39 protein-coding genes, 3 pseudogenes and 1 riboswitch are annotated in these 47,512 nt (G+C 39.9%); of the genes and pseudogenes, 16 read left to right on the top strand and 26 right to left on the bottom strand.

What is annotated here, in order from left to right; translation table 11 throughout:
- Positions 1 to 201 (bottom strand): annotated as a pseudogene (locus G468_RS0104820) (IS21 family transposase); the annotation flags it as partial.
- Between the two features lie 237 nt (positions 202 to 438).
- On the opposite strand from G468_RS0104820, the gene rhtA reads away from it, so the two are divergent.
- From rhtA to G468_RS0104805, 3 genes are all read left to right on the top strand, one after another.
- Positions 439 to 1,326, top strand: a complete 888-nt coding sequence (gene rhtA / locus G468_RS0104815) for a threonine/homoserine exporter RhtA (RefSeq protein WP_026822160.1) — start codon at positions 439 to 441, stop codon at positions 1,324 to 1,326.
- 241 nt (positions 1,327 to 1,567) lie between these two features.
- Positions 1,568 to 2,074, top strand: a complete 507-nt coding sequence (gene dps, locus G468_RS0104810) for a DNA starvation/stationary phase protection protein Dps (protein WP_026822159.1) — start codon at positions 1,568 to 1,570, stop codon at positions 2,072 to 2,074.
- 146 nt (positions 2,075 to 2,220) lie between these two features.
- Positions 2,221 to 2,442 carry an alkylphosphonate utilization protein gene (locus tag G468_RS0104805; protein WP_026822158.1) on the top strand — a complete coding sequence of 74 codons (222 nt, stop codon included), beginning with the start codon at positions 2,221 to 2,223 and terminating at the stop codon, positions 2,440 to 2,442.
- Positions 2,443 to 2,481: 39 nt separating this feature from the next.
- Here G468_RS0104805 and dinG read toward each other — a convergent pair whose 3' ends face one another.
- Positions 2,482 to 4,605 carry an ATP-dependent DNA helicase DinG gene (dinG, locus tag G468_RS0104800; protein ID WP_026822157.1) on the bottom strand — a complete coding sequence of 708 codons (2,124 nt, stop codon included), beginning with the start codon at positions 4,603 to 4,605 and terminating at the stop codon, positions 2,482 to 2,484.
- Positions 4,606 to 4,790: 185 nt separating this feature from the next.
- Between dinG and sseA the strand changes: the two genes are divergently transcribed.
- From sseA to G468_RS19705, 3 genes and pseudogenes are all read left to right on the top strand, one after another.
- On the top strand, positions 4,791 to 5,633 hold the full coding sequence (sseA, locus tag G468_RS0104795; protein ID WP_026822156.1) for a 3-mercaptopyruvate sulfurtransferase: 843 nt from the start codon (positions 4,791 to 4,793) through the stop codon (positions 5,631 to 5,633).
- Between the two features lie 455 nt (positions 5,634 to 6,088).
- Positions 6,089 to 6,268 carry a hypothetical protein gene (locus tag G468_RS0104790; RefSeq protein ID WP_026822155.1) on the top strand — a complete coding sequence of 60 codons (180 nt, stop codon included), beginning with the start codon at positions 6,089 to 6,091 and terminating at the stop codon, positions 6,266 to 6,268.
- A 3-nt stretch (positions 6,269 to 6,271) separates the two neighbouring features.
- Positions 6,272 to 6,758, top strand: a pseudogene (locus tag G468_RS19705) (type II toxin-antitoxin system death-on-curing family toxin).
- A gap of 388 nt (positions 6,759 to 7,146) precedes the next feature.
- Here G468_RS19705 and G468_RS0104780 read toward each other — a convergent pair.
- From G468_RS0104780 to rhlE, 3 genes are all read right to left on the bottom strand, one after another.
- Complete coding sequence (locus G468_RS0104780; protein ID WP_026822154.1) at positions 7,147 to 7,398, bottom strand: GlsB/YeaQ/YmgE family stress response membrane protein; 252 nt, start codon at positions 7,396 to 7,398, stop codon at positions 7,147 to 7,149.
- A gap of 220 nt (positions 7,399 to 7,618) precedes the next feature.
- Complete coding sequence (dusC, locus tag G468_RS0104775; RefSeq protein WP_026822153.1) at positions 7,619 to 8,560, bottom strand: tRNA dihydrouridine(16) synthase DusC; 942 nt, start codon at positions 8,558 to 8,560, stop codon at positions 7,619 to 7,621.
- Between the two features lie 7 nt (positions 8,561 to 8,567).
- On the bottom strand, positions 8,568 to 9,866 hold the full coding sequence (gene rhlE / locus G468_RS0104770) for an ATP-dependent RNA helicase RhlE (RefSeq protein WP_034249315.1): 1,299 nt from the start codon (positions 9,864 to 9,866) through the stop codon (positions 8,568 to 8,570).
- A gap of 249 nt (positions 9,867 to 10,115) precedes the next feature.
- On the opposite strand from rhlE, the gene hlyD reads away from it, so the two are divergent.
- The 4 genes from hlyD to G468_RS0104750 are packed head-to-tail and all read left to right on the top strand — an operon-like array spanning position 10,116 to position 15,128.
- Entirely contained in the window at positions 10,116 to 11,111 is a 996-nt protein-coding gene (gene hlyD / locus G468_RS0104765) for a secretion protein HlyD (RefSeq protein WP_026822151.1), read from the top strand.
- A 10-nt stretch (positions 11,112 to 11,121) separates the two neighbouring features.
- Positions 11,122 to 12,858 (top strand): ATP-binding cassette domain-containing protein, encoded by a 1,737-nt coding sequence (locus G468_RS0104760; RefSeq protein ID WP_026822150.1) that lies wholly within the window; start codon positions 11,122 to 11,124, stop codon positions 12,856 to 12,858.
- Positions 12,855 to 14,012: an ABC transporter permease gene (locus tag G468_RS0104755; RefSeq protein WP_026822149.1), complete on the top strand. Its 1,158-nt coding sequence runs from the start codon at positions 12,855 to 12,857 to the stop codon at positions 14,010 to 14,012. Before G468_RS0104760 ends, G468_RS0104755 begins: the two co-directional genes overlap by 4 nt.
- A 9-nt stretch (positions 14,013 to 14,021) precedes the next feature.
- Positions 14,022 to 15,128, top strand: coding sequence for an ABC transporter permease (locus tag G468_RS0104750; RefSeq protein WP_026822148.1), 1,107 nt, complete (start codon positions 14,022 to 14,024; stop codon positions 15,126 to 15,128).
- A gap of 70 nt (positions 15,129 to 15,198) precedes the next feature.
- On the opposite strand, the gene G468_RS0104745 is transcribed toward G468_RS0104750, so the two are convergent.
- From G468_RS0104745 to moaA, 5 genes are all read right to left on the bottom strand, one after another.
- A complete protein-coding gene (locus tag G468_RS0104745) occupies positions 15,199 to 15,909 on the bottom strand; it encodes a Bax inhibitor-1/YccA family protein (protein WP_026822147.1) in 711 nt (236 codons plus the stop codon).
- Positions 15,910 to 16,105: 196 nt separating this feature from the next.
- Complete coding sequence (moaE, locus tag G468_RS0104740; protein WP_026822146.1) at positions 16,106 to 16,558, bottom strand: molybdopterin synthase catalytic subunit MoaE; 453 nt, start codon at positions 16,556 to 16,558, stop codon at positions 16,106 to 16,108.
- Positions 16,559 to 16,804, bottom strand: a complete 246-nt coding sequence (gene moaD / locus G468_RS0104735) for a molybdopterin synthase sulfur carrier subunit (RefSeq protein ID WP_026822145.1) — start codon at positions 16,802 to 16,804, stop codon at positions 16,559 to 16,561.
- Positions 16,801 to 17,280, bottom strand: coding sequence for a cyclic pyranopterin monophosphate synthase MoaC (gene moaC, locus G468_RS0104730; RefSeq protein ID WP_026822144.1), 480 nt, complete (start codon positions 17,278 to 17,280; stop codon positions 16,801 to 16,803). Before moaC ends, moaD begins: the two co-directional genes overlap by 4 nt.
- 32 nt (positions 17,281 to 17,312) lie before the next feature.
- Positions 17,313 to 18,293, bottom strand: coding sequence for a GTP 3',8-cyclase MoaA (moaA, locus tag G468_RS0104725; protein ID WP_026822143.1), 981 nt, complete (start codon positions 18,291 to 18,293; stop codon positions 17,313 to 17,315).
- Positions 18,283 to 18,432, bottom strand: a riboswitch (molybdenum cofactor riboswitch). It overlaps the preceding gene by 11 nt.
- A 239-nt stretch (positions 18,433 to 18,671) precedes the next feature.
- Between moaA and yvcK the strand changes: the two genes are divergently transcribed.
- Entirely contained in the window at positions 18,672 to 19,622 is a 951-nt protein-coding gene (gene yvcK, locus G468_RS19700) for a uridine diphosphate-N-acetylglucosamine-binding protein YvcK (RefSeq protein WP_051296945.1), read from the top strand.
- 73 nt (positions 19,623 to 19,695) lie between these two features.
- Here yvcK and uvrB read toward each other — a convergent pair whose 3' ends face one another.
- The 5 genes from uvrB to bioB form a co-directional block, all read right to left on the bottom strand.
- Complete coding sequence (gene uvrB, locus G468_RS0104715; protein ID WP_026822142.1) at positions 19,696 to 21,708, bottom strand: excinuclease ABC subunit UvrB; 2,013 nt, start codon at positions 21,706 to 21,708, stop codon at positions 19,696 to 19,698.
- A gap of 567 nt (positions 21,709 to 22,275) precedes the next feature.
- A complete protein-coding gene (gene bioD, locus G468_RS0104710) occupies positions 22,276 to 22,953 on the bottom strand; it encodes a dethiobiotin synthase (RefSeq protein ID WP_026822141.1) in 678 nt (225 codons plus the stop codon).
- A complete protein-coding gene (bioC, locus tag G468_RS0104705; protein WP_026822140.1) occupies positions 22,946 to 23,719 on the bottom strand; it encodes a malonyl-ACP O-methyltransferase BioC in 774 nt (257 codons plus the stop codon). The genes bioD and bioC overlap by 8 nt, the downstream gene beginning before the upstream one ends.
- Complete coding sequence (gene bioF / locus G468_RS0104700; RefSeq protein ID WP_026822139.1) at positions 23,688 to 24,854, bottom strand: 8-amino-7-oxononanoate synthase; 1,167 nt, start codon at positions 24,852 to 24,854, stop codon at positions 23,688 to 23,690. Before bioF ends, bioC begins: the two co-directional genes overlap by 32 nt.
- Positions 24,854 to 25,885: a biotin synthase BioB gene (gene bioB, locus G468_RS0104695; RefSeq protein ID WP_026822138.1), complete on the bottom strand. Its 1,032-nt coding sequence runs from the start codon at positions 25,883 to 25,885 to the stop codon at positions 24,854 to 24,856. Before bioB ends, bioF begins: the two co-directional genes overlap by 1 nt.
- 97 nt (positions 25,886 to 25,982) lie before the next feature.
- Here bioB and bioA point away from each other — a divergent pair, with 97 nt between their 5' ends.
- Positions 25,983 to 27,257, top strand: coding sequence for an adenosylmethionine--8-amino-7-oxononanoate transaminase (bioA, locus tag G468_RS0104690; protein WP_026822137.1), 1,275 nt, complete (start codon positions 25,983 to 25,985; stop codon positions 27,255 to 27,257).
- A 12-nt stretch (positions 27,258 to 27,269) separates the two neighbouring features.
- Here the strand turns inward: bioA and pgl are convergent, their stop codons facing one another.
- Positions 27,270 to 28,262 carry a 6-phosphogluconolactonase gene (gene pgl / locus G468_RS0104685; RefSeq protein WP_026822136.1) on the bottom strand — a complete coding sequence of 331 codons (993 nt, stop codon included), beginning with the start codon at positions 28,260 to 28,262 and terminating at the stop codon, positions 27,270 to 27,272.
- Positions 28,263 to 28,864: 602 nt separating this feature from the next.
- On the opposite strand from pgl, the gene G468_RS0104680 reads away from it, so the two are divergent.
- Entirely contained in the window at positions 28,865 to 29,431 is a 567-nt protein-coding gene (locus tag G468_RS0104680) for a 3'-5' exonuclease (protein WP_034249313.1), read from the top strand.
- A gap of 206 nt (positions 29,432 to 29,637) precedes the next feature.
- Here G468_RS0104680 and G468_RS0104675 read toward each other — a convergent pair whose 3' ends face one another.
- Positions 29,638 to 30,237: a lytic polysaccharide monooxygenase gene (locus tag G468_RS0104675; protein WP_026822134.1), complete on the bottom strand. Its 600-nt coding sequence runs from the start codon at positions 30,235 to 30,237 to the stop codon at positions 29,638 to 29,640.
- Between the two features lie 831 nt (positions 30,238 to 31,068).
- On the opposite strand from G468_RS0104675, the gene G468_RS0104670 reads away from it, so the two are divergent.
- Positions 31,069 to 31,887 carry a pyridoxal phosphatase gene (locus tag G468_RS0104670; RefSeq protein ID WP_026822133.1) on the top strand — a complete coding sequence of 273 codons (819 nt, stop codon included), beginning with the start codon at positions 31,069 to 31,071 and terminating at the stop codon, positions 31,885 to 31,887.
- 67 nt (positions 31,888 to 31,954) lie between these two features.
- Here G468_RS0104670 and modC read toward each other — a convergent pair whose 3' ends face one another.
- The 3 genes from modC to modA are packed head-to-tail and all read right to left on the bottom strand — an operon-like array spanning position 31,955 to position 34,496.
- Complete coding sequence (gene modC / locus G468_RS0104665; RefSeq protein ID WP_026822132.1) at positions 31,955 to 33,019, bottom strand: molybdenum ABC transporter ATP-binding protein ModC; 1,065 nt, start codon at positions 33,017 to 33,019, stop codon at positions 31,955 to 31,957.
- Positions 33,013 to 33,705 carry a molybdate ABC transporter permease subunit gene (gene modB / locus G468_RS0104660; protein ID WP_026822131.1) on the bottom strand — a complete coding sequence of 231 codons (693 nt, stop codon included), beginning with the start codon at positions 33,703 to 33,705 and terminating at the stop codon, positions 33,013 to 33,015. Before modB ends, modC begins: the two co-directional genes overlap by 7 nt.
- Before the next feature lie 17 nt (positions 33,706 to 33,722).
- A complete protein-coding gene (gene modA / locus G468_RS0104655; RefSeq protein ID WP_026822130.1) occupies positions 33,723 to 34,496 on the bottom strand; it encodes a molybdate ABC transporter substrate-binding protein in 774 nt (257 codons plus the stop codon).
- A gap of 481 nt (positions 34,497 to 34,977) precedes the next feature.
- Between modA and cycA the strand changes: the two genes are divergently transcribed.
- Positions 34,978 to 36,372 (top strand): D-serine/D-alanine/glycine transporter, encoded by a 1,395-nt coding sequence (cycA, locus tag G468_RS0104650; protein WP_026822129.1) that lies wholly within the window; start codon positions 34,978 to 34,980, stop codon positions 36,370 to 36,372.
- A 204-nt stretch (positions 36,373 to 36,576) separates the two neighbouring features.
- On the opposite strand, the gene putP is transcribed toward cycA, so the two are convergent.
- Complete coding sequence (putP, locus tag G468_RS0104645; protein ID WP_026822128.1) at positions 36,577 to 38,064, bottom strand: sodium/proline symporter PutP; 1,488 nt, start codon at positions 38,062 to 38,064, stop codon at positions 36,577 to 36,579.
- A 569-nt stretch (positions 38,065 to 38,633) separates the two neighbouring features.
- On the opposite strand from putP, the pseudogene putA reads away from it, so the two are divergent.
- Positions 38,634 to 42,518, top strand: a pseudogene (gene putA / locus G468_RS19695) (trifunctional transcriptional regulator/proline dehydrogenase/L-glutamate gamma-semialdehyde dehydrogenase); the annotation flags it as partial.
- A gap of 91 nt (positions 42,519 to 42,609) precedes the next feature.
- Here the strand turns inward: putA and fliZ are convergent.
- The 5 genes from fliZ to G468_RS25545 all read right to left on the bottom strand — a co-directional run.
- Positions 42,610 to 43,125 carry a flagella biosynthesis regulatory protein FliZ gene (gene fliZ / locus G468_RS0104635; RefSeq protein ID WP_026822127.1) on the bottom strand — a complete coding sequence of 172 codons (516 nt, stop codon included), beginning with the start codon at positions 43,123 to 43,125 and terminating at the stop codon, positions 42,610 to 42,612.
- Between the two features lie 47 nt (positions 43,126 to 43,172).
- Positions 43,173 to 43,895: an RNA polymerase sigma factor FliA gene (locus tag G468_RS0104630; protein ID WP_026822126.1), complete on the bottom strand. Its 723-nt coding sequence runs from the start codon at positions 43,893 to 43,895 to the stop codon at positions 43,173 to 43,175.
- 154 nt (positions 43,896 to 44,049) lie between these two features.
- Positions 44,050 to 45,282 carry a flagellin N-terminal helical domain-containing protein gene (locus tag G468_RS0104625; protein ID WP_026822125.1) on the bottom strand — a complete coding sequence of 411 codons (1,233 nt, stop codon included), beginning with the start codon at positions 45,280 to 45,282 and terminating at the stop codon, positions 44,050 to 44,052.
- Between the two features lie 134 nt (positions 45,283 to 45,416).
- Positions 45,417 to 46,613: a FliC/FljB family flagellin gene (locus G468_RS0104615; RefSeq protein WP_026822124.1), complete on the bottom strand. Its 1,197-nt coding sequence runs from the start codon at positions 46,611 to 46,613 to the stop codon at positions 45,417 to 45,419.
- A gap of 184 nt (positions 46,614 to 46,797) precedes the next feature.
- Positions 46,798 to 47,512 (bottom strand): flagellin (locus G468_RS25545; RefSeq protein WP_478209558.1); only part of this gene is annotated, 715 nt, incomplete at its 5' end.

The raw sequence follows: 47,512 nt of genomic DNA, 5'->3' as shown, positions 1-47,512 counted from the left end.
AATTCGCTGAAGCAAATAAGGTTTAAAGGGGGATAATTTAGTCGGTTGTTGACTTCTTTTAGCATAAGTTGGCATTGTCTGTTGTTGTAAATGATGTTTTACGGTGTTACGGGATATACCCAACTCACTGGCAATTTTTCGAAGGCTTTGTTCTTGTGCAAAGCGAACATGAATATCCACAAATATCTCCTTGGTTAACATAAATTATCCGTACAAAAATGTGCGAATAATACCAAGTGGATCAGTTTTAGATGATCGTTAGTGGATCAGTTTTGCATGATCGGTGACACTATTTACAATCGGCAATAAAAAGAATATTTGTTTAATTTTTTTTATGTAATAATTACTCAATATCATTAAGTAAATCTTGCTGTTACTGAGTTTTTATTTAATTTTCTAACATTTATTTGGTTCTATATTTATTGAGGTTACCTCCAGATGTCATTTGTCTTAAATCAAAAGCGTAAGACGCTATTGCCAGTATTGTTGTTGCTCTTTGCAATGGTATCAATACAAAGTGGTGCTTCATTAGCCAAAAGTCTATTTCCAACTATCGGTGCACTTGGCGTAACGGCTTTAAGACTATTTTTGGCAACGATTATTCTATTTATAATTTTTAAACCTTGGCGAAAAAAGTTACGTGGCCATTCATTAAAACATTTACTTATTTATGGTATCTCGTTAGGTTCAATGAATTCGCTGTTTTATCTATCGTTAGAAAGGATCCCGTTGGGGGTTGCCGTTGCGTTAGAGTTCACCGGCCCTTTAGCCGTTGCAATGTTCTCATCTCGCCGGGCGATTGATTTTGTTTGGATATTAATGGTTATTGTTGGATTAGGCTTTCTACTACCGATTAGAAACAGTATTAATAGTTTAGATCCTGTTGGTGTTGTTTATGCATTAGCTGCCGGTATTTGTTGGGCAATGTATATCATCTTTGGTCAGCGGGCTGGGGCAGGTTATGGCTCAGCAACAGTCGCTTTAGGTTCGTTTATCTCGACATTGATTTTTTTTCCGGTTGGCCTTCTCACCGTTGGCATCGCGCCTCTATTTGATCTGTCAATTCTACCGATTGCACTTGCAGTTGCTATTTTGTCAACCGCCTTCCCCTACACGCTTGAAATGTTTGCCCTAACACGCATGCCGGCGAAAACATTTGGTACCTTAATGAGTTTGGAACCGGCAATGGGAGCTTTTATGGGCATGATATTTCTCAATGAACACTTAACGTTAACCCAGTGGTTCGCGCTATTTTGTATTATTGGCGCATCAATTGGTTCAACATCAACGATGAAAACAAAAAGCGAAACAGTCGAAATCAATTAAGTCGTTCTTCCCGCTCAAACAGTGTGAATTCAAACCTAAATTCACACTGTAACTTGTTGCTAATTTGCCTTGCATTCCTATTTTTTATCACCATATTTATAATTGTAAGTAATAAAATAACGCTTACATCAATATTACCTATCAATTTAATAGGATCAAATGATAAGACTATTGATCAATAATAAGCTATTTTTTAGATATAAAGTATTAATACATTATTTGATATAACGGGAGCGTAATAATGAGCACAGCTAAATTAGTTAAAGTACCAAAAATTGATTTACTCTATACCCGTAATGATATTAGTGATAGTACCAAAAAACACGTTGTTTCTGTTTTAAATCCGCTAGTTGCCCAACTTATCAATCTTTCATTAATGACCAAACAAGCGCATTGGAACCTGCGCGGTAGAAACTTTATTGCGGTTCATGAATTATTAGATGAATTTAATTCCTCTATTTTAGAGCACCAAGATGAATTAGCTGAGCGGGTAGTACAAATGGGCGGTACGGCGATGGGCACGATTGAGTATGTGCATGACCACACCCCACTTAAAGCCTATCCAACTAATATTCACGATGTACAAGATCATTTGAAAGCTTTGGCTGATCGCGGTGCAGTGGTAGCCAATAATGTTCGTAAAGCGATTGGTGAAGTAGGTGAAGTCGATGCGGAAGATATTCTTACCGCGGCTTCTCGTGATCTGGATAAATATCTGTGGTTTATTGAAGCAAATATTGAAAAGTAACTAATACCTTATTGATAACTATATAAAAATAAAATGTCGTCATTTAGCCACACAGGAGTGTGGTTTTTTATTTTTGCTATCCCCTTAATATCAATTAATTATTTTACTATAATTGTCAACATAGTAAGCAATCAATAAGGATTTTTATGGATATTGTCGTTAAAGACGCTAATGGGGCACACTTAAGCGATGGAGATAGTGTGCAAGTTACAAAAGATCTCAAAGTTAAAGGAACATCAAAGACCTTAAAACGAGGTACGGCAATAAAAAACATTCGCCTAACGCAAAATAAAGATGAAATTGAGTGTAACGCAGAAGGCATTAAAGGTTTAGTGTTAAAAACCTGTTTTTTGAAAAAAATTAACTAATTTAAATCAGGAGTAATAAGTAGCAGATAAAAATACTGGTTACTCCACTTTTTTCGTTGATATATTGGATATTTCCGGTTCAACAATCGGAAAGACCGGTAATGAAGCTAATAGACGAGCACCATACTGTTTAGTCCTTAGTCGCTTATCATAGATAATAATCTCACCATAACAATTATGACTACGGATCAAGCGACCGACTTGCTGAATTAACGTGAACGAGGCAGTTGGCAAACTTTGTACTTCAAATGGATAAAGTTTTAACGTTTTTAACCATTCATTTTCAGTAATGAAAATCGGGTTTGTGATCGGAGGAAAAGAGATTTTTTGAATATGTATTTGTGACAAATAATCGCCTTTGAGATCCAATCCTTCAGCAAAGGATTGCAATCCAACTAATACGCTAGTAAGCCCTTGATCAACACGTTGGCAATGGGTTTCTACCAACCGATAGCGCGGTTTATCTCCTTGAACCAACAATTGGCCGCGTAACTCTTTAATATGATGTAAAAAACCTTCCATTGCACGTTGGCTACTAAACAGAAATAGGATGCCGCGATGTTTTCCGGACTGGAGTTGTTGTTTAAAATAAGCAGCCATTTCCGCTAAATGTAATATTTCATTTTGCAGGGTCGGTTCAATCGACATTTTAGGGATCACTAACCGCCCCTGTCGAACATGATCAAAAGAAGCATCTAAGCTAACAAAGCGATCATCGTCACGCTCATTTAACCCTGTTAGCTCCGTGAAACGGCTATAACTCTCTAATGAGCGCAAAGTGGCTGACGTCACTATGATGTGAGGAATATTTTGCCATAACAGCTTTTCTAATTGTTCACTAACCCGTATACCGGCACAATGAAAATAGTAATGTAACTGATTTTTGTCATAATGACGGCTCAACCATTTGGATACCGGCGCATTTGATGAAGTTTCACAACCCGCTAAACGCCAAAGTTTAACCATATTTTGCCAGTAACTGAGCATTTTACCACTGATGAGCAGGCTACGATGCAAACTAGCTGCATCATGTTTGCCACTCTGTTCAGACAAGTGATCAACTATTTTTTCAGTAAGCACAACCAAATCCTGACTAAGCTGTAAAAGCTGTTGGCAACAAATATCTAATTCGGTCGGTAATTGGCCTAATTTAAATAGATAAATCGGATCCTGGCTTTTGTCTGGTAATAAACGCTGAGTGATTGTCATCACCTGGTGGAAGCAATCAATTAATTTTTGTCTATGCTGGGTTAAATGGTTCGCTTTGGCCAGTTTTGGCGGTTTAACGGGGCGGTATTGGCTTAAATAGTACTCGACGTGACGTACAAAATTATCTAGCTGAGCCGTCAAATGCGTTAAAGTAATATTCCCTTCAACTTCTAAACTATCGCGTGCCACATCAGCGATATGATGCCCTTCATCAAGGACTAACAACATCTTTTTAGCTTCAGGTAACACCGAGCCACTTTCCATCGCTGCCATTACCAACGCATGATTAGTGACAATGACATCAACTTGCTCAATTTTCCATCTTGCCAAAAAAAAGGGACAGCAATGATAAAACTGACAATTTCTGGCTAAACATCCGACTTTATCGGTACTAATTTTTTGCCATAAACGGTCATCTAAAGCGCTTTTATAATGATCTCGGACTCCATCCCAGAGACCAGCCATAAAATCAGCATGTAACTGCTGACAAGCAGTCCGCTCTTGTTCACTCGTTACCGACATTTCCTGTTGCATTAAATACATTAAGTCAAGCTGCTGCTCATCCACTGCACAGATAGCGGCCAGATTGCGTGGGCACAGATAACGTCTGCGGCCAAAAATAGCGATAAATCGTAGTTCAGGAATAATTTTAGCTAACAAAGGAAGATCTTTATGCAAAATTTGATCTTGCAAAGCAATATTTGCCGTACTAATGACTAAAGGCTTATTTTCTGCCCGACTAATCGCAATACCGGCGATTAAATAAGATAGTGTTTTACCTACCCCGGTCGGTGCTTCAATAACCAAATGACGTCCTTGTTCACCTGATAATGTCTTTGCAACTTCGGCGATCATCTGTCGTTGGACAATACGTGGCATAAAACCATCAATCGAGGTTGATAGCGATTTGTACCAAAGGCTTATTTGATTTTTAATTGCGTTAGTTAGCGCCATAGAAATCTTATATAAAAATATCAACCATTCGGTTGATGAGTATAAAACGATAAAATCTTTAATTTATCATAGTGTTTTATCGATAGGATAAAAATTTAATCTACGTTTAATTTCTCACTGAAAATCGATATACTATTTTTAATTAACACGCAACCATAAGTTATTGTTTATAATAGAAGGGTATTATGTACGAAGCGTTTTTTGTTAACCCGCAATGGCTTCATCAACATTTAACTAATGAAAATATTATTCTAGTTAATGCTTCTGCACCGCCACCAACCGACCCAACTGATTATCAACAACGCTATTATCAAGAACATATTCCTGGTGCACAATTTTTCAATTTAGATATTGTCGCTGATCAAAGTAACAATCTACCTCATATGCTGCCAGATGAAATAACTTTCACTCATGCCGTTGAGCAATTAGGTATTAGCAATCATCATCAAGTGGTTATTTATGATCAAGGTGCACTATTTTCTGCGCCCCGCGCCTGGTGGACGTTTAAAACATTCGGCTGTAATAATGTCAAAATTTTAACCGGCGGGCTACACGGATGGAAAAAAGCTGGCTATTTGCTCGATTCCGGCATGCCTACGGTGCGTCAAAGACAACATTTCGCTGCTAAGTGTATTCCTGATCAAGCTTTATCACAACAGCAAGTCCTTGCCCTTCTTCAACAAACTAATGTTCAATTTATCGATGCACGCCCAACTGCCCGTTTTAACGCACTGCAACCCGAGCCACGTCTAGGATTGCGGATGGGACATTTGCCAGGCAGTAAAAATGTTCCTTGGGATTGGTTAGTCAATGAAGGTTGTTATAAATCCCCAGAAGCGTTAAAAACGATTTTTGCCAACCAACAAGTTGACATCACCCTGCCTACAGTAATCAGCTGTGGTTCCGGTATGACTGCCGCTGTAGTATTACTTGCTTTAATAATTTTGGGTAATAAAAATGTCAAACTTTATGACGGCTCTTGGGCTGAATGGGGCCAAGATAATGGATTACCGATTGAAACCAAGTAAGATAAAAACATAATTGCAGTGTTATTAGCAAGGGGAGCCTGAGAAAAAAATATAGCAAATTTGCGTTATGTAACGCAGGACACAATTAAAAAAACTATTCTACTCATCAAGAAAAAGTAGAATGTTGAATCTAAAACACCGTTACTATCTGTATTTCAAGTAAAAATATTTCAGTCATTCTTAATGTCCTATCACAAGTTATCTAAACATGCAATTCACTAATTTAGGGAATTAACAACATTTAACTTATGTTAAACAATGCTCTCATTGACACCAAGTGATTATCCGGCATGACAATTACATGCAGCTTCCTATTTGTCATTTCAGGGAAAACTAAACCAGTCTAGAGCTGGATTTTTACTTATATGTCATCAAAAATAAAACAAGCTTAAGTTGTATTGTTTGCAATATGCTATTATCGTAAAAAAGTTTACATTTTATTAAGAGGCTAAATTATGGGTCACGCATTGAAAAAAGCATTTCGCTTGTCAATACCTGAACGTGACAAAAGCAAAATTGCAAATCCTAAACCAGTGATTAATCAAGATTGCTTTCATACCGAACAGGTTGACAAAGCTTTTGGTTTTGGTTTTGTTAGATATAAAATAACCATGAAGGAACTTTCAAAGGTATAAATGATGCCATTTTCTTTTGCTGAAACAGATAATGGCGTCAGATACTTATCAGTTGATGATATCATATACATCAATAAGAGGCTGATAGAATCCCAAACACCGAATGAACCCATTAAGGTCATCAATAAAAATTCTCTAGGATCATCTCAATCTAGACCTTCTATAGTTAGATATTACGAACAGACTAATGATATGTTTGTTTTATCAGCTTCTTTAATAGAAAGCCTAATTAATAGAAAGCCTAATTCAAAATCATCCATTTGCTAATGGAAACAAACGTACTGCCATGATGTCAGGGTATATATTTTTACTGATCAATGGTTATGAATTAACTGCTCCAGGATCAGAAATGGTTGAAATGGCATGTGGATTAGCGCAAAAAAATTATTCGGTTAAAGAGCTTGAAAATTGGTTATGCTATTGGTCTCGTTCATATGATGTGGTGAATCTGTGCAATCTTTCTATAGATGAGTTAATATCATCTAATTAACGTCTCCTGCGTTAGTTTAAAATAACTAATTGACATGCATCAAGACTACTCTAAGGTGCGACCATTGTAGCCAGCGTGACATATAGCGATTGCAAGCTTAGTCAACGCTGAGAATAAGCCCCAATCATGGGGCTTTTGCTTATTATTCATCTCATGATTTAAAACACATCTATGACAAGCTGGTTAACACCCCCAAAAAACCATTCAACCAATTGATATTATTAAATTTATAACTGGCTGGTTATAGAAAATTTTCATTGCCAGTGATACTTAAAATAACCTCTTTAAAGACTGTGAACTGATCCATAAATAATAAAATAAAAACATAACTACCAGTTAGCAGTTATGTTTTTATATGAGAAATGCTTATTATCTTTAGATAAATGGTCTATGGGCGACCGACCATTCCGGCAATAAAAAGGACCACGATAGCGCCAATTACCGCAACAATAAAACTGCTTAAATTAAAGCCGTCCACTTTGCCTTTACCAAAGAAGGTACTAATATATCCGCCGACCACTGCACCGACAATACCGAGGATAATGGTCATGATAATCCCCATATTGTAAGCACCTGGCATGACCCACTTAGCAATAATACCAGCGATCAAACCAAAAATAACCCAGGACAAAATACCCATACACACCCTCCGAAATATCCAACATATTAAATAAGTCAAAAAACTAACTTGCTAACATTTCAAATATATGAACACTTTTTAGTAAAGAACCTAACCGCCAGAAATGCAAATAGATAAGCTATTTTTTATAAAAAATTTGTGATAATCATTTTATATTTATTGATTAGGAACTTTATAATATATTGTATTTGATAATTTTTTTTCAGTATGTTGTGACAAGTCAACAAAAAGTATGACGTTCAATTATATTAGCAATATCGGCCGATTTTTTCACTACTCGGATCTGATTAAATAATTTCGCCGCTTCAACATATTTTTTGCGCAAATAACCTAGCCACTGTTTAATACGCGCTGTGTGATATTGACCCGTATCACCTTGTTTTTCTAATTGAATGTATTTAAACAAAAGTTGCATAACCTGCGACCAGGCCATCGGTTCAGTTTGATATTTTATCACCTGAGCCAGGTTAGGAACATGTAATCCACCGCGGCCAATCATCAGCGCGTCACAGCCGGTTATAGTCCTGCACTCATTTGCACTACACCAATCCCAAATTTCACCATTGGCGATAACAGGTATCGTTAATTTTTGCCGTATCCGGCCGATAGTTAGCGAATCAATTTTTTCTGCCCGATACCCCTCAGCCTTGGTTCTACCATGAATAATAATTTCTGTCGCGCCAGCCTGTTGCACGGCATCAGCAATTTCAAATGCCAGACAGCGATCATCCCAACCTAACCTAACCTTTACTGAAGTTGGTAAATTAGCGGGTACCGCCGCTCGAATTGCCTTAGCCGCCTGATAAATCCGTTCAGGATCCTTTAATAGTGTTGCCCCGCCACCATGGCCATTGACTGTTGGCGACGGACAACCACAATTAAAATCCACGCCCCAAGAGCCTAATTCTACTGCTCGAGCTGCATTTTCCGCTAACCATTGTGGATGCTGACCAAGTAATTGAATACGCACTAATGTGCCTGATACGGTTTTCCTGGCTTGATATAATTCAGGGCAAATCCGATAAAATGCTTTGGCTGGCAATAAACTATCCACTACCCGCAAAAATTCCGTTATGCAAAGATCGTATTCGTTAACTTCAGTTAATAACTCACGCACTAAAGAATCGAGAACCCCCTCCATCGGGGCAAGTAATATTCGCATTTATCCTCTACCTGGATTTTTTGGCTGCTAAAGTTTTATTATCCACGTTACGAGTTGTCCGTTGTTTTTGTGGTTTACCATTAGCATGAGAGACTTTTGCTGCCGAATGGCGTCGATGTTGTTTGTTTGCTGGTTTTTTTTGCGGCATTGGTTCTGGTCTAATAGTCGGATCAGGTTCATAACCTGCCAATGCCATACGCGGGATACTCTGTTTTAATAATCGCTCAATCGCTGTTAATAAACTTTGCTCATCAATAGCAACTAGCGAAACGGCCAAACCAGTCGCTGCGGCGCGTCCAGTACGTCCAATACGATGCACATAATCCTCTGCCACATTAGGTAATTCGTAATTTACCACATAGGGTAACTGTTCAATATCTAATCCCCTAGCAGCAATATCCGTTGCTACCAACACTCTAATCGCACCTGATTTAAAATCCGCCAGAGCTCTCGTGCGCGCACCTTGACTTTTATTGCCATGAATTGCCATCGCCTTAATCCCATCTTTAATCAGATGTTCAGTTAAACGATTAGCCCCATATTTAGTTCGGGTAAAAACTAATACCTGCTGCCAGTTTTCACTACCAATTAGATAAGAAAGCAATTCTGCTTTACGTCGCTTATCAACAAAATGAATAAGCTGCTTGACCTGCTGTGAGGCGGAATTGCGCGGAGCCACTTCCAATATGGTCGGATTATGCAGCAAACTATTAGCTAATTGTTTAATTTGGTTAGAAAAAGTAGCAGAAAAAAGTAAATTTTGGCGTTTTGTCGGTAATTTATCTAATATCCGTCGTATATCATGAATAAATCCCATATCTAACATGCGATCAGCTTCATCTAATACTAAAATCTCAACCTGTGACAGACTAACAGCATTTTGCTGTACCAAATCGAGCAACCGACCGGGTGTGGCCACTAGAATATCAACTCCACCTCGTAATTTCATCATTTGAGGGTTAATGCTAACACCACCAAAAACTACCAAGGATTTTAAACGCAAAAACTGGCTATAATTACGTACATTTTGTCCAACCTGAGCAGCTAATTCACGGGTCGGTGCCAAAATTAGCGCTCGCACGGGTTTTTTGCCTTTTACGACAACCGGCGTCTGACTAAGATGCTGTAATATAGGCAAAACAAATCCTGCCGTTTTGCCGGTTCCTGTCTGTGCACTGGCCAACAGATCTTTTCCCGCTAATATTGCTGGGATCGCCTGTTGCTGAATTGAAGTCGGCTTTTCATAGCCAGCTTCTTTAATCGCCGATAATATCTCTGCAGATAAACCCAATGAATTAAAACACATAAATATAAAATACCCCAAATTTCATTTGACTTAATTTCAGCCAACTGAATATAAAAACCACCACTATAAGCTATTAAAAAATAGCGGTTGATGACAGTAAAATAACTGATTACTGGCAGTCGCTATCACCGATTAATGAAGACTAAATAAAATAATTTACATAAATTCATCAAATAACAATTAACCTGATAAAATTAATTATGCATAACCTTATTTTATTCCATTTTATTGAACTATTTTAAGGATGCTATGAAAAAAAATCTGCGCTTATTATCTATTGCTATCATTTGTCTATTTATCGCTATTATAGTAGCTGGATACTACTACTATCAAATCCAGCAAAATAAGGCGCTGATTTTGTATGGTAACGTTGATATTAGAACGGTTAATTTAAGCTTCAGAGTTAATGGTAAACTTCAAACACTAAATGTGGATGAAGGAGATAAAATTAGCGCGGGTCAGATCTTAGCTTCACTTGATAAAACACCCTATCAAAATAATCTGCAACGCGCGACAGGTAGCCTTGCTAGCGCAAAAGCTAAATTAGATATGCTTGAAAGTGGTTATCGTAGCCAAGAAATTGCCCAGGTTGAAGCTGAAGTAGCACAAAGGCAAGCCGCCTGGAAATATGCTGATAGTTTTTACCACCGCCAACAAGGGCTTTGGACGCAACGCGTAATTTCCGCCAATGAGTTAGAAAACGCAAAAAACAATCGCAACCAAGCGCTGGCAGCGCTAAATGCAGCAAAAGATAAATTAAATCAATACCAGGCCGGCTATCGAACTGAAGAAATAGCCGCCGCACATGGTGAATGGGAACAGGCGGTTGCCGCATTAGCGCAAGCAAAACTTGATCTGGAAGATACGATATTAACCACACCCTCGCCAGGTACTATTCTAACCCGAGCCATTGAACCAGGAACTATCCTTACTGCCGGTAGCACTGTTTTTACCGTTTCGTTGACCCGACCTGTCTGGGTTAGAGCTTATATCAGTGAACCCCATCTGGGGCAAGCAATACCTGGACGAGAAATATTACTCTATACCGACAGTCGTCCAGACCAACCCTATCATGGTAATATCGGTTTTGTCTCACCAACCGCAGAGTTTACGCCAAAAAGTGTACAAACAGCCGATTTACGTACCGATTTAGTTTATCGTATTCGGGTCATTGTCAATGATGCTGACGATATGTTGCGCCAAGGTATGCCGGTGACACTTCATTTTGCAGACAAAAAACAGTAAGGCTTAATGAATGGTCACCGCTATTGATAAAATAATTTTGACTGAAGTCGAGAAACGCTTTGCTGGCTTAGTCTCACCTGCGCTGGCGACACTGACCACTGAGATCACTGGCGGTTCAGTTACTGGCTTAGTTGGACCTGATGGCGCAGGAAAAACTACGTTATTACGGATGCTTGCTGGTTTATTAAAACCCGATCGCGGTAATATCACTATTTTGGGCTTAGATCCCATCCGTCAAGGTGTTGAAGTTCGTCGTCATCTTGGTTATATGCCACAAAAGTTTGGTCTTTATGAAGATCTTACTGTACAAGAAAATCTGGATTTATATGCCAGCTTATGTGGCGTGATGGGTGAACGTCGACAAAAAATCTATCAGCAATTGCTGGATTTTACCGACCTTACTCGTTTTACCCAACGGCTGGCAGGTAAATTGTCTGGTGGCATGAAACAGAAACTTGGGCTGGCTTGTACATTAATTAGTCGACCGAAAGTTTTGTTGCTAGATGAGCCTGGTGTGGGAGTTGATCCTATTGCTCGGCAAGAGCTTTGGCGCATGGTACATGAATTGGCTAGTGAGGGTATGCTGATCCTTTGGAGTACATCCTACCTAGATGAAGCTGAACAATGCCGAGATATTTTACTGTTAAATCAAGGGCAACTACTCTATCAGGGAGTACCGCAAACATTAACTAACAACATAGCTGGCCGCTCATTTTTACTCCGAGTTCCAGCCTCACAACGCCGGGCATACTTGCAAGAGGCACTATTATTACCGCAGACTACTGACTGCGTTATTCAAGGACATTATATTCGCGTGATCTTGAAGGAAAACAGCCAGCAAACCGATTTTCTAACCAGTCTCAATTTAGCTAATAGTAAATTAATTACCGCCAAACCGCGCTTTGAAGATGCTTTTATTGATTTATTAGGAGGTAGCCCATCGCAACGTTCTGAGCTGGCAGAAATTATGCCGCAAATTCCTGCCGATCCCTCTGAAACGGTCATTGAGGCACAAAATCTTAGCAAACGATTCGGTGACTTTGCCGCAACTGATAACGTTAACTTTGCGGTTAAACGTGGCGAAATTTTTGGCTTGCTTGGCCCAAATGGCGCCGGCAAATCGACAACCTTTAAAATGATGTGCGGATTAATGGTACCCACCGCTGGTAGAGCGTTAGTCTTGGGGATGGATCTAAAAATAAGCTCAAATAAAGCCCGCCAACACCTTGGCTATATGGCGCAAAAATTTTCCCTGTACGGTAATTTAACCGTTGCTCAGAACTTAACGTTTTTCTCTGGTATTTATGGCCTTAGTGGCAGTCAGCAACAGCAAAAAATCAGTAGTATGATCAATGCCTTTAATTTAGCTCCGATACTGAAACAAACCACCGATGAATTGCCATTGGGTTTCAAACAGCGACTCGCTTTAGCCTGCGCGTTGATGCATGAGCCTGACATTCTTTTCTTAGATGAACCCACTTCAGGCGTAGATCCCCTCACGCGAAGAGAATTTTGGTTACATATTAACGGGATGGTAAATAAAGGTGTAACGGTAATGGTTACTACTCATTTTATGGACGAAGCTGAATATTGCGATCGAATTGGTTTAGTTTACCACGGTAAAATAATAGCTGTCGGTACACCTGATGAACTAAAAAGCCAAATTGTTACAGCAGAAAATCAAGATCCGTCGATGGAACAGGCTTTTATTAGTTTGATACTTAACTATGATCGAGGGAAACAATGAAGCAAACAGAAAAACAATCATCCCATGAAGCGCAATTTTCATGGCGTCGTTTATATGCCCTGTGTCTTAAGGAAAGTAAACAGATCTTACGTGATCCCAGTAGTGCACTGATTGCTGTAGTAATTCCATTAATGCTGCTATTTATTTTTGGCTATGGGATCAATTTGGATTCGAGTAAATTACGGCTGGGCATTCTTGTCAATCAACAAAATAACCAAGTACGGCAATTTGTCGCTACCTTTACCGGTTCTCCTTTTATTGAGGCGACAATTAGCGATAATCGAAAATTACTAATTGATAAAATGCAAGCCGGGGAAATTCGCGGTATGGTAGTGATCCCTGTCGATTTTGCTAATCAGCTTAATCGCCCCTCGGGTCATACGTCGCTCTTGGTTATTACCGATGGAAGTGAGCCAAATACTGCCTATTTTGTACAAGCATATACCAAAGGTATTTGGCAAACCTGGCTACAGCAGCAAGGCGAAAATGCCGGTTATAATACTACGCCATTAATTGTTCCTGAATTACGCTTCTGGTTTAATCCAGCAGCAATTAGCCAACATTTTATTATTCCAGGGGCGATCAGTATTATTATTACCGTGGTTGGTGCCATTCTGACTTCACTGGTTGTTGCCCGCGAGTGGGAACGAGGCACTATGGAAGCTTTACTTTCCACCCAAATAACACGCACAGAATTACTACTTTCCAAGCTATTACCCTATCAACTATTAGGCAGCTTTGTCATGCTACTTTGCATGTCAGTCACGGTATTTATTTTACACATTCCTTATCGCGGTTCACTCTGGTTATTATTTATTATTACCAGTCTCTATTTAGCTACTGCCCTTGGTATGGGATTACTTATCTCAACCTTAACTCGTAACCAATTTAACGCCGCTATCGTTGCATTAAATGCCGCTTTTTTACCGGCTATAATGTTGTCTGGCTTTATTTTTGAAATTGATAGTATGCCGTTAGTTATTCAATGGGTAACCTATTTGATCCCGGCTCGTTATTTTGTTAGTAGTTTACAAACGCTATTTCTGGCCGGTGACATTTATTTGGTTCTACTGACCAATTTTCTTTTATTAGTTACGACGGCCATTATCTTTATCGGGCTCACTGCGTTAAAAACACGCCGCAGGCTTGATTAAGGAGAGAATATGCTGCATCGTCTTTATACACTCATTATTAAAGAGTTACAGTCGCTACTACAAGAGCCACAAACCCGTGCAATCCTGATCTTACCCGTTATTTTCCAAATGATATTATTTCCCCTGGCTGCCACTTTAGATGTGACTAACACCACTATAGCTATTTTCAATGAGGATAAAGGCCAAGATTCGATTGAATTGACACAAAGATTGGCAAAATCGACGACTTTCGCTAAAGTATTGCTGCTCAATAATCACCAACAGGTTGCTGAAACCATCAATAATCGTAAGGCGCTGCTAGTCATACATTTTCCGCAAAATTTTAGTGCTCAACTAGCACAAAGAAAATCGACACCGGTTCAATTAATCCTTGATGGTAGAAATTCCAATAGTGCCCAGATCGCTGCTAATACAGTTACTCAAGTTATTGAAAATTATCAACAACGGTTATCTAACCCCCAGATGGCAAAAAACAATAGCGAATTAATCATTCGCAATTGGTATAATTCTAATCTTGATTATAAATGGTTTATCGTGCCATCTCTGGTAGCACTAATTACTACTATTGATGTATTAGTCGTCACTTCCTTATCAATTGCCCGTGAGCGCGAACAAGGAACGCTGGATCAATTATTGGTTTCACCTCTGACTACCTGGCAGATCTTTATTGGTAAAGCGGTTCCGGCATTACTGATTGCCACCTTTCAAGCCACATTAGTACTCATCATTGGCATTTTTTGTTACAAAATTCCATTTTCTGGTTCATTATTAGTTTTTTATAGCACGATGACGATTTACGGTTTGTCTTTAGTCGGTTTTGGCTTATTGATCTCTGCTATGTGCTCAACTCAACAACAAGCATTTATTGGTGTATTTGTATTTATGATGCCAGCAGTATTGTTATCAGGCTATGTTTCACCCATAGAAAACATGCCGATTTGGTTACAAAATTTCACCTGGATCAATCCTATTCGACATTTTACTGATATCACTAAACAAATTTATTTAAAAAATGCCGATTTTGCCGTGCTGTGGCATAACTTGTGGCCATTAATTATTATTTCGTTATGTACTACAACCCTGGCATATTGGTTATTTAGTCGAAAAATTGCCTGATTGTTTGAATAACAACATAAAAAAATCCCGCTAATATTATCAGCAGGATTTTTTTATGAAACAGATTAAATTAACGGCGATCGCCAAGAATACGTAACATCATTAAGAACAAGTTAATAAAATCTAAATAGAGTGTCAACGCACCAAGAATAGCGTATTTACGCATACCCTCTTGATCACGGCTATCAATTTGGTTGCCCATATCTTTTAATTTCTGCGTATCATAAGCCGTCAAACCTGAAAAGATTAATACACCTGCATAGGTGATAACCAAGGTTAAGCCAGAACTTTGCAGCCAAATATTCACTAATGAGGCAATAATTAGCCCGATTAGTGCCATAAATAAGAAGCTACCCATGCCACTTAAGCTGCGTTTGGTTGTATAGCCATAAAAACTTAGTGCACCGAACATAGCAGCGGTGATAAAGAAGGTGCTGGCAACAGAAGCGCCAGTATAGGCAACTAAGACCAGAGAAATGGTTAGGCCTGTCAGCGCCGAGTAGAGCATAAACATTGCCGTTGCCAGCCCTGCGCTCAATTTAGGCAACAGAAATGACAACCCAATGACTAATGCAAATTCAGCAATAATGAGGCCTATCAATACCCAACCATGCGTTGCCAGGTACATAATAATATTACTATTATTAATTGCATACCAAGCAACAAACGCAGTTAATAACAAACCTACCGTCATCCAGCCGTATACTTGCGCCATATAGGCTTGAATACCTGCGCCAGCGCGCTGGACGATCGAATCATTTTGACGTTCAAATCGATCCATGATGATTACCCTCATCACTTGCGTTAAAGATAAAGCTATTTAATAAACTAAATAACTCAGTAAACTTAAGTTAAGTCTATCATAATTTTTTGCTAAAACCATGGTTTGATATGAGCAAATAAACGAAGATTTTACATTACTTTTACTTTATTGAGCTAAACTTCAATAAATTGAAATAAATTCAATAAATATTGGCTTACCAACGCTCAAATGCGGCTTGATCACTCAGTCTGGCTTCAACCCAGCGTTGCCCTTGAGTGAAATGTTCTTTTTTCCAAAATGGCGCTTTAGTTTTCATATAATCCATAATAAATTCGGCGGCTGAAAAAGCACTGCTACGATGCTCGCTGGTAACACCAACAAACACGATTTCCTCGCCTGGTTGTAAAGTACCAATCCGGTGGATAATACAGATACGTTGCAATTGCCAACGACAACGTGCTTCATTAGCAATATTCTGTAACGCTTTTTCTGTCATGACTGGATAATGCTCAAGAGTGAGAGTTTTTATATTATCACCCAAGTTATGATTACGCACTTTACCGGTAAAAGTTACCACCGCCCCATCATCCTGACATTGAGCTAACCATTCATATTGCTCAGCCACATTAAAATTCGCTTGTTGAATAACCAGCCGTGTATCTGTCATTTATCCTCCCGTTACCTGTGGAAAAAATGCAATTTCATCACCAGCAGTTAACGGATGATCTGGCTGTACAAAGGTATGATTGACCGCAAAAAGCAGTTTTTGCTTTTCTAAGGCTAACGCCCAGCGCTCACCACGTTGGCTTAATGCATCACGTAATTCTTCTACCGTTGCATAGCGATTTTCTAACTCTAATCTATCGGTGCCTATCAATTCACGGACTTGGGCAAAGAAAAGCACTTTTATCATGACGTTATCCTAAAATCAGCGGATTTACCGCCCGTTTTTTCCAATAACCTAACCGCACTAATCACCATATCTTTTTGCACCGCTTTACACATATCATAGATGGTTAATGCGGCGATTGATGCGGCGGTTAGCGCTTCCATTTCAACGCCCGTTTTTCCTGATAATCGACAATATGACTCAATCCGAATGCGATTATCACTTATTTGCGCTTCCAATAAAACTTCTACTTTACTGAGTAATAGCGGATGACAAAGCGGGATCAAATCCCAAGTTTTTTTGGCGGCCATAATACCTGCAATACGAGCGGTAGCGAAAACATCACCTTTATGATGACGACCATTAATAATCATATTAAGTGTCTGGGCATTCATTGTTATTATTGCTTCAGCTCGCGCTTCACGAATGGTTTCCGCTTTACTAGCTACATCCACCATATACGCCTCACCCGCTGAATTGATATGGGTTAGTTGAGACATCGTAAGCTCCTTAGGATCACTAAAAATCCCATTTATCCTCCAATAACTGAAAGGTTTGAGGTGATACCACTATCACCGTGATGGAGAAAATGGGTTTCACGTTTTAACTGTAATTCTGCCTGAATACGTGCTTTCAATGCCTCAGATTGAGATGCATCAACCAATAGATCACGTAAAATAATACTGCGTTCGCCAAACAGACAGAGATGAAGATGACCGATAGAGGAGACACGTAATCGATTACAACTTTGACAAAAATTCTTCTCGTAAGGCATAATTAAACCAATTTCACCACAATAATCAGGGTGCTTAAAAACCTGGGCAGGCCCATCAGAACGGTAGCGTGGTATTGGTTGCCAATTTTGCTCTAATAAACGCCAGCGAATCTTTTCACCTGAGACATGGTGACGATGAAATAGTTTATCACTCTCACCGGTTTCCATTAATTCAATAAATCGCAGTTGGATTGGCCGCAATTTGATCCAATTTATAAAACTCGCTAAATTGCTATCGTTGATGTTTTTCATTAATACAACATTGACTTTTATTTTGGCAAAACCGGCCTCCAAAGCAGCATCAATCCCTGCCATAACTTGAAAAAATTTATCTTGTCCGGTAATAGCTAAAAACTGCCGTGGATCAAGACTATCAACGCTGACATTAATGTCAGTTAAACCTGCCCTTTTCCAATGGCTAACATTTTTGGCCAGCCGATAACCATTGGTTGTTACTGCAATTTTCTTGATCGCCTGGTTTTGTTTGATGGTGGCAATAATGTCAATGAAATCACGCCGCATAGTCGGTTCTCCGCCGGTTAAGCGAATTTTTTCCGTACCTAACTCGGCAAAAGCTTTCGTTAAATGTCCAATTTCTGCTAGCGATAAAAACGCTTGATAACCCTTTGATTGATAGCCATTAGGTAGACAATATGTGCAGCGAAAATTACACACATCAGTGATGGATAGTCTTAAATAGTAGAATTTACGGGCAAAAGTATCAATAAGTTGAGTCATAATAACGCCTTTCCAAATACGGGAGATGCAGGCATTTCTACCTCGCACCCTAGTGGCTGAAAATGCCACGGCCTTAATACCCTATTTAAACAATAAAGATCACAAACTTAGGTAAAAAGGCTAGGAGTTAATAACACCACGGACAATAATAGCGTAATGTGATGGTTGCTATAAATCTTATTGCTAAATATTTAAAAAAGCGAATAAACACTTAAATCTATCACTTGCAATTCAACAAATTAATCAATTAGCTGAAATAATGTAATATAAATAAATGACAAAGTTATTGTTTAATATCACGTTAATTCAATATGAGTGGATATTTAATGCTAAATTATATCAAACCGTTATAAGACAGATAATAAAATAGGGGAAGTAATGCATCATTGCAGTATTCTTAATAAGTTAGGGCAAGTTGTCGCATTGGGTGGTGGTCATGGCTTAGGTCGTGTTATGTCATCCCTATCATTACTAAATTCTCAATTAACGGGTATTGTCACAACAACAGATAATGGCGGCTCTACCGGCCGTATTCGCCGTTCTGAAGGCGGTATTGCTTGGGGAGATATGCGCAACTGTTTAAACCAATTAATTACTGAACAGTCCATAGCATCAACGATGTTTGAATATCGCTTTGCTGGTGACGGTGAACTTGGTGGCCATAATCTAGGTAATTTAATGCTCAAATCCCTCGATCATTTAAGTGTCAGGCCACTAGATGCAATAAACTTAATTCGTAATCTATTAAAAGTGAAGGCACATCTTATTCCGATGTCCGAGCAACCGGCTGATTTGCTGGCAATCGATGTGATGGGCAATGAAATCTACGGTGAAGTTAATATTGATCAACTCACCTCGCTACCACAAAAATTAATGCTATCTCCGCAGGTAAATAGCACGCCTGAAGCGCTTGATGCTATTTATCACGCTGATTTAATTATCATTGGGCCAGGTAGCTTTTTAACCAGTTTGATGCCTATATTTCTAATGAATGACTTAACGCAGGCACTGCAGGCATGCCGGGCAGCAGTCATCTATATTGGTAATCTTGGTAAAGAACTTAACCGGCCTGCTGCCAATATGCAATTAACTGATAAAATTGCCATGATAGAAAAAAGGATCGGCCAACAGAAAATTGATGCCGTTATCGTTGGACCAGCAACCGATACATCAAGCCTAGCAGATCGGATAGTAATTCAACGCAAACTAGCTGCTCAAGATGTCTGTTACCGTCATGATAGAGATTTATTGCGCCAAGCTATTGAAGACATCACTCAAAAAATTCACCAGCTTAGACCTTTTAATTTATCATCTGCGAATGCCAACTAGCTTCTTGTTTGATATTCTCCTTGCCCTCAAGGACGGGGTTTGACGGCACAGCGGATAACACTAGCCTATCTATTCAAGAATTGGCAATAAACTGTTCACGTAGTAATTGAATTTGATCGCGTAAACTGGCTGCTTGTTCAAATTCAAGATCTTGCGCATAACGATACATTTGTACTTCTAACGCCTGAATTTTAAGCTCCAATTCTTTAGCCGAAAGTTTATGATAATCTTCACTAATCGCTGATACTTGCGGCTGTTTACGTTTAGCTTTTGCCGATATGGGTGCGCCTACTTGTAAAATATCGCCAACTTTTTTATTTAAACCTTTAGGCACAATTCTATGCTGCTGATTAAAAGCGATTTGTTTCTCTCGACGACGTTCAGTTTCTCTAATCGCTTTTGCCATGGAATCAGTCACTTTATCACCATATAAAATCGCTTTTCCTTTCAGGTTACGTGCTGCACGTCCAATCGTTTGAATTAATGAACGCTCTGAACGTAAAAATCCTTCTTTATCTGCGTCTAAGATAGCAACTAACGATACCTCTGGCATATCCAAACCTTCACGTAATAGGTTAATACCCACTAAAACATCAAATAAACCTAACCGTAAATCACGAATAATTTCGACTCGTTCAACGGTATCAATATCTGAATGCAGGTACCGAACCTTAATATCATGTTCTTGTAGATAATCCGTCAAATCCTCTGCCATTCTTTTGGTTAAGGTTGTTACTAGCACTCGCTCATTTACCGCGATACGTAGATGGATCTCAGACAATAAATCATCAACCTGAGTAGCAACTGGACGAACCTCAATTTCTGGATCAAGCAAGCCTGTTGGCCGGACAACTTGCTCAATAATTTCATTAGCCGATTTTTCCAATTCATATTTACCTGGCGTGGCAGAAATATAAATTGTTTGCGGGGAAAGTGCTTCAAATTCTTCAAAACGTAACGGGCGATTATCCAACGCAGAAGGTAAGCGAAAACCATATTCTACCAATGTCTCTTTACGGGAACGATCACCACGATACATACCACCAATCTGTGGAATGGTGACATGAGATTCATCAATAACTAACAAGCCATCTGCCGGTAAATAGTCAAACAACGTTGGGGGTGGTTCACCCGTTGCACGGCCGGAAAGATAACGTGAGTAATTTTCAATACCGGAACAATAACCCAGTTCATTCATCATCTCTAAATCAAATTGAGTACGCTGGGTTAACCGCTGCTCTTCAACCAATTTATTACTTTCCAGTAGCAATTTACGTCTTTGTGCCAATTCAGTTTTAATCTGCTCCATGGCTTCAAGGATACGTTCACGCGGCGTGACATAATGGGTTTTGGGATAAATGGTAAATCTTGGTACATTATGTTGGAGCTGGCCGGTTAAGGGATCAAAAAGCGCCAGCCGTTCTACTTCTTCATCAAATAATTCAACCCTTAGCGCATATTCATCTGATTCAGCTGGAAAAATATCAATGACTTCCCCTCTAACTCTAAATGTACCACGTTGAAATGCTTGATCATTGCGGCTATATTGCAAATCCGCCAGGCGGCGTAAAATAGCACGCTGGTCAATAATCATGCCTTTGGTTAAATGAAGCATCATTTTTAGATAGCTATCAGGATCACCTAAACCATAAATCGCTGACACTGAAGCAACAACAATAACATCACGTCTTTCAAGCAGTGCTTTAGTGGCAGAGAGTCGCATCTGTTCAATATGTTCGTTAATGGAGGCGTCTTTTTCAATAAAGGTATCGGAACTGGGAACATACGCTTCAGGTTGATAATAATCATAATAAGAAACAAAATATTCCACCGCATTTTCAGGGAAAAAAGCCTTCATTTCACTATATAATTGTGCTGCCAGCGTTTTATTGTGCGCCATTACCATGACCGGGCGGTTAAGCTGCTCAATCACATTAGCGATAGTGAATGTTTTACCCGATCCGGTAACACCAAGCAACGTTTGATGAGCTAATCCATCATTAAGACCATCGGTTAATTTCTTTATTGCTTCGGGCTGATCACCCGCAGGTTGAAACTCAGCATGCAATTTAAAGACTTTACTCATCTAACCCTCTCTACTAAAAATATTTCTTTATCATACTGGATAAAAAAACAGTTTCAATGACAGCAGAAATAAAAAACCAGCTTCTATTGAAGCAAATTATTTACATATATTTTTCATTTTAATAACTTAGTTATCCCCAAGCTTTTTTTGCTACTTAATTATATTTTATATTTTATGCTAATTAGCTAATATAAAACTTTATTATATATCATTTCAGACTTGATTTTATATAACTTGTTAATATTTATATAATTTCACTTGAGAGCCGAGAATGACATCAAGGTCACGCCAAGCCTCATGCTATCTTGGTTAGCGGCACTTTTCTAGATCTAATGCACAAGGTTATCCACAGGAATGGGGGATAACTCAAGAAATTCTTTTAGGCATCAATAGTTGTAAGATTTTCACTTGAGAATTAGCAAAATATTTTTGCTAGAAAAATAATCACAAAAAAAATTTTTATATAAGAAAAAAAATGAAAAATAGCATTTCATTTGTTACGATTTAGCTAATTCAAGCAAAATATAGCTAAAATGGCATCATACTTCAGCCTCAAAATTATTCCTATTACAGTAGGTTACCTATATTGACAAATTTGCCAATCGGATGAGATTGCCAATCCGGCAAATACGGAATAACACCTAAACAGGGCGCTGACAGGCGCTGCTGTAATGTTAGCAAATAATCTTGTTGATACTGACCTGCTAAAACAATTTCATTAGCCACCCAGCCTGCCAATAATAAACCGCTTTGCTTAATTGCTTGTGCGGTCAACATTGCATGATTGATACAACCTAATTTAACGCCAACTGTTAATATTACTGGCAATTGCTGTTGTTTAACCCAATCAGCCAAGGTTTGCTCAGCACAAAGCGGTGTGTACCATCCACCAGCACCCTCGACAATGATCCAGTCAGCAGATTGTTTTAATTTATTTAATCCTGCGTCCATTATCTGCCAATCGATAAGCTTTCCTGTTAGCTTACTGGCTATATGGGGTGAGGTTGCTTGAGCAAAAACAAGCGGATTAACATCATGGTAATTCAGTCTCAGGCTGCTATTTTTTCTTAATAACTGCGCATCTGGATTTCTTAAGCCATCGGTTAATTGTTCGCTACCTGAAGCTACCGGCTTATAACCTGCTGTTTGATAGCCATGAGACGCGGCTGCTTGTAGCAGCGCGCAGCTAACAACAGTTTTGCCCACATCTGTATCAGTTCCAGTGAGAAAAAAACATTTATTCACGATATAACATTCCGTAAACAAGTTGATAAGTTAATGGGAATTGCTCATCGACATGGGGATAATGGTCAAGGAGTTTAGCTAACTGATTTTTTGTCATTAGACCCTGCTGCTGACGCCCATCGGTTAGATAAGTCGCGCCAATTCCCTTGATAGATTGAAGTAAACAGGCAAATGAAGGATAAGTTACACGCCAAGATCGTCGTTCTAAACTATGCGGCCAATCATGACAAGTCCGCTTAATTTGTGCAAAAGTCATAAAAGAATTAATGTGTCGGTTATTATCAACTTTTTGCCAACACTGTTGTAGCTCTTGTAATGAGCCATCGACTAAAGTAGAAAAAGCAACTATCCCACCCTTTTTAGTGATACGATATAACTCACTTAATGGGGTATATAAATGACTACACCACTGGATAGCAAGGTGACTAAAACAGTGATCGACACTTTGATCGGCTAGTGGTAAACACTCCATGTCGGCCTGGATATAATTTTTAGCCGCTTGCTTTTGTTGTGCGATTGCTAACATTGATGCAGACAGATCAAGCGCAATAACCTGTTTTCCTGCTAAGTGCCACTGCTTACTGAAATAGCCGGTACCACAGCCAGCATCTAGAATGATGTTACCTGGCATCGCAGATAAGCAATCAAATAGATATTGACCACTTTGCTGTTGAAATAACGCAATATTATCGTAATTTTTCGCCGCTCGTCCAAAAGCATGCGCAATTGCTTGCTTATTTATCGGCATGGTTGTTAAAGAATTCATTTAACGCTTCCATTAACTGTGCAATATCGGCTAATTGATGATTAGCCGTCAATGTGATCCTTAATCTTGCACTACCCGGCGGCACCGTTGGCGGCCGAATAGCTTGCACCCAAAATCCTCGCTGACGTAAAAATTGCGATAAATGTAAACAACGTTGGTTACTACCAATAATCAGTGGCTGAATGGCACTGGGGGAATTTAATAATGGCAAATTATAGTGATTGGCTAATTGACGAAAATAGTCAATATTGCGCTGCAAATTGGCTCTTGATTCATCAGCCTGACGAATTTGCCTAACCGCCTCAGCTAACGCGACCGCTTGAGCCGGCGGCATTGAAGTACTATAAATTAAATGACGGCCATATTGCAGAAAATAGTCGGCGGTGATTTCATCACAAAGTAATGCCGCGCCACTAAGGCCAAATGCTTTACCAAAGGTTACCACCAGCAATTCAGGCTTTACTTTATGTAGATAACAACTCCCTCTGCCTTCATCGCCGCTAACACCAATACCATGGGCATCATCCACTAATAACCATGCCTGCGCTTGCCTCGCTACAGCTTGCAATTGGCCTAAAGGGGCACTATCGCCATCCATACTAAATACGCCTTCAGTGGCAACCAGTGTTTTACCCGTATGTTTGACCGCCAAAAGTTGCTGTAAAGCGTCCGATTGATTGTGGGCAAAACGTTGTAATGTGGCTGGTGACATCATGGCTGCTTCCAGAATGGAAGCATGACTAAGTTTGTCAGCCACAATATGATCATTTTTGTTCATTAAGGCCATGATCACACTTTGATTTACGGCATAGCCGGAAATAAATAATAAAGCACGAGAATAACCCAACCAATCAGCCAGCTGTCGCTCCAATTGGGCATGGGCGCAACGATAACCGATAACATGACCAGAGCTACCACTACCTGCTCCATATTGGCTTAATCCTATCTGCCAGGCTTTAATTATGGCCGAATGCTGGCTTAAACCGAGATAATCATTACTGGAAAAATTAACATACTGTTGTTGATCAAAGATTAGGGTACGTGCATCATTTTTTTTAATAATCTGCCGTTGCCGCCACAATGCTTGCTGCTTGCGCATATCCAGTTGATGAGCTAAAAATGTTGACCAATTCATTATAGTGCCGCGTTATAAAATTGTGCTGTATCCATCTGCTGCATAACCTCTTCCAACCGCGCTATTTGCTGCTGATGAGTCAATGCGGTTTCAGTGGCTTGTGGATTAATATTTAGCTTGCGGAAAAGTTGCTGATCTTTATCTTGATTGGGATTTGCGGCCGTTAATAACTTACAACCATAGAAGAGAGAGTTTGCCCCGGCCATAAAACAGAGTGCTTGCATCTGTTCATTCATCTGTTCACGGCCAGCAGAGAGCCGGACAAAAGAGGTTGGCATCATAATCCGGGCAACAGCTATGGTACGAATAAAATCAAAGGCATCGACATCTTCATTGTCTTCAAGGGGGGTGCCTTTTATTTTTATTAGCATATTAATTGGCACACTTTCAGGAACCTGCGATAAATTAGCTAATTGAACCAATAGTGCTGCCCGATCAGTCACCTTTTCACCTAAGCCGACAATGCCACCAGAGCATACCTTCATGCCTGCTTGGCGAACAGTATCAATTGTATCAAGCCTATCTTGATAGGTGCGAGTGGTAATAATAGAACCATAAAACTCGGGCGAGGTGTCTAAATTGTGATTGTAATAATCCAGTCCAGCATCGGCTAACCGCCGTGCTTGCTGGTCAGTTAACTTACCCAGCGTCATACAGGTTTCCAAGCCTAACACTTTAACTTCTTTCACCATCGTTTCTAGATAAGGCATATCGCGTTCATGAGGATTTCGCCAGGCCGCGCCCATACAAAAACGGGTTGAACCAGCTTTTTTGGCCTGCTTAGCCGATTCGATTACTCGTTCGACTTCTAACAGTCGTTCAGCTTTTAATCCGGTCTTATAGCGCGCACTTTGTGGGCAATATTTGCAATCTTCCGGGCAGGCACCCGTTTTAATTGAGAGTAAAGTACTAATCTGGATCTGTTGCGGATCAAAATGTAGGCGATGAACTTGCTGAGCTTGAAAAAGTAATTCAAAAAAAGGTAAATCAAATAATGCTTGTGCCTGGCTAAGCGTCCATGGTTTTTCCATCTTCACCATTCTCTCTCTGGAAACAAAAAGTGTTGCCAGTTTAAATAACCGCGTTATCATGTCAACTAAAATAAATAAATTTAGTTGACCAAACATAATGCAACTCAACGATATTAATTTTGATGCTAAACATATTTGGCACCCATATACTTCTATGACTCAACCAATACCGGCTTATCCTATTGTGAGCGCCTCAGGTGTCGAACTCGAATTAGCCGATGGCAGAAAATTGATTGATGGTATGGCTTCTTGGTGGGCCGCTATTCACGGCTATAATCATCCCGTACTCAATCAAGCCGCTTCTCAGCAATTAACAAAAATGTCCCATGTTATGTTTGGTGGCATCACGCATCCGCCAGCGACTGCCTTGTGCCGACAATTAATTGATATAACTGATGATAGATTAGAGTGTATTTTTCTGGCTGACTCCGGCTCAGTAGCTGTAGAGGTAGCATTAAAAATGGCATTACAATATTGGCAGGCACGAGGAGAAACCCGCCACCAGTTTATTGCCTTACAACGGGGATATCATGGTGATACCTTTGGTGCTATGTCAGTTTGTGATCCTGCAAACTCAATGCATAGCCTTTATCGAGGTTATCTGCCAACACATTTTTTTGTTCAAGCACCTCAATGTGGTTTTTATCAACCGTGGCAAGCCGACGATTTGATCCCATTACAAAAAATGCTCACCGAACAAGCTGGCAAAATTGCTGCCATTATCGTTGAGCCGATAGTTCAAGGTGCGGGTGGTATGCGAATTTATCATCCTAATTATCTGACAGCCGTAAGAGAATTATGCGATCACTATAATATTTTGCTGATTGCCGATGAGATAGCCACCGGCTTTGGCCGTACTGGCAAATTGTTTGCTTGTCAGCATAGCGCCATTACGCCAGATATTTTGTGTTTAGGTAAAGCACTAACCGGTGGTTATGTCACTCTGTCAGCCACGCTAACCAGCCGCCATATTGCAGAAACCATCAGCCAAGGCAAAGCGGGCTGTTTTATGCATGGACCCACTTTTATGGGCAATCCATTAGCCTGCGCGATCGCCGATGCAAGCATAACATTACTAAGAAATAGCCCATGGCAAAAATGGGTGAAAGACATTGAAACACAATTGATGGCTGAACTCTTTCCACTACGAGATCAACCCCAAGTTGCTGACGTGCGAGTGTTAGGCGCAATTGGCGTTGTTGAAATGAAAAACCCCGTCAATGTACCTGAATTACAACGTCATTTTGTAGCTGAAGGGGTCTGGATCCGGCCATTTGGTAAATTAATTTATCTGACGCCGCCTTATATCATTACCGCTGTGCAACTCACTAAGTTAACTGAAGCGATAAAAAAAATAGTTCTCAAACTGTAAATTAAAAACAGTTTAGTTTTTAATTAAATGGGTCGTGATCCACATCGGCCCTTTACCAACCGGATAACGCGCTAAGGTTTGTAGCGCACCTGTCACCGCATCTATTTTATACACAGCAATGTGATCAGATTTTTGACCGACGGCTAGCAAAAAATGGCCCGTTTGATCAATATTAAAGCCACGCGGTTGAGTTTCGGTTGCATAAGCCTTCATTGGCGATAATGCTAATCCTTCTGCTGTTACTTGAAAATGACGAATAATACTGGCAGAACGTTCACTTACATAAAGATGACAGCCATCTGGCGTAATATGAATATCCGCAGCCCAGGGTTTACATTTCGATCCGGCAGGTAGAATGTCACAATTTTGCCTTTGCTGATAAGGTTCAAATGCTGAATAAACATTAATTGTGGCATCTAACTCATTTAAACAATAAAAAGCGTTCTGATTGGGTGCAAATGCTAAATGACGAGGCCCTGCGCCTTGGTTAGTTACAATCCGATCAGCAACCTGTTCGGTTAAGTGGCCATTGTTATCAATTGTATAAATGCGAATATGATCTTCGCCTAAACACGGGACAAACAAACGTGAATTATCAAAACTTACTCCCGATGCATGGGGATGTTTTAAATCGCCAATAACTTGAATCGCTGGCTGCGCGCTCCCCTGTTGATCAATCGGCAACACCACTAAATTTCCTTGATGATAGGAGGGAATAAATAGCCAACGACCAAGCTTGTCAATTTCAATATGGGTTGGTGTGGCAGGAATAGCGGTAATGGCCTGTTGGCTGAGTTTTCCTTCGGCTGAAATAAGGTAAGTAATAATGGCAAAATCCGGCCGAATACCAACATAAAGATGTCGACCATCGGGACTAATCTGCATCGGTTGTACTTCACCGGGTAATGTCAGCTGTTGCAATAATGTCAGTTTACCCTTTTTATCCATTGCCCAAACATGAATTTGTTTACTTTCAGGACTGGCAACATACACTACCTGTTTCATTGATTAACTCCTCAGAAATTATTCTCCATTATCATATCCGATTTGATAGCAAATAATCAGTAAAATAGCATAACGGTTAATAAAAAAATTTATTGTTCAGCCGATTGATGTCAGTATGTGGCGTGTTTTTATTAATTATCATTGTGCAATTAAAGGTTATGTTTAGCGATAATAATTAGCCAACCGTCAATCGCCGTTGAATATCGCCTTATTCAAGTAAATTTAGTATTCAGATGATAAAAATCTAAATTAAACCCTATAAAAAACCTGTTGTTAAAAAGTAAAAAAATAATATTATATAAATATATAAATTCTTTATTTTTGTTAATAAAGATGTTTTGTTAAAAACGCAATAACACTAATCAATACCGAGGAGGTTGAAAATTTAATATAAATTTCACATTATTTTTCAATATAAGCAACATGTAAACTCAGTTTATTTGATCCAGTTGTCTTTATCGATTTTTTTCCATTTCATATAATTATTGTTAGTAATAAATAAAATCAACAAGTCGTGAGCTAAATTTAAAAATAATAAACCGTAAATATTAGGACGAGTAGATTGACACGGCAAACTGTTAATAGAAAATTAAGGAATAATAATGAAACCCCGCGAAAATTTAATGGTTGACTTAGAAACCATGGGTATGGGCAGTTGTGCTGCCATTGTAGCAATCGGTGCGGTTTTTTTTAATCCAGCGACAGGTGAAACGGGCGCTGCCTTTTATCAAGCTGTCGATCTCTCTTCATCAATGTCTGCCGGCGGTACCGTCAATGGTGAAACCATAAAGTGGTGGTTATGCCAATCCAATGAAGCTCGCGCAACGATTGCCAAAAAAAGTTTACCACTTATTGATAATGTCCTGCGTGAATTGCATTTTTGGGCGCGAGAAAATGCCCAAGAACGGATGGATTGTTTAAAAGTCTGGGGGAAAAGCGCCAATTTTGTCTTAAGAGGCGCTTATGAGAGATCACAATTAGTCCCTTTTTGGCATGTCGGCAATGATCGTGATGTACACACTATTATCGATATGGGGATTAATCTTGGCGTTAATGTACAAAATGATCTGTCAATTGAGCAAGCGCGAGATAATGCACTCAACTGTGCGCTTTACCAAGTGCATCATGTTGCCAATATTTGGCAAAAAATTATCCAACATGAGGAATAACGGAATATTCCAGTGAATGAAATTTATTAATGACAATTATTAGTTAGTAATAAACTTGCTATTACTAATAACTATTGAACAAAAGCTAGCTAAGTAGAAATAGCTAGCATTTGATAACAATAAAAATAACTGAATATGAATGTCTACTAATCTAATTTAAATTTGTAATGTAGGTTAATTTACTAGCTGAAAAATTGTTATTAATATTATTTAGCTTTCATATCCACATCAACAACTTGATAAAAAGCATTTGCGGTATCAGCAATTGACCAAACACCTAAAATAACCTGATAACCCGTACGTTGTGGAACATTACATTCAAAATAAAGTTGATCTTTATCCGGCTTTGCACCACCGTCAAAACGCTCGCAAAATGGTTTTAAATCAAAAGAGGCACGGGTTAGTGGTGCATTAGGGTTCCAATCCTGTTTAGTAATAAAAAACTCCCATTTGGCTGTTTTGTGTGGCTGAGTTAACGTCCAATGGAAGGTGTTTTTTCCGGCAGTCAATGGTACTTTCTTCCAACGATCAGCGCTCTGTTCGTTGAGTTTATAAAATAATGAATTATCACCACTGGCTATCTTGCCATCACGAGGGCCGCTTTGCGGAAAGCCTTTCGGCCCTTCAATCGACATGGGATCATATTCAACAGCCCCACAGTTGCTATTTTCATGTATCCAACATAACACTGCTCGGCTTTTTGGTGCAAAAATAAAACCATGCTGCGGTTCCGGCTTGACATTAGCAACGGCGACATTAGCAGCAAAAATTAATGCTAACGGCGCTAATAATAATTTACTTTTCATTTAATATATCCCTTAAATCGTTTCTATTTTTATCAATTGAGAATATTTTTATACAACATCGCTTATAGCAGAGTTAATTATTATGCGGATAAAACGAAAATATCAATTTAATTAATCTATTTTTTGCTTAAAAAAATATTTCATTTAAATATAAGTAAATTAAAAAATTAATATATCAGCCTTTTATATGAAAAATAATGAAGGCTAATAAAAAGATAAAAAAATATATGAAATAGGTTAGATGTTTAATTTAAAAACATGTTATTTAAATTACTTCAGCGTTATAGCTAACAATAATGAACGCTTCAATTTCAAATAATGTCTATCAATAAAACATAATAATGTTAAACTGCAATTTATAATCTAACGAAAAAAACAGCGATAAATTAACAATAATTATCATAATAATTTTACAGACCAATATTAAAAGATGCTATTCCGAAAGCAGCACTTATTGTTAAAAAGGGTTAAAGATATCGATTTAAAATTAATCGTATTGACATTAAATTAATAAAAATAGCGAGTTCTTAACTTCTACTTGTCTATTATATTGATTTAAATCTTATTTCACATATAACAACTTGTTAATAACCTGTCAGGCTAAAAATTTAGCTGATTATTGCTATTGAGTTATGCTGCTAGTTTATCATCTATTAGGGTAATTATTTATTTTTACGGGTTTAGTTAACGACTATTATCCGATATGATTAGTACTAGAAAAATTTATCGGTTTGAACAATTAAGATAAATAATTCACTAAATTGTACTTTTTAAAATTACTATATAGATTGAATGCTAAATCGCTATTTAATCTGTTAATGAGGCTGATTTATGTCATATCGCGTTATCGCATTAGATCTTGATGGTACTCTATTGGATCCTAACAAGCAGATCTTGCCACAATCTTTAGCCGCAATAAACCAAGCTCGTCGCCAAGGAATCAAAGTTATTATTGCTACTGGTCGCCATCATGTTGCTATCCATCCATTTTATCAAGCATTGGCTTTAGATACCCCAGCAATTTGTTGCAATGGGACTTATCTCTACGACTATCAGACAAAAAAAGTACTGGAATCGGATCCCTTATCGGCAGAAGAAGCGACTAAAGTGGTTGCGCATTTACAAGGTACGGATATCAATCACTTGATGTATGTTGATGACGCTATGCTATATCAACAACATAATGATGCTATCGAACGAACATTGCAATGGGCGGATTCATTACCTGAAAATCAACGCCCCAATATCCATAAAATCGACAATTTCAACACGGCAATCCAGCAGGTTACTGCTATTTGGAAATTTGCCACCTGTACGCCGGATATCGAGAAATTACGCGTTTTTAGCCAAACTATTCAGCAAGAACTGGAGCTGGCTTGCGAGTGGTCATGGTATGATCAAGTTGATATTGCTAAAAAAGGCAATAGCAAAGGTGTACGTTTACAACGTTGGGTCGAATCCCAAGGCTTAACGATGAAAGAGGTTATCGCTTTTGGCGATAATTTCAATGATGTCAGCATGTTAACTGCCGCTGGTCTCGGCGTTGCAATGGGTAATAGCTGTGATGAAGTGAAAAAATTTGCCGATATAATTACCGATCAAAATACTGCACCTGGAATTGCTGAAGTGATACAGAAATATGTGCTATAAGGCGGTAAAGCTATTTATGCTACTACCCAACAACCTTTGTTAACAAACAATCACTTAATCAACAGATTTAAAGCCGACGGGCTAGCGACAGGCTCTTAACTTGGGCATAAACCCATTTATCCGGCTTTATTTCTAATTCCTCTTTTGCCCAGCGCGTGATCCTTGCCCAGATAAAGTGGCTATCTATTGCTAACTTAACATCCACTTGCTCTGACTCGTCAATACACTCGACGACTTTCGCTCTTAATATATTACGAATAGTCGTTTGGGTCGGCTTATTTAATGTTAAAGAGACGTCTGCCGCATCGATACGGATGCGAACCGCTTCACCTAATTGAAATTGCAACTGGGGAAGCCACAACACTTGATCCAATATCGCCACCGATGTCATAGCATAAAGAGGATGATGTTCGATTACCTTAACATTTAAGATACTACTTAATGTATCAACTTGTAACCAGGGTCGTAAAACACTACTCGACCAAATCTCAGCTAACGGCGCGACAGCCTCAATTTTACCCGCTGACATAACAATGACATTATCAGCCAGCCGGACTATTTCATCTAGATTATGACTGACATAAAGAATAGGAATTTGGATATCTTGCGATAACTTTTCCAAATAGGGAAGTAACTCTCTTTTGCGTGGTAAATCTAACGAAGCCAACGGCTCATCCATTAATAATAATTCAGGCGCAGTTAATAATGCGCGGCCAATAGCGACGCGTTGTTTTTCACCACCTGACAACATAGCGGGTAAGCGCGGCAATAATGTTTCAATACCTAGCAACTGAACAATATCATCAAAGTGAGATTTCATTGCTCTGGCCATACCATATTGCAGATTACCTTTGACGCTATAATGTGGAAATAGGCGCGCATCTTGAAAAACATAACCCATTCTACGCATTTCCGCCGGTACAAATAGCCCTTTCTCTGTATCAACTAAAACGCGATCATTAAAGATAATTTGTCCTTTATCGGGTTTAGTGAGCCCGCCTATCAAATTTATCAAGGAGGTTTTGCCAACACCAGAAACACCAAAAATGGCGGTGATCCCTTGAGTTGAAAGTAGGGTATCAACATTGACAAATAAATCGCCTAGTTGCTGTTGTAGACGCAACGCTAACATATTGCCCCCAAACGTTTTCTGCCACAACGAGTTAACCATTCAGACAGGAGTAACGATAGCAAGGCTAAAATGATAGCAATAATACATAAACGAGCAGCGGCCATTTCCGCGCCTGGCGTTTCAATCAGCGTATACATGGCTAATGGAATGGTTCTTGTTTCACCGGGAATATTAGACACAAAGGTAATCGTAGCACCAAATTCACCTAAAGAGCGAGCAAAAGCCAAAACCATACCAACAATAATTCCCGGTACGATTAATGGTAAGGTAATGGTAAAAAAAACCCGCCATGGATTAGCGCCCAATGTTCGAGCCGCTTGCTCAAGGCGTTGATCGACGCCTTCTAATGCTAACCTTATTGACCTAACCATCAATGGAAAGGCAATAATAGCAGAAGCTAAAGCAGCCCCTCGCCAACTGAAGGTAAAACTAAATCCAAACCAATGATATAGCCATGCACCAATAACCCCATGGCGACCAAATGATAGCAAAAGTAGATAACCTACCACTACCGGCGGTAATACTAAAGGTAAATGGATCAAACTATCGAGTAATGTTTTGCCGGGAAAATGGCAGCGCACCAATATCCAGGCCATTAATATGCCTAAAGGCAAACTCACTAATACAGCAACACTCGATACTTTTAAGCTCAGAATAATAGCTTGCCACTCATATTCACTTAACATGTGCAAAAATCAATTTCCTATAATGGATTAAAACCATAATGTTTAAATATTGCTGCCGCTGCCGGCGTTTTTAAATAAGCAAAAAAATCGTTAACTTTAGTAGTTTGCTGATTTTTAACGATTGCCATTGGATATTCGATGGCTTTATAACTGGTGGTTGGGAATATACCAACCACTTTCACCTTTTTACTCACCCCAGCATCGGAGCCATACACAATGCCTAACGGTGCTTCATTCAGCTCAACCAATGCCATGCCACTACGGACATTATTGGTTCTGGCTAACATAGTATCAACGGTTTTCCAGGCGCCTAAAGCCATTAGTGCCTGTTTAGCATAGATACCCACCGGCACGTGATCAGGGTCACCAACAGCAATTCGTTCACCCTTGGCCAGTTGGCGCCAATCGGTATTTTTGCTAATCGTAACCTGCTTTAATTTTGAATTTATTGGCGCGATAAGGACTAACTTATTGCCTAACAAAGTATGGCGACTAGCATTAACAATAAGTTGTTTCTGTTGCACATAATCCATCCACTGCTGATCGGCAGAGATAAAAATATCGGCAGGGGCTCCCTGTTCAATTTGTCTGGCTAAGGTTGAAGATGAAGCATAAGCAGCAATAACCTTAGTGGGATGATCTTTTTCATATTGCGTTACGATATCATTTAATGCATTGGTTAATGACGCAGCAGCAAAAACGGTCACTTTATTCTCAGCTGCCCAATTTGATCCCATGAACAAGCAAAAAAGTGCCATTGCTGTCACTATTTTAGCAATATATTTTTTCATCATTAATACCTTTTTCATTATTTTTATTGTTATATATATCAGGACATAACGAATAAAGAAAGTCGTATGATATCGGTAAAATTAAATTGTTTTAGTTAGTTAAAAACAGTCCTAAAGAGCATAAATGAATGGAATAACAATTGCTAAACATCTTTTGTAAAAAGATAATTAACAACAAAATATAAATAATTATATCATCTTGATAGTTAATAAAAAAAATTGCATTCAATTTTCAATTAGCAGAATTGGCTGATGAAAGATTGGTTATTTTACTTATCATTAAAATAAAAGTATTTATACAAAATGTCTTTATGACTCAATATAAAAAATTATAATCAAAGGTTAGAGAGCCATTCAATAAAATCAAATGTCACCTTCTCTCCTGCTATAATGGTGTCACCTTAAGTTAAATAATGATATGTTAAAAAAATGATAATTAGCTAACCCTCCCTGAATAAAATAAAACAACATTGGACAATCTATGAACGACAAACCTTTATCATCGGCAGTAAACATAGATCAAGGACAACTCAAGCGAGGTTTACAAAATCGCCACATTCAGTTGATTGCTATTGGTGGTGCTATAGGAACCGGATTATTTATGGGCTCAGGCAAAGCTATCTCCTTAGCTGGCCCATCGCTTATAATTATTTATTTGATTATTGGGTTTGTTTTGTTTTTCGTGATGCGAGCCATGGGCGAATTACTCCTTTCGAATTTAAAATATAAATCCTTTAGTGATTTTTGTGCTGAACTTTTAGGGCCATGGGCTGGCTTTTTCGTTGGCTGGACTTATTGGTTTTGTTTGGTGATCACGGCTATTGCAGAAATTGTTGCTATTACTGCCTATATTGGCTACTGGGCACCTGATTTTCCGCCCTGGCTGACATCATTACTTTGTATACTATTGTTATTAACCCTTAATTTGGTCTCAGTGTCCTTGTTTGGTGAAACAGAATTTTGGTTTGCAATTATCAAAATCATTGCCATTATCTTTCTTATTTTAATTGGCTTGATATTAGTCATCATCGGCTTCAAAACGCCTAGCGGTCATATTGCCTCCTTAAGCCACCTCTGGAATGATGGCATCTTTCCAATGGGCATTAACGGTTTTTTTGCCGGTTTTCAATTAGCTATCTTCTCGTTTGTCGGTATTGAAATTGTTGGCGCAACTGCGGCCGAAACGCGGGATCCCAATCGCGTGTTACCAAAAGCGATTAATGCGATACCGTTTAGATTCATCGCCTTTTATGTCCTTTCTTTAGTGGTTATTATGTCGGTCACGCCATGGCGTGAGATTGCTGCTGATAAGAGCCCATTCGTCGAGCTGTTTGTCCTAATTGGGGTACCGGCCGCAGCGAGTATTGTCAACTTTGTGGTGCTAACTTCAGCGGCTTCTTCTACTAATAGTGGCGTCTTTTCCACCAGCCGTATGTTATTTGGTCTAGCTAAGAAAGCAAATGCCCCCAGGCAATTTAGTCAATTATCGAACAAATCGGTGCCAGTTAAGGGATTATATTTTACCTGCTGCTGTCTCGGTTTGGCCGTGGTATTGATCTATTTTATTCCCGATGTTATGCGCGTTTTTGTCCTGATCACTAGCGTAGCCGCCATTCTTTTTATGTTTATCTGGAGTATGATCCTGTGCGCTTATCTGGCTTATCGCAAAAAACAGCCACATCTCCATCAGAATTCGATTTATAAAATGCCAGTTGGGATCTTTATGTCTTGGGTCTGCCTATTATTTTTTGTTTTCGTTTTAATACTACTGACCTTAGAACCAGATACTCGCCAGGCGTTGCTAGCAGTACCGATTTGGTTTGTTATGTTATTGATCGGTTATCAAATCGCTAAAAAAGGTAAACCAGCGCGCTGATCAAACGAAAAAATGGTGGTTTTAATCAAACCACCATATTCAAATTAATTCGTAAGACTTCTGTAGGTTAAAACGTCATTGCGCCCGAGCTGCTAAATAATTGGGTGGATTTAGCTAATAAAAATAATTGACTAAACCTCATAGCGCATAAATTTTAGATTAAACCATCGGATATCGGCTAATTAATCAGTCGACGCCGACTAGTTATTGGCTGGCCTTATACGCTGCCTCCGCTTTAACGAAACGTTTAACTGCGCTTTGACTAGGTGCAGTAGTTAACAGGCTAACGATAACAATGGCGATAGCGGCAAAAATAAAACCAGGAATAATTTCATATAAACCAAACCACTTATATTGCATCCAAATTAACACCGTTAAAGCGCCGACCAACATACCCGCTAAGGCACCGTAGCGATTCATACGTTGCCACAACACTGAAATTAAGATCACTGGGCCAAAGGCCGCGCCAAAACCTGCCCAGGCGTTGCTAACCAAAATCAACACTTTATTATTGGGATCACGCGCAATAAAAATAGCCATTGCCGCCACCACTAACACCATCGCCCGACCAATCCAAACTAACTCTCTTTGACTGGCCTTTGGTCTGATAAAAGGTTTATAAAGATCTTCAGTCAGTGCACTGGCACAAACTAATAATTGACAACTCAAGGTGCTCATCACGGCCGCCAAAATGGCGGATAGCAATATTCCGGCCAGCCAAGGATTAAATAAAATAGTGGCTAATTCCATAAATATCCGTTCAGGGTTGGCTATAACTGCTCCGGCAACCGTGGGATGCAGATCAAAATAAGCAATACCCAAAAAACCCACGGCAATCGTACCCGCTAAACAGAGTATCATCCAGGTCATACTAATACGTCGTGCCTGGTTGATGGTTTGCGCTGAATCGGCGGCCATAAAACGCGCCAATATATGCGGTTGGCCAAAATAGCCTAAGCCCCATCCTAGTAAAGAAATAATGGCGACAAAATTTAATCCTTTAAACATATCTAGGTAAGCCGGATTTTTATTGTTAATTAATGTTACTGCGCTGTCCAAACCACCGACAGCAAAAATCACCATCAGCGGGGTCAATAACAAGGCAAAAATCATCAGAGTCGCTTGTACCGTATCGGTCCAACTGACCGCTAAAAAACCACCCAAAAAAGTATATATTATGGTGGCTAATGCACCTAACCACATCGCTTGCTGATAGCTAATGCCAAAAGTATTTTCAAACAGTAATCCACCTGCAACGACACCGGAAGCACAATAGATAGTAAAAAAAATGAGGATCACCAAGGCCGACACGATACGTAATATTTTACTTTTATCTTCAAAACGGCTGGTAAAATAGTCTGGTAATGTCAGGGAGTTATGATTATTTTCGGTTTGAATACGTAATCGCCCAGCGACTAATCGCCAATTTAAATAAGCGCCTAATGCTAATCCGATAGCAATCCAACTTTCCGCTATACCACTTAGGAAAATCGCGCCGGGTAAGCCCATTAATAACCAGCCTCTCATATCCGATGCGCCAGCAGAAAGCGCGGTTACTACCCCACCTAAACGACGTCCGCCTAAAATATAATCATCAAAACTACTTGTCGAACGATAAGCGCAAAAACCAATTAGTAACATAACAAAAATATAAACTACAAACATCATTATCATTGGATAGCTTAATATCATCTGTCCCTCTCCATTGTTTTTCTCTTTTTTAGTTTTAGTCAGTTTGCAGGCATATTAGCTATCATTTTTTGCTAACAAATATTAAACTTACCATTAACATATAAACTGACTTTATTTTCCTATTCATCCCGAAATTTAATTTTGGATAAAAATGAGTTCAACTTAATTGATGAACCATGAAACAATACAAATTCAATCGTTATATTCCAATAACCAACGAATAAGTCACAAATGTTAATTTATTTGATTATATTTTAATAAAATAATCATTTTATTATTTGCTTTAATCTTTTTTTATTTATTTATGTTTCAGGAAGATATAACAATACTTATAATAAAATCTATTTTAATTAATACAAAAATAGATTTATTTCACATTTCTAACACTTTCATCGGTTAACAATATTGCACCAAATTAAAACATAAAGGATATTGTTAAATTACCGACTTCTAACAACTATTAGCAGTAAGAATGAGTCGCAGGATAATTGCAGTTATTCTTACTGTTGATAAAGTAATCAGAAAAGGTAGCAAAAAACTTTACAACGCCTGGATCTTATACCGATTAGTTAATAGGACAGGCAACATTTAATTATCTTAGACACTTTGATAATGAGGAAACTATGGTTCAATTCCCGGCTACCAAAGTTAATGAAAAAGCAAACTTATCTAGCGAATCCCCGATATGCGCCAAAACCGATCATTCCTTATTCTTAAATTTTGCCGCGCAGATTTTACCGCAATCAGCAAAACGCTCGGCAATGACCTCCGCTTATCGATTACCTGAAACAGAGCTATTACCGCCATTACTAGAACAAGCCCGGCTAACAGAAAGCGAGGCAGTTTATCAACTAGCCTATCAGCTAGCTAAAAATCTACGCGCACAAAAGAATAGTTTTGGCCGCTTGGGTTTAGTACAGAGCCTATTACAACAGTTTGCTCTCTCCTCGCAAGAAGGCATTGCCCTTATGTGTCTGGCGGAAGCACTGCTGCGCATCCCAGATAAAGCAACCCGTGATAGCTTGATCCGCGACAAAATTAGTGGTGGTGACTGGCAGTCACATATTGGACAAAGTTCGTCATTATTTGTTAATGCCGCTACTTGGGGTTTGCTCTTTACCGGTAAATTAGTTGCCAGCCATAATGAAACTAAACTGGCTAGTGCCCTTAACCGAATCATTAGTAAAAGTGGTGAACCCATTATTCGTCAAGCTGTGAATATGGCAATGCGACTAATGGGTGAACAATTTGTCACTGGTGAAACCATCACACAAGCACTCAGTAATGCCCATAAAATGGAAAATAAAGGCTTTAGCTACTCTTATGATATGTTAGGTGAAGCCGCCCTAACTGCTGAAGATGCAAAAACCTATATGGCCGCTTATCAACAAGCGATTGATGCAATTGGAAAGGCTTCCAGCGGTAAAAGCCTTTATGCCAGTGCCGGCATTTCCATTAAACTGTCGGCGCTACATCCGCGCTATTGTCGCGCCCAATATCAACGTGTGATGGATGAACTTTATCCTCGTCTATTAACATTAACTTTACAAGCACGCCATTATGATATCGGTATCAATATTGATGCTGAGGAGGCTGATAGGCTAGAAATTTCCCTCGATTTACTAAAAAAACTGTGCTTCGAGCCACAACTGGCTGGCTGGAATGGCATTGGCTTTGTTATTCAGGCCTATCAAAAGCGCTGTCCGTATGTTATCGACGAAATTATCGATTTGGCGCAACGCAGTCAGCACCGTTTAATGATCCGTTTGGTAAAAGGTGCTTATTGGGACAGTGAAATTAAACGCGCGCAAATAGAGGGTCTTGAAGGCTACCCAGTCTATAGCAGAAAAATTTATACTGACGTCAGCTATCTGGCTTGTGCCCGTAAACTACTGTCAGTGCCTAATTTAATTTATCCGCAATTTGCGACGCATAATGCCCATACCTTAGCCAGTATTTATTATATGGCTGGTGAAAATTATTATCCGGGGCAATATGAATTTCAATGTCTACATGGCATGGGCGAATCACTCTATCAGCAAGTTGTCGGCTCCATCGCTGAGGGTAAACTTAATCGTCCCTGCCGTATCTATGCACCGGTTGGCAGCCATGAAACCTTACTAGCTTATTTGGTGCGGCGCTTACTGGAAAATGGTGCTAATACTTCTTTTGTTAATCAGATTGCCGATCATCATATTCCATTAGCTAAACTGCTAGCCGATCCAGTGCAAGAGGTGCTATCAGCGGCTGAAACAGAAGGCCAGGTGGGTTTACCACACCCACAAATCCCGCTGCCTCGCGCACTCTATGGTCAAAAGCGCCTCAATGCGATTGGTATTGATCTGACCAATGAGCATCACCTAGCAGCACTGGCGCAGACCTTACTAGCCACTCTAAGCTGTTATCACGTTAAACCATTACTGGGCGGTCAACATCATTCACAATATGAAATTTCAGCCCGGCTGCCGATCATTAATCCGGCTAATCATAACGATATCGTCGGCTATGTTCATGAAGCGACGATGACCGACGTAGAGCATGCATTGGAAGTTGCCACTAGCGCTGCTACTGGCTGGGCGACAGTACCAGTCGAACAACGAGCGGCGATTTTGCAACAAGCGGCTACCCTGATGGAGCAACAAATTTGCCGTTTAATCGGCGTATTGATCCGTGAAGCGGGCAAAACCTATAGTAATGCCATTGCTGAAGTGCGCGAAGCCATCGATTTTCTGCGCTACTACGCCGAACAGATCAGTGAAAATTTCAATAATGAAACTTATTCTCCCCTAGGTGTGGTGGTTTGCATTAGTCCATGGAATTTTCCATTGGCTATTTTTAGCGGCCAAATCGCTGCCGCTTTAGCGGCCGGTAATAGCGTACTGGCCAAACCGGCAGAACAAACACCGATTATTGCGATGCTAGGGGTTGAATTGCTGCATCAAGCAGGCATACCGCATGATGTTCTCCAACTTCTACCCGGTCAAGGCGAGCAAGTGGGCAGCAAATTGATTAATGACACGCGCGCAGCGGGTGTGCTATTTACCGGTTCAACCTGTGTGGCTAAACTGATCCAGCGCAATCTTGCCAATCGACTTAATGCGCAGCAACAACCCATTCCATTGATTGCCGAAACCGGTGGTTTAAATGCCATGATCGTTGATTCATCCGCTCTCACTGAACAAGTTGTCAATGATGTTATCATTTCAGCCTTCGATAGTGCCGGCCAACGCTGCTCTGCCTTGCGTATTCTTTGCCTGCAAGAAGAAATCGCTGAACGCACGCTGACTATGTTAACCGGCGCGATGGCCGAATACCGGATTGGTGATCCGACTGTGCTAGAGACGGATATTGGCCCAGTTATTGATCGCCAAGCACAACAGAATATTGAGCATCATATTGAAAAAATGCGACAAGCGGGTAAAAGGATTTATCAGGCTGAACAACCTAGCCAACCGGACGACAAACAATGGCAACAAGGCACTTTTGTCCGCCCCACTTTAATTGAAATCGATCATTTTGACGAACTAAAAAAGGAAATTTTTGGCCCTGTACTCCATGTTTTACGCTTTAAACGGCATCAGTTAGATCAACTGATCAAACAAATTAATGACTCAGGTTATGGCTTGACTTTAGGTTTGCATACCCGTATTGATGAAACCATTACTTATGTTAGCCAGACGGCAAAAGTGGGTAATATTTATGTTAATCGCAATATGGTCGGTGCCGTGGTTGGCGTACAACCCTTTGGTGGTGAAGGGTTATCGGGTACCGGACCAAAAGCCGGTGGCCCGCTCTATCTCTATCGATTACTTAGCCAGCGGCCAGAAAGCGTTATCGATAAAGTGTTTAAGCAGCCAGATAATCCCGTTCCATTAACCAGTAGCCAACCGCCATTGGCTCAATTAACGCCATTTGATGCCTTCTGTGATTGGGCTAAAAAACAGCATGATCAAGTACTTGACAACGTTATTCGCCACTATCAACCCTTGTCCCATCGCAAAATATGCTACCAATTAGCCGGCCCAACCGGTGAACATAATAGTTATCGCCTGGTGCCGCGCGGGCGGATCCTGTGTTTGGCTGAAAGTCAATCAGATGCCCTGCTGCAGCTGGCAGCGGTGTTAGCCATGGGATGCCCAGTAGTGTGGCCAAATAATGCCATACAACAGCAACTGTGTGCTGCTTTGCCTGAATTGGTCAATCAAATGATCACGCTAACGGATAACTGGCAACAAGTTGACTGCCAATTTGATGCGGTTATTTTTCATGGCGAAAGCCAGCAGTTACAAACCGTTTGTACTGTGATTGCTGAGCGTGATGGGCCAATTATTTCCGTACAAGGATACCGATCCGGTGACAGTCGGTTATTACTTGAGCGTTTAGTCCATGAGCGCGCCGTCAGTATCAATACTGCTGCGGCTGGCGGCAATGCCAGTTTAATGACGCTTAAATAATTTTTCGCTTCAAGCAATAAGGCCTTAGCATTTACTAAGGCCTTATTTATCTAATCACTGTGAAAGCATTTAGTGACAATTGATTGCCGTATTAGGCTGAATGGCTAGCCTGCCAGTTAAGAAACTGCTCATATTTACGCAAAGCAATGTTGTAATTACTAAAGGCCGACTCGGTCATTTTATCCTGTATCTGCGCTTGAATTTTTTCAATCGCCACTTCATTGACGGGAAATTGCGCTTCACTTAACAACTCATCCAGGCGACGCAAGCGCACCACATATTCACGCACTGTGCTATGGCTCATCTCTGTCTCTTTAAATAAATACTGTTTAAAGGACATAATATCAAAATAGCCAGTATCACTATTACAATATATCTCACTACAAAAACGACATAATGCAGTAAATTTATGCTGTAATTCTGCCCATGCTTGGCTATCAATCAACTCGGTCATGGCTGAAATCGCTTCTTTATTTAGAATTTGATCATTAAATACTAATGAAATCCGATCAAGGGTTTTGTTACAGTGTGCGCAGTGAATTTGACTATGTTTATAGTCTTTAATATAACGGCTCAGCGGCCGCTTCTTTTGGTTAGAAACAGACATATTAGATAAGCCCTGTGTGTAAAACGTAAACAAAAAAATAAAAAATATTATTTATCTGGATTTAAACGCGCTCGTAGCCGTTTTATCGCCTGGCTATGTAGCTGGCTGACGCGGGATTCCCCCACATTCAACACGGCGCCTATTTCTTTCAGGTTCAGATCTTCTTGATAATAGAGCGTCAAAACCATTTTTTCCCTTTCAGGCAAACATTCTATCGCCTTTATAATATTTTTGCGAATATCAGTTGCTATTAAAGTTTGCAGCGGATTTCGCTCGTCGTCAACCTCAATAATCGGTTCGCAGCTTTCACCATGCACTTCATGCCATTCATCATACGAGCATAACTGACTATTATTGGTATCCTGCAGTAGCTGTTGATACTCAAGCAGACCAATGTGTAATTTATCGGCAATTTCCTGTTCGGTCGCCGGCCGGCCTAACGCTTGCTCAAGCTGCTGCATGACTTTGGTTGCTTCTCGCGCTTGACGACGCACACTACGAGGCACCCAATCGCGAGCACGTAATTCATCTAACATTGCACCCCGCACGCGTTGTACCGCATAGGTGGTAAAAGCGGTGCCTTGGCTGGCATCAAACCGCTCTAATGCATCCAACAAACCGATACCACCCGCCTGGACTAAATCATCCAGTTCTACACTAGCGGGTAATCTGACTTGCAATTTTAATGCCTCATGGCGTACTAAGGGAATATAACGCTCCCACAGCACATCTTTTTCAATCACCCCATCCTGGGTATAGAGATCATTCACCGTAAGCACCTGTCAGTTATCAACTGGCGCTTATTATCCGAAATTAAATTTAAGCTAATGGCGAAAATAGCGCTAAAAAATGGCCGTTTTTTACTTAGCGACTATTTTTAACCGCATAAATGGCTTGAGTGGCAAATCTATGATCAAAGAAAGGTTAGCGGAATAAGGTTAATACCTCTTGGGCTGATTGATTAGCCAACTTTAAGACTGAGGAACCCATCTGTTGTAAAAGCTGGGTTTTAGTTAAATTAGCCACCTCGTAGGCAAAATCCGCATCCTGAATACGGCTACGGGCAGCCTGTAAGTGGTTAGTGGTATTGGCTAAATTATCGATAGTGGCTGCCAGCCGATTTTCCGTTGCACCAAGCGAACTGCGATAACTATTAACTTGGGCTAAAGCTTTATCAATGCGGGTTAAGATATTATCGTTGCTGGCAGGTGTCGGGTGCAGCGGGACGTTTGGGGATCCAGCGACACCCTGATTACTTCTTATAAGATAAATACGGGCTTCCGATGACCCTGATGCCATGGTTCTAGCATGCATAGTTATATCATAGCGGTCATTATTGGCAGTAATCAATACAAACTCACCCGCAATAATTTGGCCGGTTGAATTATCAATTTTCTGATGTAACTGATAATCGACACCAAATACCGATTGTGGCGTTAATCCCGACTGTATTGGTATGATAATTTTTAGATTTGCAGTGGTTAATGGTTGTGTTATTCGCCCCAAAGCCAATAGTTGGCTATTAAGATCATTTAAAGATACCTGATTAATATCATAATCCGCATAGGGTTTACTCGGTTGTACGGGATTAACTGGATTGGTTGGATTGGTGGTGATATTGGCGCGATTAGTTAAATCCAAATCGTTTATTGCTAACGCCTTGGTGTTGATTGCTTGGCCACCGATTTCGATCGTATCACCATAATTGGCGCCCACCTGCAACAAGGTTTTGGCCTGTCTGGCGAATACCTTAATGCCATTAAAATCAGTTTGTGCGGCAATGCGATCAATTTCAGCTAAGCGCTGGTCGACTTCCTGTTGTAAGGTTTGAATATCTTGAGAAGAATTGGTGCCATTTAACGCCTGTACCGCTAAGCGCCGGATAGCTTGTAGATTATCCGTCACCTGGCTCAATGCCCCTTCGGTGGTTTGCAACAAGGAAATACCATCATGACAGTTACGGGCAGCCTGCGTCATAGCCATAATATTTGAGGTCATGCCATTAGCAATTGATAACCCAGCGGCATCATCTTTAGCACTGTTAATACGTAGTCCGGTCGATAAACGCTCAATAGTGGTTGTCAGGCTCTGTTGCTGATTATTTAGTGCTCGTTGAGCAAGCCGCGCTGAAAGATTGTTATTGGTGACAAATGCCATATGGTTATTTATTCATTCCTATAATAATGATGATAATTAATATTGCCATAACAAATACCCATCGTTATTTTATCACTCTGGCCGGCAAAGCCGGCCAGTAAAAAAACCACCAGAATAGTGGTTAAATAAAGCAATTAACGCAATAAAGACAGCACTGACTGAGTAGACTGATTCGCCATCGCCAATACCGTAGTGCCCGCTTGTTGCAGGATCTGACCGTTGCTTAAACGCGAAACTTCATCAGCAAAATCAGCATCCTGAATACGGCTACGGGCAGAAGAGAGGTTGTTGATAGTGTTGTTCAGGTTCTCAACCGCCGCTTCAAAGCGATTTTGCATCGCACCTAATGAGCTACGTAGGCCAGAAACGCTAGTCAAGGCATCATCCAGGCTGCTAAGGATTTTGTCTGTCGCTAACATCCCATTACGGGCGGTCGTAAGTTTTACATCAACATCGCCAGCAACTGCATCGGCAGTGATCTCTTTCCCCTGAGTAATAGTGATTGTTTTCGCCGGAGGAGTACTACCATCTTGACCAAATGCTAAATTAACTTCATAAACTTTAGTTGCATTTGTCGTTGTGCTATCAACTAAAACATATTGGCCATCAACGGCTTTACCCGTGGCGGCATCAATTTTTTGATGTAATTTCTGCGTACCAGTTAATGCAGTAGTACCAATTTTGATATTAGCCGCGGCTAAAGCAGCGGTTGCAGTAGTTGGGAATTTATCTTTGAATGCGGCTTCTAACTCAGCGTCTGTTGCTGCTGTTGCATTATAATCGGCATAAACTAGCGCAAAAGCATTCAGATTCACCTCTTCAATCTTTAACTCACCAGAAGTGATTTTCTCTAATCCAATCTCAATGGTTTCGCCATGATTAGCACCGATTTGGATAGTCTTCATCGTATTAGCACTTAACACTTTAGTGCCGTTGAAATCCGTTTGCTCAGAGATACGGTTGATTTCGTCTAAACGCTGTTTCACTTCATTTTGTAGCGTGGCGATATCGCTGGCAGAGTTAGTGCCGTTACTGTCCTGTACCGCTAAGCGGCGGATCGCTTGCAGGTTATCATTCACCTGCGCCAAAGCGCCTTCCGTCGTTTGGGCAAGCGAGATACCATCATTGGCATTACGCGCCGCTTGCGTCATCCCCATAATGTTAGAGGTCATGCCATTGGCAATTGACATACCGGCGGCGTCATCTTTGGCGCTGTTAATGCGTAGACCCGTTGATAGACGTTGAATGGTGGTACCTAGGGTGTCTTGAGTTCTATTCAGTGCTTTCTGTGCGTTTAGCGCAGACATATTGGTATTAATGACCAGAGCCATAAAATTAGTTCCTTTATTGCAATTTTTATTGTTCGCCAGCCTACCTGGCTGATTATTGTTATCGGCCTAAATGCGCCAATCTTGAGCACCATTTGCGATATTTTCTGGCTAAATGACATAAAAAAGCCGGCACCAAGGCCGGCAACGTAAAATAATAAATTGACTAATGAGTTTATCGCTGAAATTAACGCAATAAAGACAGTACTGACTGAGTAGACTGATTCGCCATCGCCAATACGGTAGTGCCCGCTTGTTGCAGGATCTGACCGTTGCTTAAACGTGAAACTTCATCAGCAAAGTCAGCATCTTGAATACGGCTACGAGCAGAAGAGAGATTATTGATAGTATTGTTCAGGTTCTCAACCGCCGCTTCAAAGCGGTTTTGCATCGCACCTAATGAGCTACGCAGAGCAGAAACGCTAGTCAAGGCATCATCCAGGCTGCTAAGCACTTTATCATCGCTTAACATACCAGCACGAGCAACTTTAGTATCAACAGCACCGGCAACTGCATCAGCGGTGATCTCTTTACCCAGGGTTACATCTACTGCTTTATCAACACCATTAGCACCAATCGCCTTAGTAGTTAAAGTTACTTCATAAACTTTAACTGCGGTTGCCGTTGTGCTATCAACTAATACATATTGGCCATCAACCGCTTTACCCGTAGCCGCATCAATTTTTTGATGTAATGCCCTATTAGCACCAAGTGCTGTAGTACCAACTTTGATATTAGCCACGTCTAAAGCAGCAGTTGCTGACGCTGGGAATGAAAGGTTTGCATCCTTGCCAATATCTGCTGCTGCAGTTGCAGCAGTAGCATAATCGGCATAAGACTTAGCAAAAATATTTAAATTGACTTCTTCTATTTTTAACTCACCAGAAGTGATTTTCTCTAAT

The sequence above is a fragment of the Arsenophonus nasoniae DSM 15247 genome, from assembly GCF_000429565.1.
Taxonomy (GTDB): Bacteria; Pseudomonadota; Gammaproteobacteria; order Enterobacterales; family Enterobacteriaceae; genus Arsenophonus; species Arsenophonus nasoniae.
Note: the sequence above shows the minus strand (reverse complement) of the source record. Positions and strands in the feature narration are given on the sequence as shown.

Coding starts and splice junctions, on each gene's coding strand:
- G468_RS0104615 (WP_026822124.1), bottom strand. CDS start 46,613: ATGGCTCTGGTCATTAATACCAATATGTCTGCGCTAAACGCACAGAAA.
- sseA (WP_026822156.1), top strand. CDS start 4,791: ATGTACGAAGCGTTTTTTGTTAACCCGCAATGGCTTCATCAACATTTA.
- uvrB (WP_026822142.1), bottom strand. CDS start 21,708: ATGAGTAAAGTCTTTAAATTGCATGCTGAGTTTCAACCTGCGGGTGAT.
- dusC (WP_026822153.1), bottom strand. CDS start 8,560: ATGCGAATATTACTTGCCCCGATGGAGGGGGTTCTCGATTCTTTAGTG.
- moaE (WP_026822146.1), bottom strand. CDS start 16,558: ATGACAGATACACGGCTGGTTATTCAACAAGCGAATTTTAATGTGGCT.
- G468_RS0104745 (WP_026822147.1), bottom strand. CDS start 15,909: ATGGATCGATTTGAACGTCAAAATGATTCGATCGTCCAGCGCGCTGGC.
- dps (WP_026822159.1), top strand. CDS start 1,568: ATGAGCACAGCTAAATTAGTTAAAGTACCAAAAATTGATTTACTCTAT.
- yvcK (WP_051296945.1), top strand. CDS start 18,672: ATGCATCATTGCAGTATTCTTAATAAGTTAGGGCAAGTTGTCGCATTG.
- dinG (WP_026822157.1), bottom strand. CDS start 4,605: ATGGCGCTAACTAACGCAATTAAAAATCAAATAAGCCTTTGGTACAAA.
- G468_RS0104805 (WP_026822158.1), top strand. CDS start 2,221: ATGGATATTGTCGTTAAAGACGCTAATGGGGCACACTTAAGCGATGGA.
- rhlE (WP_034249315.1), bottom strand. CDS start 9,866: ATGTGTTTTAATTCATTGGGTTTATCTGCAGAGATATTATCGGCGATT.
- bioB (WP_026822138.1), bottom strand. CDS start 25,885: ATGGAAAAACCATGGACGCTTAGCCAGGCACAAGCATTATTTGATTTA.
- G468_RS0104680 (WP_034249313.1), top strand. CDS start 28,865: ATGAAACCCCGCGAAAATTTAATGGTTGACTTAGAAACCATGGGTATG.
- G468_RS0104780 (WP_026822154.1), bottom strand. CDS start 7,398: ATGGGTATTTTGTCCTGGGTTATTTTTGGTTTGATCGCTGGTATTATT.
- modA (WP_026822130.1), bottom strand. CDS start 34,496: ATGAAAAAATATATTGCTAAAATAGTGACAGCAATGGCACTTTTTTGC.
- hlyD (WP_026822151.1), top strand. CDS start 10,116: ATGAAAAAAAATCTGCGCTTATTATCTATTGCTATCATTTGTCTATTT.
- moaD (WP_026822145.1), bottom strand. CDS start 16,804: ATGATAAAAGTGCTTTTCTTTGCCCAAGTCCGTGAATTGATAGGCACC.
- bioF (WP_026822139.1), bottom strand. CDS start 24,854: ATGAATTGGTCAACATTTTTAGCTCATCAACTGGATATGCGCAAGCAG.
- G468_RS0104675 (WP_026822134.1), bottom strand. CDS start 30,237: ATGAAAAGTAAATTATTATTAGCGCCGTTAGCATTAATTTTTGCTGCT.
- bioA (WP_026822137.1), top strand. CDS start 25,983: ATGCAACTCAACGATATTAATTTTGATGCTAAACATATTTGGCACCCA.
- bioC (WP_026822140.1), bottom strand. CDS start 23,719: ATGAATTCTTTAACAACCATGCCGATAAATAAGCAAGCAATTGCGCAT.
- G468_RS0104670 (WP_026822133.1), top strand. CDS start 31,069: ATGTCATATCGCGTTATCGCATTAGATCTTGATGGTACTCTATTGGAT.
- modB (WP_026822131.1), bottom strand. CDS start 33,705: ATGTTAAGTGAATATGAGTGGCAAGCTATTATTCTGAGCTTAAAAGTA.
- G468_RS0104760 (WP_026822150.1), top strand. CDS start 11,122: ATGGTCACCGCTATTGATAAAATAATTTTGACTGAAGTCGAGAAACGC.
- putP (WP_026822128.1), bottom strand. CDS start 38,064: ATGATATTAAGCTATCCAATGATAATGATGTTTGTAGTTTATATTTTT.
- moaC (WP_026822144.1), bottom strand. CDS start 17,280: ATGTCTCAACTAACCCATATCAATTCAGCGGGTGAGGCGTATATGGTG.
- cycA (WP_026822129.1), top strand. CDS start 34,978: ATGAACGACAAACCTTTATCATCGGCAGTAAACATAGATCAAGGACAA.
- pgl (WP_026822136.1), bottom strand. CDS start 28,262: ATGAAACAGGTAGTGTATGTTGCCAGTCCTGAAAGTAAACAAATTCAT.
- rhtA (WP_026822160.1), top strand. CDS start 439: ATGTCATTTGTCTTAAATCAAAAGCGTAAGACGCTATTGCCAGTATTG.
- modC (WP_026822132.1), bottom strand. CDS start 33,019: ATGTTAGCGTTGCGTCTACAACAGCAACTAGGCGATTTATTTGTCAAT.
- fliZ (WP_026822127.1), bottom strand. CDS start 43,125: ATGTCTGTTTCTAACCAAAAGAAGCGGCCGCTGAGCCGTTATATTAAA.
- G468_RS0104750 (WP_026822148.1), top strand. CDS start 14,022: ATGCTGCATCGTCTTTATACACTCATTATTAAAGAGTTACAGTCGCTA.
- G468_RS0104625 (WP_026822125.1), bottom strand. CDS start 45,282: ATGGCATTTGTCACCAATAACAATCTTTCAGCGCGGCTTGCTCAACGA.
- G468_RS0104755 (WP_026822149.1), top strand. CDS start 12,855: ATGAAGCAAACAGAAAAACAATCATCCCATGAAGCGCAATTTTCATGG.
- moaA (WP_026822143.1), bottom strand. CDS start 18,293: ATGACTCAACTTATTGATACTTTTGCCCGTAAATTCTACTATTTAAGA.
- G468_RS0104790 (WP_026822155.1), top strand. CDS start 6,089: ATGGGTCACGCATTGAAAAAAGCATTTCGCTTGTCAATACCTGAACGT.